The organism is Enterococcus sp. JM9B (assembly GCF_009933265.1).
In the GTDB taxonomy this organism is placed as follows: domain Bacteria; phylum Bacillota; class Bacilli; order Lactobacillales; family Enterococcaceae; genus Enterococcus_C; species Enterococcus_C songbeiensis.
In genome coordinates this window covers 57,672-115,342 of sequence record NZ_MAEK01000041.1, presented here as the reverse complement: position 1 = coordinate 115,342, position 57,671 = coordinate 57,672, and the positions used below count along the sequence as shown (strand labels likewise).

Sequence of the window (57,671 nt, the reverse complement as noted above, 5' to 3'; positions counted from 1 at the left end):
TTCACCAAAAAGGAGGAGAATTTTTTGGAAAACACACATAAAACAAACTTTCCTGCTGATTTTCTGTGGGGATCAGCTTCCGCCGCGTATCAAGTTGAAGGTGCTTGGGACGAAGACGGCAAAGGAAAATCCGTTTGGGATGAATTTGTACGAATTCCCGGTAAAACGTTTAAAGGAACGAACGGTGATTTAGCAGTAGATCATTACCATCGTTTTGAAGAAGACATTCGCTTGATGAAGGAACAAGGATTGAAATCCTATCGTTTTTCCGTTGCTTGGACACGAATTTTTCCAGAAGGACGTGGAGAAATCAATCAGGCTGGACTTGATTTTTATGTTCGCTTAGTAGATGAATTGATTGCAAACGGAATCGAACCGTTATTAACGATTTATCATTGGGATCTTCCACTTGCGTTACAAGAAGCCTATGGAGGTTGGGAATCTCGCGAAATTGTTGAGGACTTTGTGAACTATGCAACCGTTTTATTTGAGACCTTTAAAGGAAAAGTTCATTATTGGGTGAGCTTGAATGAACAAAACGTATTCATTCAATTAGGCTATATGCTGGCGGTTCATCCCCCAGGTGTCAGTGATCAAAAACGCATGTATCAAGCAAATCATCATGCAAATTTGGCGAATGCAGCGGTTATCAAAAAATTTCATGAAATGAAAATGCCAGGACAAATTGGTCCAAGTTTTGCCTATACACCTAATTATTCTTTTGATAGTGATCCTAAAAATGTATTAGCCGCAGAAAATGCAGAAGAATTCATGGCAAATTTCTGGATGGATGTTTATGCAAGAGGAGAATATCCCATCGTTGTGATGGACTATTTGGAAAAACATGGAATCGCTCCGGAGGTTTTACCGGAAGATGCGGCATTGTTGAAAGCAGGCAAACCTGACTTTATGGGAATGAACTATTATCAAAGTGCCACAAATCAATTCAATCCTTTAGATGGTGTCGGTCAAGGGGAAATGAACACCTCTGGTAAAAAAGGTTCTTCAAAAGAATCTGGCGTTCCTGGTTTATACAAAAAGGTTCAAAATCCATTTGTTGATCGTACAAACTGGGATTGGGAAATTGATCCAATGGGAATTCGTATTGCATTGCGTCGAATCACCAGTCGGTACCGTCTACCTGTTTTAATTACGGAAAACGGGTTGGGAGAATTTGATAAAATTACTGAGGACCACCAAGTTCATGATGACTACCGAATCAAGTATTTACGGAATCATGTGGCAGCTATTTCTGATGCGATTGCTGACGGTTGCCAAGTTTTGGGCTATTGCACATGGTCTTATACAGATTTATTAAGTTGGTTGAATGGATACCAAAAACGGTATGGTTTTGTTTATGTGGATCAAGATGAAACACAAGAAGGCAGCTTGAATCGTTACAAGAAAGATAGTTACTATTGGTATCAACGTGTCATTGCATCAAATGGAGAAAACTTAGATTAATTTTTTTGGAGAGTCTATTCATGGCTCTCTTTTTTTATGGAATAAATCTGTTAAAATAAAGAAAAAAAGGGAGGCAAAAATGTGAAAGCATGCGGGATCATCGTCGAATATAATCCTTTTCATAATGGTCATTCCTATCACGCAAAAAAAGCACGGGAGCTGACCGGCGCAGATGTTGTTGTCGCAGTGATGAGTGGGAATTTTTTGCAACGGGGAGAGCCGGCAATTATAGATAAATGGCAGCGGGCAAATGCGGCGTTGCAAAATGGTGTGGATCTGGTGGTCGAATTACCTGTCGAATGGTCCATGCAGCCGGCAGATCTTTTTGCAAGAGGAGCCATTGGATTGTTGCAGGCGCTGGGCTGTGAATTTTTATGTTTTGGCACAGATCAAGAGACTTTTTTTGATTATCAAGCTTTTGGCAGGTTTGTTTTAGAAAATCAAGAGAAAATTGATCTGGCTTTTCAAAAAATCACAGATCCCAGCCTAACCTATCCTCAGAAAATGATGACTGTTTTGCAAGAAATTTATTCTCCATTGCAGGTGGGCATCAACCAGCCAAATCATATCCTAGGATTAAGCTATGCACAGGAAAATGCGAAGTATCCTAATCCGATGCAGCTTTTTTCTGTCAAACGCAAAGGTGCCGGTTATCATTCAACGGAATTGACCCAAACCATTGCCAGTGCTACTGCTATTCGCCAAGCAGTTGGAAATCATCATTCGGTGACTGCCTATGTTCCAGAGCAAACGGCAGCGGGATTGAAATCGCACACGGTGACTTGGGAAAATTACTGGCCCCTGTTGCAGTATCGTATTCTTTCCAGCTCTCTGACGGAGTTACGGGAAATTTATCAAATGGTGGATGGGTTAGAATTCCGACTAAAAAAAGTGATTCAAGAAGCAGATAATTTTGAAGAATTAGTTACCAAACTAAAAACCAAGCGGTATACCCAGGCCCGAATCCAACGGCTGCTTTGTTCCTTATTGTTAAATTTAAAGCAGACAGATTTAGAGGAACAGTGGCAAAAGCAATACCTTCATATATTAGGTTTTACGAAAAATGGTCAGGCTTTTTTGACTGAAAGAAAAAAGAAAAGCAGCTTGCCGTACTTTTCTAAAATCGGTAAAAAAGAGGAAGCAGTTGCTTCACTGATGATTCGAAGTGATCAAATCTATCAATTGGGAGCGACTGGAATCAAAGAACAAAATTTTGGTCGGCATCCTTGGAGGCTTTTAAAATAGTTTTGGAAAACTACTTCACAGGAGCGGGATTGACAAGTATAATGGACGAGGACGTTTTTTCGTCAGAGGCACAAAAATTAGAAAGCGAAGTGAGACTATGGGTCGTAAATGGGCAAATATCGTAGCAAAAAAGACTGCTAAAGATGCAAACAACAGCCGAATTTATGCAAAATTTGGAATCGAAATTTATGCGGCAGCGAAATCAGGTGATCCTGACCCACACGCGAACCAAAAATTACGGTTCGTTATCGAACGTGCGAAAACCTATAATGTACCAAGACATATCATTGATCGTGCAATTGAAAAAGCGAAGGGTTCTGGCGATGAGCAATATTCAGAATTGCGCTATGAAGGTTTTGGACCAAATGGCTCGATGGTTATTGTGGATACATTGACAAACAATGTCAATCGTACAGCGGCAGATGTTCGAGCAGCATTTGGTAAAAATGGCGGAAATATGGGTGTTTCTGGCGCCGTTTCCTATATGTTTGATAACACAGCGATTTTTGGCTTTGCCGGGAATGATGCCGATGAGATTTTAGAATATTTAATGGAAAAAGAAATCGATGTTCGAGATGTGATCGATGAAGAAGGACAAATCATCGTATACGGTGAACCAACAGATTTTAACAGCATTCAAGAAGCCTTAAAAGAAAAAGGTATCACCGAATTTTCAATTGCTGAAATCCAAATGATTCCGCAAAATGAAGTACAACTATCCGGTGACGATTTAGAAAAATTTGAAAAAATGATAGATGTTTTGGAAGATTTAGAAGATGTTCAAAACATCTATCACAATGTCGAGTTAGATGACTAAAAAAACGCTGACCTCGTTCTGGATGACAGAAACGAGGTCAGCGTTTTTTAGAAGACTTCCATAAACCCAAAAAGATTCAAAACAAAAACAATGAAGACCGCCATATTTCCTAAAAGGGACAGCATGATCAATCCATAACGAATCGTCCAGATTTTATACCAGCCTCCGTCATAAGAGCCGCGTTTTTTAGGTCCGCGATAGAGTATTTTGGCAAGAATCGTTAGTACCAATAGTCCAAGTTGAAGAATGGTAGCAATCGTTAGGGAAATCGTTGCGTTCATAATCAAGTAATAAAGAAAAATAGTGGCGATTCCCGTTATAATAGCAAGTACAAACATGTTTAACACCTCATTTTCTGTAAATAATTGGCTGAATTTTTTATAAGGGAGTCCTTTAATAGAAATCTAGAAAGACCCAGCATCTCCTAAAAAAAGTATAACGTAGACTAGAAAAAAAGACTATTAGAAAGCTGTTTTAGGTCGCCTCATCTTAAAAATGTGCCATTAAAAAAATTTTCCACTTGCTCCTGTTTCAATTTGGCTAATCAGAAAATTCTGTGCTAAAATCAAAGGAGAAAGTTATTTATTTTTAGAGAGCAGGTGAGCATATGTCGGAAAAAATCGTCCTCGAACCTTTTGATCGTATTTTGAGCGGGTATGATAAATTAGCAGAAACAGCTGTCTCAATCGCAGATTGTTCAAAGTTATGTGAAAAATATCAAAAGTTTGGCGTATCTGGCTATCGGCTAGGAAATTTTCGCGGTTCAGGTTATTTAAATCGTTATGTAAATTTCAGTGTCGATTGTGCACCTCTTTTGATTTATAAAAAGAGATATTTGATTCCTTTAGTTTTTCGACAATCAGCAGAAACCGATCGTCTGTTTCGAGAAGAATACCGAATGGAAGGTTTTTTCCTGCTTTTGGAATGGAGTCTGAAGCATCAACCGGAAAAAGTGATTATGGATTACAACAAAACAAAAAAGCGTACCTCCTATGAAGCTATTTCTGATGATAAACAAGTCATTGACAGTGCCTATCTCGTTTTCCGTTTGTCGGAGATTCTGGATGGTGCGGGTTTTCCTATCAGTAATTTCAATACATTGGAGCAGTTTATTGAATGGAACCGAATCTATCGTTTGATTGATAACGGTGCGATTGGTCGACATAGCAAAAATTTTGATTCAGAACTGGCAGAAAATCGTTCAGAATTGGCAATGATTTTAAATGTCGTATCCTTAAAATATCCTCATACGACACCATTTCTCAAGGAATAATAAATGAAAAACACCCTTTTCACAAAATAGTGGAAAGGGCGTTTTTTTAAATCATTTTTTCTTGAAAACTATTTTTTACCGCAGCCAGTAGTGGACTGGTTGGTGTTGGTGTAAAAATAGTCAGCTCGTGCATGGCACGGGTAGCAATCGTATATAAAATCAGTTGATCTTGAGCTGTCCGGAAATTTTCTCCTATATTCCACGCAAATACCTGATCAAATTCCAAACCTTTCGCCAGAAATGCCGGAATAATCATAATAGAACGCTTCATGAAGGTGTCTTCTGAAACAATCAACTGGACTTTTTTCTGTAATTCTGGTGAAAGCTGTTGGTACAAGGCTTCACATTCTTCAGCTGTTTTACAAATGACTGCACTACGCCAAAAATGGGCTTTTTCTTCATCCTGCAACAACTGTTCGAGGACATGCAAGCGTTGCTTTTCAGAAGGACTGGTTAGAATCAAAGGAAGCTCGCCTTTGCGGGCAGTCAATTCTACTCGGTTGTCTTGGGTCAGAAACTGATTGGCAAAATCGGTGATTTCTTTGGTGGAACGATAGCTGGTCGTCAATTGATAACGAGTCACCTCTTCATTAGGGAATAACTCAGGCAGAGAGCCCACAATCGTTTCATTTCCAAAAACTTTTTGATTCAGATCGCCGCACAAAGTTAGTGTGGCTTTCGGATAGAGTCGGCGCAACAAAGCAACCTGTGCAGGGGGGAAATCCTGCATTTCATCAATAAAGATGAAGCGGGCTTTTTGCGGTACTTCAGCAGGATAAAGTTCCTTTGACAATAGGAAAAACAACACTGCATCTTCTTGAGTCAAGACTTTATTTTTCAATTTTTCACGGGTGACAAGTTGAGATTCTGCCCATTCTGCTTTTGAAATTCCCGCTTTTTCCAATTTTGTTTCTGGAATGGATTGCAGAAAATGCAGGTATTGTTTGGAATAATTGATAAATTGAAATTGTTGGATAGCTCGTGTCATTCCTCGGAAATAACGCCGGGCTATTTGTTTGCGAATTTGCCCCCGTATCCGACGTTCATTTTCTTCTGAGTCATCTTGATTGGGATTGTCGGCAAAAAATTCCTGCAGCTTTTCTTCTGCCAACTCCTTGACCCAGTTTTTCTTCGCTTCGTCTTTTTGCAATCCGCCGATTTTTTTCAAGAGCTTCGTTTGCAAAAGTTGTGTTCGTTGATAAAGCGGTAGTACCGGATTGGTCTCTTGGTACCATTGTCTGATTTGTGCCGCCGATAATTTTACTTCACCCTTGACTTTCAGCGAACGGAACAAAGGACCATAGGAAGTAATTCCCCGACTGTACCGCTGGATTTCACTAACGAGACTCATTCCACTTTTGAGTCGTTCGGTTTTCTGTTCTTTTCCGGATAGAAAAATTTCTTCCTGCTGAGCTTCTTTTTCAATTTCAAATCCTGGTACCAATTGGGAAATAAAGGTTCGGAAGGTACGTGTAGGAACTTCACTTTCCCCTAAAGAAGGTAAAACCATTGCAATGTAATCAGAAAATAGATGATTGGGTGAAAACAGTAAAACTTGTTTGTCGTCTAGCCATTTGCGGTGACGATACAAAAGAAAGGCAACCCGTTGTAATAAAGCCGAGGTTTTTCCACTACCGGCGATTCCTTCAATCAGCATGATTTTGCTATGAGTATCACGGATAATTTGGTTTTGCGCTTTTTGAATCGTGGAGACGATATTTTTCATTTGGGAAGAAGAGGCTTCATCCAAGATTTCCAGAAGGAATTCATCGTTGATCACTTCGGAAGTATCCACCATCGAAAGAATTTTTCCTTCTTGGATTTTAAATTGTCTTTTTAACAATAATTCTACATCAAAACGCTCTTGATCCGTTTCATAAAAAGTAGGACCCAGCTCGCCTTCGTAATAAAGATTAGCAATCGGTGCCCGCCAGTCGATCACGATCGTTTCTTCCGATTTGTCTCGCAAGGAGGCAATTCCTAAATAAAGTGTTTCTTTTTCCGTTTCTTCCTTGAAATCGATTCGGGCAAAATACGGATTTCCACTCATTGTCTGCAAAGTTTTGATCCGCTTTTGCTGGGACTCTGCAGTCTGATATTTTAGTAATAATTCTTGTTCATGTTGGCGATATTCAACGGCAGATTCATAAAAAGCTTCGTCAGAACCGCTGCGGATCGTTTTCTTTGCGATTTCTTTCAGTTCTTCTTGCATCGTTCCAGTCAATGCTTGCTGCTGTTTTTCCAATAATTGCTGCTCAGCACCGATCAAGCCGATGGTCTCATCTGCATGCATTTGTTCTTTGATTCTTTCCTCCATTAAATAGGCCTCCTTAAAAAAATACAACATAAAATTATAGCATAAAAAACAGTAACTTGCCGAGATAAAAAAAGACTTATGATAAAATAAAGAAAAAGAAAGAGATGTGAGAGAAATGGAAATGAGAACAGAACAAGAAATGCTGACGTTGATTCTGCAAACAGCCAAGGAATTACCTCAAGTCGTTGCTGCAGCAATCTCAGGTTCTCGTATGAATTCCAACGTACCAAAGGATTCTTTTCAGGATTTTGATATTGTGTATATTGTGAATGAGAAAAAAAGTCTACTCACCAATCGGAAATGGTTGGAAAAATTCGGGGAACGCTTGATTATGCAATGCCCCGAGGAAATGACCTTGTTTCCACCAACATTAGGGGAGCGATTTACTTTTTTGATGCTGTTTGCAGATGGCAATCGGATTGATTTAATGCTCTGTCCATTTTCTGAGATTGAAAGGGAGATTGCAGAAGAACCATTATTATCAGTTTTATATGATCCTTGTGGCATTTTTCCGCAATTAACTTCTCCAACAGATACTGCTTTTTGGGTCAAGGAGCCAACAAAGGAAGAGTTTTTTGACTGCTGCAATGAATTTTGGTGGGTATCCACCTATGTTGTTAAAGGCTTGTGGCGTAAGGAACTGCTCTATGCTTCAGATCATTTGTATGAAGTTTGTCAAAAAGAATTATTGCGCTTGTTAAGCTGGCAGGTTGCTGCAGAAAAAAATTACACGTTTAGTGTCGGCAAAAATTTTAAATATTTGCCTAAATATTTAACGATGGATCAACAAGAGCAACTTTTAATCGTTCGGGATTTTTCTTCTAAAGAAAAAATCTGGCAGGCATTGTTTAAAACACAAGCCTTCTTTCATGGCGAAGCTTTAAAATTTGCAGCACATCAAGGATTCTTTTACGATGCGGAAACAGCCGAAAAAGTAATGGCTTATAGCCGTACGTGGTACCAGGAAACAGACAAAAAGGAAACTGTTTAATTGTAAATGAAAAATATTTTCATTTAAGCTGCTTTCTTTTTCTTTTCAGCGAATTATCGGTATGCTAGAAAAGAAAGAAGGATGATCGTTGATGAACCACTTTAAAAAATTCATTATTACAATTCTTGTAGGAGTAGCGGCTCTCGCAAGCGAATTCTTATTGAAGCAACCGAGATGGGCATTTTTATTGGTTGCTATCATTGGCAGTATCGTTGCTTTTACTATGTTGATTGAAATGATTCGAACACTTCGTTCTGGGCGATATGGTGTGGATATTTTAGCAATTACCGCCATTGTTGCCACATTAGCAGTAGGCGAATATTGGGCGAGTTTGATGATTTTGGTCATGCTGACAGGTGGAGATAGTTTAGAAGATTACGCCGGCAGACAAGCCAATAAAGAATTGCAGTCTTTACTGGATCATTCACCACAAATTGCCCATCGGCTTGTGAATGGACAATTGGAGGATATTGCGGTCGAAGCGGCTCAAATCAACGATCAGCTAGTGGTGAAGCCCGGTGAGATCGTTCCAGTAGATGGGAAAATTTTATCTGAGAGAGCTACGTTGGATGAGTCTTCCTTGACAGGTGAGTCTCGTCCGGTGACGAAAAAAATCGGTGAAGAGGTCATGTCTGGATCAATCAATGGTGAAGAATCGTTGCGAGTCGAAGTTACAAAGTCCGCGGAAGATTCTCAATACCAAACAATTATCAAATTGGTAAAAGAATCAAAAGAAAAACCAGCTCACTTTGTTCGAATGGCAGATCGTTACGCGATTCCTTTTACTGCAATTGCTTACCTAATCGGGGGGATTGCATGGTTGGTGACAAAAGATCCAGTTCGTTTTGCTGAAGTTTTGGTGGTTGCTTCTCCTTGTCCGTTGATTTTGGCAGCGCCAATCGCTTTGGTTGCAGGAATGAGCCGCTCTAGTCGAAACGGTATCATTGTAAAAACCGGAACAACGATTGAAAAATTGGCAGAGGCAAAAACAATAACTTTTGATAAAACAGGAACCATAACAGCGGGACAACTGGCAGTTTCCGCAATTCATCCGACCGAAGGATTCAATGAACAGCGCCTGCTTTACTATGTTGCCAGCGCGGAACAGGATTCTTCTCACATCTTAGCTCGTTCCATCGTTGCGTATGCCAAAAACAAAGTTACCCTGACAACGGCAGATTCATTGGAAGAAGTAACTGGTTCAGGAATCAAGGCGGAAATTGATGGTCATCTTTTAAAAATCGGGCGGGCAGCATTTGCTAACGCGCAAGAAATTCCCACTGATGAAACGATTATTTATATTTCCTGCGATGAATCATTCGCCGGGACGATTACTTTTCAAGACATCTTACGGCCAGAAGCAAAGCAAACCGTTGCTTCCTTGAGAAACCTTGGTATCAAACGAATTTTAATGTTGACGGGAGACCATCAAGCGATTGCCGATGATATTGCTCAACAAGCGGGTATTGACGAGGTCTATGCTGAATGTTTGCCACAGGATAAAATCAATGTGATTAAGGGAATTTCGGCATCTGATCGACCACTGGTAATGGTGGGTGACGGGGTCAATGATGCACCGGCGCTTGCAATCGCGGATATCGGAATTGCCATGGGAGCGCATGGGTCAACTGCTGCCAGTGAGAGTGCCGATGCGGTTGTTTTGAAGGATGACTTGTCGCGGGTGCTCAGAGCCGTAGAGGTCGCAAAAGATACAATGCGAATCGCCAAGCAATCGGTTTTGATTGGAATCTTTATTTGTATATTTTTGATGTTGATTGCCAGCACAGGTGTCATCCCCGCTTTGTTCGGAGCAATTTTGCAAGAAGTTGTAGATACTGTTTCAATTTTGAGTGCGTTGCGTGCCAAAAATGATTAGAAAATTGGAGGGATAGCATGAAGATTTTATTGACTGGAGATAGTTTGATCGCTCGTAAGGAATCCCTAAAAGAACCAATGTTGAACGCATATTTGAAGAAGAAGGTTCCTAAAATAAAAATCGTAAACACCGCAATCAGTGGCAACAACAGCAATGACTTACGAAATCGTTTTGCCAAAGATGTGATGCATTTTAGAGGAATTGACAAGCTGTTTCTTCTAATTGGAACAAATGATTTAGCTGAAAATAAGCAGGTTTCCAAAATGGTTTATCAGGAAAATCTGCAATGGATGATTACTCAGCTGAAAAAGAAATATACTGCCAGCCAAATTTTCTTTATCACTCCTCCCGCAGTGGATGAAAAGAAACAGAAATTTCGTAACAATGAGCTAATCAAGTCCTACATCAATTGTTTGATGGAGGTAGCAAATCGGGAAAACTGTGTTGTTCTTGATTTTTATACAGAGATCATCAACCAGCCGGATTTTAAAAAAATCATCAATGGAACCGTAAAGGATGGTCTGCACTTTGGTAAAGAAGGCTATGATTTGCTTTCAGATATCATCGTGAGGTATCTTTAATAGGAAAAAAATCAGTCGGTTTGGGGCTGATTTTTTTGTATCCATCGGTGAGGAAAGTAGGACCCCCAAATTTTTTTTAAGACCGATTTGCTATTTAAGAAAGGCGGGAGGTATAATAGGAGCCGCAAAGTCAAAAATCATTTGTCTATATTTATGAAAAGAGGAAAGAACTATGCCATTTGTCCATGTAGAATTGGTTGAAGGAAGAAGCAGGGAACAGCTTGAAGGAATGATGAAAGATATTACTGAGGCTGTTCATAAAAATACGGGTGCGCCAAAAGAACATATCCACGTCATCATCAATGAAATGAAAAAAGGAAATTACGGAGTTAACGGAGCTTGGAAAGAATAGGCATTTCTTTCTTGCAATTTACACGGTTTAGTGCTTAAATAGTTCTATAATTGATTGATGAAAAAGACAACCAAATTTGAGAGTCTTCGAAAAGAGAGGAAAATCACGGCTGAGAATTTTCCGGAAGAAAACCAGAGGCGGACCACTTTTGAAACCTTTGTTGAAGCGAAGGCGGTCGCACCGTTACCACGTTTGAGGAACACAGATTGTGTTTGAAAATTAGGTGGAACCACGAAATTTCGTCCTAGTATCGCAGTGCGATGCTAGGATTTTTTTATTTTTCGGCAATCAAAAGCTCTTCGACCTATCTTTTTATCAATCATAATTTTGAAGGAGGATTTTTTATGTCAATAAAAATTACATTTCCAGATGGTGCAGTAAAAGAGTTTGCTGCTGGAATCACTACAAAAGAAATCGCAGATCAAATTTCTAAAAGTCTTGGAAAAAAAGCATTAGCAGGAAAAATAAACGGACAATTAATCGACTTGGATCGCCCAATTGAAGAAGATGCTTCTATTGAAATCGTAACCCCAGATCATGAAGATGCTCTTGCTTTGGTTCGACATTCTTCTGCTCATTTAATGGCGCAAGCTATGCGTCGCTTGTTCCCTAAAATCCATTTTGGAGTGGGTCCAGCGATTGATACTGGTTTTTATTACGATACAGACAATGGCGAACACCCAATTGCTGCCGAAGATTTACCAGCAATCGAAACAGAAATGATGAAAATTGTAAAAGAAAACCTGCCAATCGAACGCCATGTTTTAACAAAAGCAGAAGCACTAGAACTTTTTGCGGCTGATCCTTATAAAGTGGAACTGATTAGTGAATTGCCAGAAGACGAAGTAATTACTGCCTATAGTCAAGGAGAATTCGTTGATCTATGCCGTGGACCTCACGTGCCGTCAACGGGGCGAATCCAAGTATTCAAATTGCTGTCTGTGGCAGGTGCTTACTGGCGCGGAAATTCTGACAATCACATGATGCAACGGGTTTATGGTACAGCTTTCTTTGATAAAAAAGAATTAAAGGAATTTATCAAACAAAGAGAAGAAGCCAAGGAACGGGATCACCGTAAACTTGGGAAAGAATTAGATTTATTCATGGTTTCTCAAGAAGTTGGTTCTGGTTTACCATTCTGGTTGCCAAAAGGAGCAACCATTCGCCGGACCATCGAACGCTACATTGTAGATAAGGAAATCGGTTTGGGTTATCAACACGTGTATACACCGATTATGGCAGATGTAAACTTATACAAAACTTCTGGGCACTGGGATCACTACCATGAAGATATGTTTCCGCCAATGGATATGGGAGATGGCGAAATGCTGGTTCTGCGCCCAATGAATTGTCCTCATCATATGATGGTTTATAAAAATCATATCCATTCTTATCGCGAGTTGCCAATTCGAATTGCTGAACTTGGCATGATGCACCGTTATGAAAAATCTGGCGCATTGTCCGGGTTGCAACGGGTGCGGGAAATGACCTTGAACGACGGACATACTTTTGTTCGCCCAGATCAAATCAAGGAAGAATTTAAACGGACACTGGACTTGATGATTGCTGTTTACAAAGATTTCAACATCACCGATTATCGTTTCCGCTTAAGCTACCGGGATCCAAACAATACAGACAAATATTTTGATGATGATGCAATGTGGGAAAATGCTCAAACAATGTTGAAAGAAGCAATGGATGAGCTTGGTTTAGACTATTTTGAAGCAGAAGGTGAAGCTGCCTTTTATGGTCCAAAAATGGACGTACAAGTAAAAACAGCATTGGGAATGGAAGAAACATTGTCAACGATTCAATTGGATTTCTTATTGCCTGAACGTTTTGACTTGACTTATGTTGGGGAAGATGGCGAAAATACGCATCGTCCTGTTGTCATTCACCGAGGAATCGTGTCAACCATGGAACGTTTTGTTGCATATTTGACTGAAGTTTATAAAGGCGCTTTTCCAACTTGGTTGGCACCTGTTCAAGCAACAATCATCCCGGTTTCCGTTGATGCACATAGTGATTACGCTTATGAAATCAAAGAACGTCTGCAAAGCCAAGGTTTGCGGGTTGAAGTGGATGACCGAAATGAAAAAATGGGCTATAAAATTCGGGGCTCCCAAACGCAAAAAATTCCTTATCAATTAGTTGTTGGAGACAATGAAGTGAAGGATGCTACGGTAAATGTTCGTCGTTACGGAAGTAAAGAAACTGCTGTGGAAGATTTGAGTATGTTTATCGATGCAATCGTTGCAGAAGTAAACAATTACAGTCGTGAAGCATAGGTAACTACTGAATAGTTGAACGAATTTCTCGCTTTTTGGTTAAACATCAAAAAGCGGGAAAATTTATTATCAAAAAGAGATAAAAACAGGGAGAAAGGAATGAAAAAATGGAAAACAAGCAACGATCGATCCTATCAGTGATTGTCCTGTCGATTATTACCTGTGGCATTTATTTTTTTGTCTGGATGTATCAAACCACAAGAAATCTGAATGAGTACACCAATGATTATCGATTAAGTCCAGGAACGGTTATTTTATTAACGATTATTACCTGTGGTATTTACGGTATTTATTGGTGGTATCGGATCAATGACCTATTCATAAAAGCGCAGCAAAAAGTTGGCTACAAGGTTTATAATGACAATAAAGTTCTTTTTATCGTCCTATCTTTATTTGGGCTGAATATTGTCAATATGGCGATTTTGCAATCTGATTTGAATCTTTTATGGCGAACAGATACTACGGAGCCAGAAACAAAAGATGACGACTGGACAGATTATTAATGTGTTTTTTCAAAGCAATTACCGGTCTGCCTTGCCCAGGTTGTGGCATGACCCGCGCATTTCTTCATTTTTTTAGTGGCGATTTTACTGGGGCATTTTATTATCATCCACTATTTTGGTTGGTAGCTTTGATTTTCGGAGCGCTGCTTGGTAAGAAATATTTTCCCCGTCTGGCGGTAATTTTGCGTAAGGAGAAACTCTGGCTGTCATTGTTAGGCGTTGTTTTAGTCGTATACGGTATACGCTTGTTCCTGCTTTTCCCCGAATATCCGCCAATGGATTTCGATCAACAGGCGTTGCTTCCACGGTTGCTTCGCCAAATTTTTTAAGAAAAAATTATTGAATATTTTTTAAGAAAGCGTGGAATGCTTATCAGGTCCGTCTTTAGACCTTGAGTTTTCTCGTAGTATATGGTATAGTACGTTATGGTAATGATACTTGAAGTGAGTGAGCGGAAATTTCGCTCACTCTTTTTCATGAATGAAAGTCGTTTATTTTGAAGGAGGCGAAGAATTTTGAGTACAGTGGTGGAAACAGTTACGGAATTAGTGACTCCCATCTTAGAGGAACAAAATTTTGAGTTGGTTGAAGTGGAATTTGCAAAAGAAGGAAAAAGCTGGTTTCTTCGCGTATTCATTGATAAAGAAGGCGGAATCGATATCGAGGAGTGTGCCTTTGTCAGTGAGCAATTAAGTGAAAAACTGGATGCGTGCGATCCAGATCCCATTCCCCAAGCATATTTTTTAGAAGTTTCTTCTCCTGGTGCTGAGCGTCCTTTGAAAAAAGAAAGCGACTATGAAAAAGCACTTGGCGAATACATCCATGTATCCTTTTATCAGCCAGTCGATGGTGAAAAGCAGTACGAAGGATTTTTACAAGCTTTTGATAAAGAACAGATGACGATGAAAATTCGTATAAAAACACGGGAAAAAGAGATTACTTTTGATCGGAAAAACATTGCTAAAGCGCGTTTAGCTATTCAATTTTAATCACGAAGGAGTCAGAAAACAATGAGTAAAGAAATGTTGAATGCATTGGATGCATTGGAAGCGGAAAAAGGAGTTTCCAAAGAAATCGTTATTGAAGCGCTTGAAGCAGCTTTAGTTTCGGCTTACAAACGCCACTATGGCCAAGCACAAAACGTTGAAGTGGAATTTGATCAAAAAAAGGGCAACATCCATGTGTATGCAGTCAAAGAAGTAACCGAAGAAGTCATGGACTCTCAGTTGGAAGTATCTTTAAAAGACGCTTTGCTGATCAATCCTGCTTATGAAATCGGGGATAAGATTCGTTTCGAAGTCACCCCGAAAGATTTTGGACGGATTGCCGCCCAAACGGCGAAACAAGTTATCTTGCAACGGGTGAGAGAAGCGGAACGCAACATTATCTATAACGAATTCAGTGCTTATGAAAAAGACATCATGCAAGGAATTGTTGAACGTCAAGACCATCGTTATATTTATGTCAATCTTGGCAAAATCGAAGCTGTCCTTTCAAAGCAAGATCAAATGCCTAACGAATTTTATCAACCTCACGACCGAATCAAGGTCTACGTTTCTCGTGTTGAAAATACATCAAAAGGCCCTCAAGTTTTTGTAAGCCGCAGCCATCCAGATTTGTTGCGTCGCTTATTTGAACAAGAAGTGCCGGAAGTCTATGATGGAACGGTTGAAATTATCAGTATTGCTCGTGAAGCAGGGGACCGTTCAAAAGTTTCTGTTCGATCCAATGATCCGAATATCGATCCCGTGGGAACGTGTGTAGGACCAAAAGGCCAACGGGTCCAAGCTATCGTCAATGAATTAAAGGGCGAAAACATGGATATCGTTGAATGGAACGAAGATGCCGCAGTGTACATTGCAAATTCGTTGAATCCGGCACAAGTTGTGGATGTTATCTTTGACTTGCAAAATCCTAAGGCCTGCACAGTTGTCGTACCAGATTATCAATTGTCATTAGCCATCGGCAAACGGGGACAAAACGCCCGTCTTGCGGCAAAATTAACTGGGTTTAAAATCGATATCAAATCAGAATCAGATATGGAAGAATTTTACGCAAAACTTGAAGATGGCGATTATATCGATGCCGGTGAATCAGCTGATGTGGATGCAGCGATAACTGAAACTCCAGAAGAAGCAATCGTGGAATCAGAAAAACCTGCAGACGATGAAGTCGTTGATATGGACGAAAAGTAGAGAAACAAGCGAGGGAAAAACGATGAAAAAACGAAAAGTTCCTTTACGAAAATCGGTTGTGTCTGGTGAAATGAAACCTAAAAAAGAATTGATTCGCATTGCCCGCTCAAAAGAAGGCGTCGTTTCCATTGATCCATCTGGAAAAATGCCTGGTCGCGGTGCGTATGTTGCGATTGAACCTGAGGAAGTACGTGTTTCTCAAGAAAAGAAAATTTTGGATCGGGTGTTGGAAACAACCTTGACAGATGAATTCTATCAAGAATTATTAGACTATGTCACCCATCAAAAAGCCCGTCGCGAGTTATTCAAAAATGAATAAGACGAAGCTGCTGAATATGTTAGGACTTGCAATGCGAGCTGGTAAACTGGTAACCGGCGAAGAGCTTGTGGTCAAAGAGATCCGTTCGCAAAAAGCGGCACTTGTTTTGATCGCCTCTGACGCTGGAAAAAATACCCAAAAAAAAGTCAAAGATAAAAGTACTTATTACAAAGTTCCTTGCTTTGACGAGTTAACTTCTACTGAAATCAGTCACGCCATTGGCAAACCAAGGATGGTGATTGCTGTAATGGATCAAGGTTTTGGAAGGAAGATCAAGGAACTAATACAAGGTTAGGAAGGTGATTGCATGGGTAAAAAAAGAATTTATGAACTTGCAAAAGAAATGAACAAATCAAGCAAAGAGCTTGTTGAAAAGGCGCAATCTTTAGGATTTGATGTCAAAAACCATATGGGTTCGATTTCGGATGGAGAAGAAAAAAAATTACGCCAAACATTGACTGGAGGCGCGTCAAACAGACCGAACTCCGGAAATAGACAACAAGAAAATAGCCAACCTGCAACCCAAAAACCAGCGAACCAGCCTTCTAATCCAGAAGCAAAACCTGAACATAAAAAATTCCAAACACAGCGGAATAATCCGAATTTTCAAAATCGTAACAAACCTGCCCGTCCAGCGGGAAACAAGCCTTATCGTCAAGACACGGCTAAACCTGCAAATCAAGGAGTAAACCAGGCAGAACGACCAAATCAAGAAAAACCAAAACAACAGACAATAAGACCACAAACACAAGGTCAAAAACCACAAAATCAAAATCAAGCAAGACCGCAAAATCAAGCACAACGACCACAGAATCAAGGTCAAAAACCGCAAAATCAAGGGAGACCACAGACCCAAGGACAAAGACCACAAACACAAGGTCAAAAACCTCAGGGACAAAGTCGTCCACAATCACAGCAACCACAGTCAGGAAAACAGATGAATCAAAAAACAAACCAAAAACCAACAGAACAACGCAATCAAGCAACCAACCAACGTCCACAAGCTGCTTCTCAGAATCAAACTCGAGGACAAGCCGGCGGACAAGGTGGACAAGATCAAAAACGAACAACGAACAATAACCGCGGCAAAGGAAACTTCAACAACCAAAACCGCAACAATTTCGGCAATCAAAATCGTAATCGATTTAATAAAAAAGGGAAGAAAGGCCGTCAACAACAAACTTCCCAAAAAACTGCTGTTCCACCACGTAAATTCCGTGAATTGCCAGATGTTTTAGAATATACAGAAGGTATGAACGTAGCAGAAATTTCAAAAAAAATCCATCGTGAGCCAGCCGAAATCATCAAAAAATTATTCTTGATGGGTGTTATGGTCAACCAAAATCAACCGTTGGATAAAGATACGATTGAATTATTGGCGACAGACTACGGCATGGAAGCACAAGAAAAAGTACAAGTGGATATCACAGATATCGACAAATTCTTTGAACCAGAAGAATTGAATGAAGAAAATCTTGTTCCACGTCCACCAGTTGTAACGATCATGGGACACGTCGATCACGGTAAGACAACGTTGTTAGATACTTTGCGTCATTCACGAGTAACCAGTGGTGAAGCCGGAGGAATTACACAGCATATTGGTGCTTATCAAATTGATATCGACGGCAAACCTATTACCTTCTTGGATACACCGGGACACGCGGCCTTTACCAGCATGCGGGCACGGGGAGCAAGTATTACTGATATTACTATTTTAGTAGTTGCAGCAGATGATGGTGTGATGCCACAAACAATTGAAGCAATCAATCATGCGAAGGCAGCAAAAGTTCCAATCATCGTTGCAGTCAATAAAATCGATAAACCAGGTGCTAATCCACAACATGTTATGCAAGAACTAAGCGAATATGAACTGATCCCTGAAGCTTGGGGTGGCGATACGATTTTTGTTGAAATCTCCGCAAAATTTGGTCAAAATATCGAAGAATTGTTGGAAATGATTGTTTTAGTTGCAGAAGTTGAAGATTTGAAAGCAGATCCTAAACAGCGGGCAATCGGAACCGTCATTGAAGCACGATTAGATAAAGGAAAAGGACCAGTTTCTACTTTACTGGTTCAACAAGGAACACTGCATGTTGGTGATCCAATCGTTGTCGGAAATACCTACGGACGTGTTCGGGTGATGACCAATGATATCGGTCGGCGGGAAAAAGCAGCTGGACCAGCAACACCAGTTGAAATTACCGGATTGAATGATGTACCTCAAGCTGGAGACCGTTTCGTTGTCTTTGAAGATGAAAAAACTGCTCGGGCAGCTGGGGAAGAACGGGGCAAACGTGCCTTGATGGAACAACGCTCATCCAATAGTCGGGTAACGCTGGATACATTATTTGAAAGCCTAAAAGAAGGCGAATTGAAAGACGTTAATGTTATCATTAAAGCAGACGTGCAAGGTTCTGCCGAAGCATTGGCAGCCTCATTACAAAAAATCGATGTTGAAGGCGTTCGTATCAATATCGTCCATTCAGCAGTAGGTGCCATCAATGAGAGCGATGTGACACTGGCTGCAGCAAGTAATGCGGTTATCATTGGATTCAATGTGCGTCCGACACCACAAGCAAAACAACAAGCAGATGCTGAAAAAGTGGACATTCGTCTACACCGGATCATTTACAAAGCCATCGAAGAAATCGAAACAGCGATGAAGGGAATGCTTGATCCAGAATTCGAAGAAAAAATCATAGGACAAATGGTTGTCCGGGAAACATATAAAGTCTCCAAAGTCGGAACGATTGCTGGTTGTTACGTAACAGAAGGATTTATTCGTCGAGACAGCGGTGTGCGTGTGATTCGCGACGGCATCGTGATTTACGAAGGTGTATTAGCAAGCTTGAAACGCTTCAAAGATGATGTGAAGGAAGTTAAGCTAGGCTTTGAATGTGGTGCAATGATCGAAAAATTCAACGATCTCAAAGCAGATGATGTTATCGAAGCATATGTTATGGAAGAAATTAAAAACGATTAATCACAAAGGAGGTCGAAGACTATGGCCAATTATCGTGATCGCAGAGTAGCACAAGAAATTCTACGGGAAGTAAACCAAATCTTACGAAAAAAAATCCGTGATCCTCGGGTACAGGATGTAACTATTACGGATGTACGTGTGACAGGTGATTTGCAACAAGCGACAATTTATTATAGTTTACTGTCAGAATTAGCTTCTGAAAGACAAAAGGCACAGCAAGGGCTTGAAAAAGCAACAGGTTTGATTCGTCATGAATTGGGACAAACCTTAACCCTTTATAAAACGCCGGAAATCTTTTTTGAACTTGATGAATCTGTCGAATATGGCAATAAGATCGATGAAATGATTCGCAACCTGCACAAAGAGTAAAGAAGAATTTCATGAAAAAACTAGCGAAGGATTTCAGCTCTCTTTTTGGGAACTGAGATACCTTCGCTTTTTTCAGTTTACAGATGATAAACTTCTGGGGAAATGTGCTATAATAATCCAGTTGAATAGGAGAAGTGAGGTGTGACATGGACGGAATTTTACCTCTATGGAAAGAACGGGGAATGACGAGTCATGACTGTGTTTTTCAATTACGAAAAATTTTACATACAAAAAAAATCGGGCATAGTGGTACACTGGATCCCGATGTAGATGGTGTATTGCCGATTTGTATCGGAAAAGGCACAAAGATGGTAGAATTTCTGATGGAGTCGGGAAAAACATATGTAGGGGAAATTACCCTTGGATTTGCAACAACGACAGAGGATGCTTCAGGAGAGGTTGTTGAACGTACAGTCATCCAACAACCATTTTCGAACAAAGCAATCGATGAAGCAATGGCTTCTTTGACGGGTGAAATTACTCAGATACCGCCGATGTTTTCAGCGGTCAAGGTCAACGGACGTCGGTTATATGACTATGCACGAGCGGGAGAAATCGTTGAACGCCCTGAACGCAAAGCCCAAATTTTTTCTTTTGAACGAATCTCAGAGCCAGTATGGGAAAATGGAACCCAGTCTTGGCGGTTTCAAGTGAGGTGCGGCAAAGGAACCTACGTGCGAACGTTAGCGGTTGATACGGGAAAAAAATTACAGGTAGCCGCCCACATGTCGGACTTAACACGAATAGCTAGTGGCGGATTTACAAAAGCGCAAGCAGTAACCCTGCAACAGGTACGGGAATTAGTAGAGCAAAACCAATTAGAGGCCTATTTATTGCCAATTGAATATGGCGTAAAGGAATTTCCACGGGTGGATCTTTCCGATGCATTGTGGCAAAAAATAAAAAATGGGATGCGACTGCCTTTTTCAGCTTTCCAATTAGCCGAAATGCCACAGGAACCGATTGCGCTGTTTTATCAAGAAAAAGTGGTAGGAATCTATGAAAAGAACAATAAGAATCCCGAAGAACTAAAACCGAGGAAAATGTTTCGTACGGAGTAGTAGATGGAGGATTACTTGATAGGTTCTGTGTAGTAAATTTGTTACCTTAATTATGAACGGAGAATTTTGATGAAAATAATAACGATTAGACATCCTTATACAAAAGAGCAAATTCCAGAAGGGGATGTCGTTTTAGTTCTGGGCTTTTTTGATGGGGTACATAAAGGACATCAGAAAGTCATTCGGAAAGGAAAAAAAATCGCTGAGGAGCAAGGATTAAAGTTAGCTGTGATGACATTTAATCAACATCCTTCCATTGTTTTCCAAAAGGTCGATCCAGCTGAAATGCATTACCTAACTAGCCTTTCGCAAAAAGAACGAATCATGGCTGATCTAGGCGTCGATTATTTATATGTGATTGATTTTACTTCGGCGTTTGCAGGATTAAAGCCACAGGACTTTGTGGATCAATATATTGTGGGTCTTCATGGGAAATTTGCTGTCAGCGGCTTTGATTATACCTATGGTCCGAGAGATATCGCTGATGTAGCCCATCTTCCTGAATATGCTAAAAATCGTTTTGAGGTAGTCACAGTAGCAAAAGAAACTGAGGATGGAGAAAAAATCAGTTCTACTCGTATTCGTCAATTGTTAGAAGAAGGAAATATGGATGAAGTCAATAAACTATTGGGCTATCCATATGAAATCGAAGGGACAGTCGTGCACGGGGATGCTCGTGGACGCACTTTAGGATTTCCTACAGCCAATATCAAGTTCAAATCTACTGTCCGTTTGCCCGAAGAAGGCGTCTATGTGTCTGAATTGAAGGTGGGCGATCGTTGGTATCCGGCAATGGGATCAATTGGCCATAATGATACCTTCGGCAAAGGACGAGAATTAACAGTTGAAGTCTATATTTTGGATTTTCATCAAGATATCTATGGGGAACAGGTCAGTGTCCGCTGGCTACATCTGCTACGGGGACAGGTTGCTTTTGATGGGGCAGAAGCTCTGATCGAACAACTGCATGCAGACGAAGCGGCAACACGTGCATATTTTAAAAAATAAGAAACCAGAATCGGAGGATAATTACTCCGATTCTTTTTTAATGATAACAAAAATTTATCACACTGCTTTATTTCTTATCATGTGAAAGATTGAATTAATCTACTCTCTGCGCTATGATTACAACAACAAAATAAGAAATGCCATGAAAAGATAAGTACAAAGCGGAACACTTACAGAGAGCTTAGGAGAATGAGAATAAGCAGCGGAAAACTTTGGAAAATGGTCTTGGAGCAATCGACAGCAAGTAATAACGAACTGTCGACGGAAAGTGTCCGTTAGATACGCGCAAGTATTTCGTTTAAATTTTTCGAGATACTTATGGAGGCTGACTTTGTGAAGAGTCAGCGAACAAAGGTGGTCACACGAGACAATCGTCCTTTCATTTTATGGAAGGATGTTTTTTTATTTTGTAGGAACAACGGTTGTACTGACAAAAAGGAGAGAATGCAAATGGCAAAAATCGTTGAAAATATCTTAGAATTGACCGGAGATACACCTGTCGTAAAACTAAATCGAATCGTTCCAGAAGGTGCTGCAGATGTCTATGTTAAACTAGAATTTTATAACCCAGCTGGTTCAGTCAAGGATCGAATCGCCCTTGCAATGATCGAAAAAGCAGAAAAAGAGGGGAAATTAAAACCCGGAGGAACAATCGTTGAACCGACTTCCGGTAATACAGGCGTTGGCTTATCCTTCGTTGGTGCGGCAAAAGGGTATAACGTTGTCATCGTTTTACCGGAAACCTTCTCAATTGAACGTCGGAAATTGATCCAAGCATACGGTGCAAAATTAGTTTTGACACCAGGGAGTGAAGGAATCAATGGGGCGATTGCCAAGGCTAAAGAGTTGGCAGAAGAAAACGGTTGGTTTTTGCCTTTGCAATTTGAAAATGAAGCCAATCCAGAAATTCATTATCAAACAACTGGTAAGGAACTTGCTGCAGCATTCGCCGAAACAGGACTCGATGCGTTTGTTGCCGGCGTTGGAACTGGTGGGACGATTACCGGTGTTGCCAAAAGTTTGAAGGAAACTTTGCCAAATGTTCGTGTTTATGCGGTGGAAGCGGCCGAATCTGCTGTTTTATCTGGCGGCAAAGCGGGTCCTCATAAAATTCAAGGGATTTCTACCGGCTTTGTGCCAAAAGTTTTAAATGAAGAAAGCTACCAAGAAGTATTACCTGTATCTAGTGAAAACGCCTTGGAAACTGCGCGGAAAGTTGGAACACAAGAAGGGATTCTTGTCGGAATTTCTGCAGGGGCAGCTATTTACGGTGTAATTGAAGTGGCTAAAAAATTAGGTGCCGGCAAGAAAGTCGCAGCAATTGTTGCTGATAACGGCGAACGCTATCTTTCGACAGTTCTCTATGATTTTGCAGACGAATAAGTTGAATCAAAGGACGATTAGCAGGAAATCCTGTTGATCGTCGTTTTTTTTCGCAAAGCATTGCAAAAAAGTTCTGTTTGACTTAACCTGGAGTTCAAGTTATAAAGTTGATGTATTGAATGCGATGAATGATAAATAGTGTAAAGACAAAAAGCAAGGAGACAAAAAATGAACATTTCCAAAGTAGCAGAAAAAATGGCATTAACACCAGTCACTCTCAGATATTATGAGCGAATTGGTTTAATTCCTCCAATCACTCGTAAAAACGGCGGGGTTCGGAACTATTCAGAAGAAGATTTGCAATGGATTGATTTCATCAAATGCATGCGCAGTGCTGGATTGACGGTGGAATCTTTGATTGAATATACAACACTTTATCAACAGGGAGCTGCAACGCTAGAAGCCAGAAAACAAATTTTGATTGAAGAAAGAGAGCAATTAAAAAAGAAATACCAAGAAATGGGAGAAACTTTAGAGCGTCTGGAAGAGAAAATCACTAATTATACAGACTTACAAAGTGAGATGCGCTGAGGAGAAAGCGTTTGCGGATTATGGGAGCAACTCTCCGCAAATTGAATTCTCTCACAAAGTCTCTTATAATAAATTTATATCGAATAAAAAAGAACAGGGGGGAATTTCGTGAGTAAACAAACAGAGCGCTTTGAAGCGATGCGAAAACAAACGAGAGATAAAATTCGCTATGCCGCGGTTACTTTATTTGCAAAACATTCTTTTGCGAATACGACAATGCAGGCAATTGCCGAAGAGGCAGGTGTCAGCACAGGGTTGGCATATCGTTATTTTCCTTCCAAGCAGGCCTTGTTTGATGCCATAATGAGTGAAGCCATTGAGGGTTTAAGAAATTTGAAACACCTGTTTCAAGCAGCAGGTGATCCACGAAGCATTTTAACGGGGGCAACAGAGGAAATGTTGAAAGGAATCGCAGTGGATCGAACCACAAGTGATTTATTTTTATTGGTTACACAATCGATTTTCCCCAATACAGAGCCGAATAACGGCTTGAAGGAATTGATTGCGATGGATAAGGAGCTAATTGCGGCATTGAAACAATTGATCATTCGTGGTCAGGAAAAAAAGCAATTTGTTGCTGGTGATCCGCAAATGTTGGCGATGTTTTTTATCAGTAGCGCTCAGGGAGTAGGACTAATGGCAACGATTTTTGAAGAGGACTATCAATTACCGGATATCAGCATCTTTTTAAGTTTTTTATTGCAAAAATAAATAGCCTATGAATTTTTTGTCAGTGGAAAATCTCGCTTTCCATTGACAAATATTTTTTATATTTTATAATGAATATATGTTCATTCATTATAAGGGCGAAGGAGAATTTTATGGAATTTGCGATTGAGGGTAAGAATTTATCAAAAAAGTTTGGTGAGCATTTGGCAGTGGACGCAATTAATTTTCAGGTGGCTGCTGGTAAGATCTTTGCGTTATTAGGAGAAAATGGGGCGGGAAAAACGACCACGATTCATTTGCTTACCGGTTTGTTAAAACCAACAGCAGGAGAAATTTTTTACGAAGGAATCAAGGCTTCACGAAAGGAAATCCGCAGTCAAATCAGTGTGACAGGACAATTTGCAGCACTGGATGAAGAACTGACTGGGCGGGAAAATCTAGAAATTCTTGGGCAACTCCATTCGTTACCGAAGAAGACAGCGAGAAAAAAAGCTATGGAACTATTAAAACAATTTCAATTGGAACAAGCTGCTGATAGAAAAGTCAGTCAGTATTCTGGCGGGATGAAACGCCGATTGGATATTGCAGCAAGTCTTTTGGGAGATCCAAAAGTGTTGTTTTTGGACGAGCCAACGACTGGAATCGATCCTGCAAATCGTCGGAAAATTTGGAAACTGATTGCTGATTTGGCAAAAAAATCGGGAATGACGATTTTTCTTACCACTCAGTATTTGGAAGAAGCTGAGATATTGGCTGACTATGTGACAATCATGAGTCAAGGAAAAATTATTGCTGATGGATCGATTCAAACACTTAAAAAGCAATTGCCAGAAAGTAAGATTCATTTACAGTTTTCAAACGAAAAGGACTTCCAAAAAGCACAATTGGTTTTAATCGGAGAAAAAATCGCTCTCCTACCAGAAAATAAGTTAGAGATTTTGGCAGTAGAAAAAGTTCAAAAATTGACTTCATTGTTTTCAAAATTAGCAGACCATGAAATTGTGGTAAGTGATGTTCAATTATTGGAACCATCGTTGGAAGATGTTTATTTGGAAGTAACTAAAGGAGGTAGCAGCCATGCAATGGTTTCATGATTTGACGATTATGAGTAGGAGAAGCTGGAAGCTCAATTCCCGTAATTTGGATGGGTTGATTACTACAATTTTTTTGCCTGTTCTGATTTTATTGTCCTTTGTTTTTATTTTTGGAGGTGCAATTGACCGTAGTGGGAATTATATCGATTATATCTTGCCCGGAATCATTGTTTTAGGAATCGGGCAAGTATCGGCAGGAGCGGCGGTTGCCATGTCTACGATGAAACAAAGAGGGATTTTGAATCGCTTCAAAACAATGAATATTACCCAATCTTCGGTTTTATGGGGGGAACTAACCATTAATCTTCTAAAAAATCTTATTGCCGTATTTCTAGTGGTCATAGTGGGCATCTTGCTTGGATTTAGCACTCAGATTACTTTTTTAACCGGTTTTTTCTTGCTATTCTTTGTGCTGTTATTTGCGGCAGTATTGATCTGGATCAGTTTTTTTGTTGGGCTCACTGTTGGAACGGAAGCAGCGGCAGCATTTCCGATGATTTTGCTGTTTATGCCCTATTTGAGTAGCGGGTTTGTCCCATTAGAAACATTACCAAAATTTTTACGCCGGTTAGCAGAAATTTCTCCTTTCACTCCAATTACAGAATCAATTCGAGGTTTGTTAATGAATGAGTTAATAATCCACAATCTCCAGACGGCACTGATTTGGTTAGGTCTTTTATTATTACTTTTTGTTCCTTTGACCCTGAGAAAATATGAGAGATTGACGGAGGGGTGACTTGCGAGTTTTGGTGGTGTAAATAAACTTATTAGTATAGAAGAAATAAGTATTGTCCTCAATAAAAGTTGCTTTATCGTAACTTCATTTAGTAATTGCTCTTGAAAAGAATATGTTAAGTTTTTATAGCCTATGATAGAATGAAGTGCAACGCTTCAATTTATAGCTAAATGAAAGGTATTAAAGAAGCGGACAGGCCTTTTGAGAGGAAATAACAAAATGAAAAATATAGATAAACCAGGTAATACCAGCATTTCAGCCTACATTCACATCCCATTTTGTGAACATATCTGTTATTACTGTGACTTTAATAAGGTATTCCTGGAAGGGCAGCCAGTCGATGAATATATCGAAATGCTGTTGAAGGAAATCCAATTGACATTGGAGCAACAAAAAACGGAAGAGTCAAAAACAATCTACATTGGTGGAGGAACGCCAACTTCTTTATCCGCAAAGCAATTGGATCGATTGTTGCAAGGCGTCACGGACTTGTTTCCGATGGAGAAGGTAAAAGAATTCACTATTGAAGCCAATCCGGGCGATCTGACTCAGGATAAATTGCGGGTTATGAAAAATTACGGAATTGGTCGTTTATCAATGGGCGTCCAAACATTTGATGACCAATTATTAAAAAAAATTGGTCGTAAGCACTCGGCAGCTGATGTTTACCAAACGATTGACTTGTTAAAAAAAGAGCAGTTTGATAATGTGTCTATCGATTTAATCTATGCGTTACCGGGACAAACATTGGAAAGTTTCAGAGATACGTTACATCGAGCATTGGATTTTGATTTACCTCACTATTCTTTGTATTCCTTAATTTTGGAAAATAAAACCATGTTCATGAATTGGGTGCGGCAAGGAAGAATCGAATTGCCGGATCAAGAAGTTGAAAGTCAAATGTTTGAAGAAGCAATCGAACAAATGGAAAAACGCGGACGTCATCAATACGAAATCAGTAACTTTGCTGAATCTGGAAAAGAATCTCAGCATAATCTGGTTTATTGGAACAACGAAAATTATTTTGGGTTTGGTGCGGGAGCTAGCGGCTACTTGGGTAATCGCAGATACAAAAATTATGGACCAATCCAACATTATTTGGAACCTTTGCGAAAGGGAAAGCTTCCTATTTATGAAGAAGAATTTTTAACAAAGGAAAATCAGATGGAAGAGGAATTATTTTTAGGTCTAAGAAAACTGGAAGGTATTTCCAAGCAAAACTTCCGCCAAAAATTTAATGTCGATTTTCATGATATTTATGGACCAGTGTTGCCGGAGCTGAAAGAAAAAGGTTGGCTGCTGGAAGAAAAGGATACCGTCCGTTTGACAAAAACTGGGTTATTTATCGGTAATGAAGTATTTGAAAAGTTTTTATTGAAGAGTTCTAACTAGGACTCTTTTTTCTTTTTAAATTTTTCTAAAATAATTAGCACTCGGCATGATAGAGTGCTAAAAAGTGGTGAAAAATTCTTGACAAATAAGTGGAGTGTGGTATATTTATACTCGTATTAGCACTTATAAGTAAAGAGTGCTAATGAGAGGTGATAGATTATGTTGACACAACGGCAACAGGATATTTTGCGTCTCATTGTTCAAAATTACACGCAAACGGGTCATCCAGTCGGTTCTAAAAAACTGATGGAAGAAGGAATTGATGCAAGCTCTGCAACGATTCGCAACGAGATGAAGGCATTAGAAGAATATGGCTTTCTTCAAAAAACACATTCTTCTTCCGGGCGAGTTCCTTCGATGACAGGCTATCGTTATTATGTTGATCATCTTTTACGACCGGACAAAGTCGAAAAATCAGAAATGCAACTTATTCAACAGTCTTTTGGTAGAGAGTTTCATGAAATTAATGAAATCATCCAACAGTCTGCGGATATCCTATCCAGTCTGACTAGTTACACAGCACTTTCGCTAGGTCCAGATATGAAGGAACGACGTTTAACGGGTTTTCGCATCGTTCCCTTGAACGATCGCCAAATCATTGCGATTATCGTGACGGATAAAGGTAACGTTGAAAGTCAGGTCTTTACGATTCCCCGCTCCATTAGTGGAGAAGATTTAGAGAAAATGGTGCGGATCATCAATGATAAATTGATCGGTGAACCGTTGATTACGGTATATCATCGCTTGCGAACAGAAATTCCTATGATTTTGCATAAGTATTTTCAAACAACTGAAGGGATTCTTGATCTATTTGATTCGTTGCTAAGTAATGCTTTCGAAGAAAAAATCTTTGTCGGCGGACGGATGAACCTTTTGGATTTCGGTCCTAAGCCGGATGTGGATCAGTTCAAAACGATTTATTCTTTTATGAAAGATCCCGAGGAGTTGAATCAGCTATTGATTCCGCCAAATGGAACTATCCAGATTCGAATTGGTGATGAGCTTGGCATTGACTTGCTGCAAAATATGAGTTTAGTCCAAGCAAGTTATGATATTTCTGGTCATGGCCGCGGCACGATTGCGCTTTTGGGTCCTACGAGTATGCAATATTCAAAAATTTTTGCGTTGATTGACGTTTTTCGTCAAGAACTCGCATCAAAATTGGCTGACTATTATCGATCACTAGATTCGTTTAGTTAGTAAAAGCAAAAAGCGAAACAATCTAATAGAGAAAGGAAGTTAGTCAAGTGTCTGAAAAAGAATTGGAAAAAGAACTAGAAACAGAAATTGAAGCAGCGATCACTGAAGAAATTGAAGCTAATGATACCGAATCAGAAGCTCCGACAGAACTTGAAGTGTTGCAAGCAAAAAACAATGAATTAGAAGATCAGTTTTTGCGAGCGCGGGCGGAAATCGCAAATATTACCACTCGAAATCGCAATGAACGGGAACAATTACAAAAATATCGTTCTCAAGATTTGGCGAAGAAACTTTTGCCGGCAATCGATAATTTGGAACGTGCAATGGCGGCGGAAGTATCCGATGACCAAGGCGCAAATTTGAAAAAAGGTGTCGACATGGTTCTAGAAGGAATTCGTTTTGCTTTGAAAGAAGAAGGGATTGAAGAAATTCCCGCAGCTGGTGAAATGTTTGATCCTAATGTTCATCAGGCCGTTCAAACGGTTCCAGCCGGTGACGATGTAGCAACAGATACAATCGTTGAAGTTTTACAAAAAGGATATAAGCTGCATGACCGCGTCTTGCGACCAAGCATGGTTATCGTAGCCCAATAATAAAAAAATATTAGTAGTATACTATTTTAAAGGAGTGTTTTTTACATGAGTAAAATTATCGGTATCGACTTAGGTACAACAAACTCAGCAGTCGCTGTTCTTGAAGGCGGCGAAGCAAAAATTATTGCAAATCCAGAAGGAAACCGCACAACACCTTCTGTTGTTTCTTTCAAAAATGGTGAAATCCAAGTAGGTGAAGTAGCAAAACGTCAAGCTGTAACAAATCCTCATACGATTTCTTCTATCAAACGTCATATTGGTGAAGCAGGTTATAAAGTAGAAGCCGAAGGGAAATCTTATACACCACAAGAAATCTCAGCTATGATTTTACAATACATCAAAGGTTTTGCTGAAGATTATCTAGGTGAAAAAGTTGAAAAAGCAGTCATTACAGTTCCTGCATACTTCAATGATGCGCAACGTCAAGCAACGAAAGATGCTGGTAAAATCGCAGGTTTAGAAGTAGAACGGATTGTTAATGAACCAACAGCAGCAGCATTAGCTTATGGTTTGGATAAAACAGATAAAGAAGAAAAAATCTTAGTATTTGACCTTGGTGGTGGTACTTTTGACGTATCAATCCTTGAATTAGGTGACGGTGTGTTTGATGTATTATCTACAGCCGGTGACAACCATCTTGGTGGGGATGACTTTGATAACAAAATCATCGATCATATGGTTGCTGAATTTAAGAAAGAAAACGGTATTGATTTAGGAAAAGACAAAATGGCGTTGCAACGGTTGAAAGATGCCGCTGAAAAAGCGAAAAAAGATTTGTCAGGTGTAACAAGCACGCAAATCAGCTTGCCATTTATTACAGCCGGAGACGCTGGTCCTTTGCATTTGGAAATGACTTTGACTCGTGCGAAATTTGATGAATTAACAAGTGATCTTGTTGAACGGACAAAAATTCCAGTACGTCAAGCTTTGAAAGATGCTGGTTTATCACAATCTGAAGTAGATGAAGTGATTTTAGTCGGTGGTTCAACCCGGATTCCTGCAGTTGTTGATGCTGTTCGTAAAGAAACTGGCAAAGAACCAAATAAATCTGTAAACCCTGATGAAGTTGTTGCGATGGGTGCTGCAATCCAAGGTGGAGTTATCACTGGGGACGTCAAAGATGTAGTCTTGTTAGATGTTACACCACTTTCATTAGGTATCGAAACAATGGGTAGTGTCTTTACAAAATTAATTGACCGTAACACAACGATTCCTACAAGTAAATCACAAGTCTTCTCAACAGCAGCAGACAATCAACCTGCCGTAGATATCCATGTACTGCAAGGGGAACGTCCAATGGCTTCTGATAACAAAACATTAGGAAGATTCCAATTGACGGATATTCCACCAGCACCTCGTGGAATTCCACAAATCGAAGTAACTTTTGATATCGATAAGAACGGTATCGTGAATGTTTCTGCTAAAGATTTGGGAACACAAAAAGAACAAAAAATCACCATCAAATCTTCTTCAGGTCTTTCAGATGAAGAAATCGATCGCATGGTGAAAGATGCTGAAGCAAATGCTGAAGCAGATAAAGCCCGCAAAGAAGAAGTAGATCTTCGTAATGATGTAGATGCGTTGTTATTCACTGTTGATAAAACATTGAAAGATCTAGAAGGCAAAGTAGATGCAGAAGAAGTGAAGAAAGCGGAAGATGCTCGGGATGAACTGAAAGCTGCAGTTGAAGCAAATAACATCGAAGAAATGAAAACAAAACGAGATGCATTAAACGAAATCGTACAAAACTTAACGGTTAAATTGTACGAACAAGCAGCGCAACAACAAGCGCAAGAAAATCCAGAAGAAGCGCAAGGCGGCGCAGATGATGTTGTCGATGCTGATTTTGAAGAAGTAGACGGCGATGACAAATAAGTAACTCGCTAAGAAAAAGCCAAAGTCATCCTTTGGCTTTTTCTTATGATTTGTTAAGAATGATTTGGCTTATGACAGAAATATGATAAAATACACAAGTGGTTAAAACAAGAAATGTGGAGGGAAGCCTATGGCAACAAAACGAGATTATTACGAAGTCCTGGGATTGCAAAAAGGGGCTTCGGATGATGAAATTAAAAAGGCATACCGCAAGCTTTCCAAAAAGTATCATCCGGATATTAACAAAGAGGCTGATGCAGAAGATAAATTCAAAGAAATTTCCGAAGCCTATGAAATTCTGAGCGATCCGCAAAAAAGAGCAGCGTATGATCAATATGGACACGCTGGTACAGATCCTAATTATGGTGGCGGTGGCGGCTACGGTGGATTTGGCGGCGGTAATTATGGTGGCTTTTCCGGTGGCGGTTTTGGTGGATTTGAAGATATCTTTGAATCGTTTTTTGGCGGCGGTGGCGGTGGTCGTTCGGCTGATCCCAATGCGCCCCGACAAGGAGCCGATTTGCAGTATTCGATCAACTTGAAGTTTGAAGAAGCAATTTTTGGTGTGGAGAAACCGATCAAGTACAATCGGGAAGAAACCTGTCATACATGTGGCGGTAACGGAGCGAAACCCGGTACCCAGCCAGAAACCTGTCATAAGTGTCATGGTTCTGGTTCAATCAATGTGGAACGACAAACGCCTCTTGGTCGTGTAATGAGTCGTCAAACCTGTGATGTCTGTCATGGTACTGGGAAAGAAATCAAAGAACCATGTCCAACTTGTCACGGTGCTGGACACGAAAAGAAAGCCCATGAAGTGAAAGTCAATGTACCTGCAGGGGTAGAAGATGGGCAACAAATGCGTTTGGCAAATCAAGGGGAAGCCGGACAAAACGGTGGACCTTATGGGGATCTTTATGTTGTTTTCCGAGTTGAAGAAAGTGATATCTTCGATCGGGATGGTGCGGAGATTTACTATGAATTGCCATTAAACTTTGTCCAAGCAGCACTTGGCGATGAAATCAATGTGCCGACTGTTCATGGAGATGTGAAGCTGAAAATTCCAGCTGGTACACAAACGGGAACTAATTTCCGTCTTCGTGGAAAAGGTGCACCTCGTTTACGTGGTGGTGGCAATGGCGATCAACAAGTCCGCGTTAAAATCATTACACCAAAAAATCTGAATGATGCGCAAAAAGACGCATTGCGTAGCTTTGCGGAAGCTAGTGGTACAAAAATTAGTGAACAGCAGGCAGAAGGTTTTTTTGATAAAATGAAAGACGCCTTCAGCGGAAAAAAGAAGTAGGTAATCAATCGACTTCCTGTTCATAAAAAATAAGTAGAAATGACGACTGTTTGGCGTTGTTTCTACTTATTTTTTTGCAAAAAAAACTGTGAAAGTCAGGGATTAACCGACTTTCACAAGAAAGATTAAATATTTAGAACTTTGTCCAGAAAATCTTTGGTTCGTTCGTTCTTAGGAGCATTGAACAGTTGGTCTGGTGTTCCATCTTCCAAGAATTTTCCTTCGTCACAAAAGAGAACACGATTAGCTACTTCTTTGGCGAAGCCCATTTCATGGGTGACGATAACCATTGTCATGCCTTGTTTTGCTAATTTTTTCATTACGTTCAACACATCGCCGACCATTTCTGGATCCAGAGCAGAGGTAGGTTCATCAAATAACATAACATCAGGGTTCATTGCCAAAGCACGAGCGATAGCGACTCGCTGTTTTTGACCGCCAGATAATTTATCAGGATACATATCCTTTTTATCTGCTAGTCCAACGGTATCCAATAATTCCAGCGCTTTTTTCTCCGCTTCGCTACGATTGTTTTTCTTAAGATCCATTGGTGCTAAAACAATATTTTCTAAAACGGTCAAATGGGGGAAAAGGTTAAAATGTTGAAAAACCATACCGATATGTTGCCGAATAAGATTGATATTGGTATTCTTATCCATTAAATGAGCACCATCAATGACGATATCTCCACTGGTTGGTTCCTCTAAACGGTTCAAACAACGTAAAAAGGTGCTTTTTCCGGAACCAGACGGACCGATGACACAGACAACATCACTTTCTTTAATTGAGATACTGATATCATTTAACACGGTATTGTCACCATATTTTTTAACAAGATGTTCCACTAAGATTTTTTCTGCCATCTTATTTCACCTTCTTTTCTAAAACTTTTGCCAATTTTGTCAGTGACGTGATGACGATCAAGTACATGACCGCGATAATCAGATAAACATTGGTACTTTGTGAAGTTCGTGCAACGATGATTTTTCCTGTTTGCAATAGTTCTACCACGCCGATGACGGAGATAATGGTCGTGTCCTTCAACGAAATAACGAACTGATTGACGAAGGAAGGAATCATAATTTTGATTGCTTGCGGTAAAATGATCTTTTGCATGGTGCGAGTGTAAGGCATGCCGAGACTGCGGGAGGCTTCCATCTGTCCAACGGGGACAGCGTTGATACCGCCACGAACAATTTCAGCGATATAGGCGCTTGCATTCAAGGTTAGGGTGATGACGCCTGCTGCAAAATCAGGAATCGTAATGCCGATTGCATCCGACAGCCCGAAAAAGATGAAGAACGCCAGAACCATCATTGGGATACCGCGAATGATATCGACGTATATGGAAGCAAAAGTCCGCAAAGCTCTGATTGGTGCAACGCTGAACAGTCCGAAAATAATCCCAATCACTAGAGCTAGAGCAAAGGAAATCAAGGCCAATGCAATCGTTTTTCCGAGCCCTTCCAGTAAGACTTTCCAGTTATTTTCTAATAATCCGAAAATCGTTTTTTCATTGGCTTTTTTTACAGGAGCGGCGCCATCTGAAATATATTTTGCGAGGATATCTTCGTATTCGCCGGTTCGTTTCATTTCGGCAATTCCTTCATTAAACATTTCAAGTAATTCAGGATTTTGCCCTTTTTTTACTGCGAAACCATATTCACCACCAGATTCGCGTTTGATAGGAGTTGCTAATTTTTGCCCATTGCTGATGGCGTAGCCGATAACTGGATAATCGTCCATCATAGCATCAATTTGTCCGCCTTTCACGGATTCGTAAAGCTGATCCGCCGCATCGTACAGTTTTATTGCGTAGCCGTAGTTATCTTTGTTTGCTTCAAGAAAATCTGCGCTTTCCGTACCGATTTTTGCGCCAACTTTTTTGTCTTTTAAATCATCATAAGATTTGATTGATTTATTGCCCTCTTTTACAGCGACTTGAATTCCGCTTTCGAAATAGGGGGTAGAAAAATCAAAGGACTCCTTCCGTTCATCAGTAATGCTCATCCCGGCAATCATGCCGTCTGCTTGATTGCCTTCAAGCGCCTGTAATGCACCGGAAAAGCCGATAAAATTAAATTTAATGTTGAAGCCTTGTAATTCAGCCGCTCGTTTCATTAAGTCGACATCGATACCGACATATTCATTTTCTTCATTTTTAAATTCGAAAGGGGCAAAAGCGGAATCACTTGCGATAATGTATTCTTCTTTTTTTGGTTCAACTTTTTTCATTGTAGCGGAATCGTCTCCGCTTTCTGTTGCGATATAGGTTGCAACAATTTCGTCATAGCGGCCGTTTTCTTTAAGTTTTTTTAAGCCGTTGTTGAATTTTTCTAAGAGCTCACTGTTTTCACCTTTTTTTACTGCAAAACCATAAGAATTTCCTTGTTCCGGTTCGCCGATGAGTTTGAATTCTTCGCCATTTGAAATAGCATAACCTAACACAGGGTAGTCATCAAAAATTGCCTGTACGGTATTGTTGCGTAATGCGCCATAGAGCCCGTCTGCTGCATCATAAACTTTTACTTTGAATCCATAGGTCTCTTTATTCTCTTCTAAAAAAGTGGCGCTTTCTGTGCCGACTTTTGCACCGACAGTTTTTCCTTTTAGTCCATCATAATCGGTGATAGATTCTTCGTCTGCACGAACGGCCATTTGGATGCCACTATCAAAGTAAGGTTCGGAAAAGTCAAAGGACTCTTTCCGTTCGTCAGTAATACTCATCCCGGCAATCATCCCGTCTAGTTGGTTGGATTGGACGCCTTGGATAGAGCTGTCAAAGCCCAACGGTCGCAAATCGACTGAAAAATTTTGATCTTTTGCAATTTCATTTAATAAGTCGATATCAATACCGACATATTCATTGTTTTCATTTTGGAACTCGAAGGGCGCAAATGTGAGATCGGTTCCGATTTTATAGGTTTTCTCGGCAGCTTCGACCGATTCTTTTCCGCCTAGTGTAAAGAGACCTACCATTAATGCTGCCAACAAGAGCAGAAGTGTTCGTTTCTTCATTTCGTATCCTCCTATTTTTTTGAATATGAGGATATTATACGGGTTAAAGCGCTCTTAAACAAGAGAAAGTAAGGAATAAATAAAAAAATACCAAGAATGCTAACAACGAATGTGAAGAAATCTTACATTTGGAAAAGCGAGATTCAGTCAGAAAACTAGCGAAAGTATGTTCGCTATGATATAATATAGCGCAGTGAGAAATGTGTTTATTTTCTTTGCTTTTAATATGAAGGAATAAAGGAGGATGTTAGATGATTGAGAGAGAAACCTCCCATAAATTTGAATTAGTCTCAAAATATCAGCCTGCCGGGGATCAGCCGGAAGCCATTAGAGAATTGGTTGAAGGTGTGGTTGAAGGGAAGAAAGCCCAGATTTTATTAGGAGCGACCGGAACCGGAAAAACTTATACCATTTCGAATTTGATCAAAGAAGTGAACAAGCCGACGTTGATCATTGCCCACAATAAAACATTGGCTGGGCAGTTGTATGGTGAGTTCAAAGAATTTTTCCCAAACAACGCGGTGGAATATTTTGTTAGTTATTATGATTACTATCAACCGGAAGCTTATGTTCCATCCAGTGATACTTATATTGAAAAAGATTCTAGTGTCAATGATGAAATTGACAAATTGCGTCACTCGGCGACCAGTGCTTTGTTAGAACGCAATGATGTAATCGTTGTGGCATCTGTGTCCTGTATTTTTGGTTTGGGTTCACCAGTCGAATACCAGAAGCAAGTAGTTTCTTTACGGGTCGGTATGGAGATTTCTCGTGATCGGCTGTTACGTAATTTGATCGATATCCAATTCGAACGGAATGACATTGATTTTCAGCGGGGGCGTTTTCGTGTCCGTGGAGACGTGGTGGAGATTTTCCCCGCATCTCGTGATGAACGGGCATTACGAATCGAATTTTTTGGTGATGAAATCGATCGAATCCGTGAAGTGGATGCATTGACCGGTGAAATTTTATCAGAAACAGAACATGTTTCGATTTTTCCGGCAACTCACTTTGTTACCAATGAAGATTATTTAGAACACGGGATTGCGTCTATTCAAGCCGAATTAAAGGATCGCTTGGAGGTCCTACGAAGTGAAAATAAATTATTGGAAGCACAACGCTTGGAGCAGCGGACAAATTATGATTTAGAGATGCTGCGAGAAATGGGGTATACCTCTGGAATTGAAAATTATTCCCGACATATGGATGGCAGAAAAGAAGGAGAACCTCCATATACATTAATCGATTTCTTCCCAGATGATTTTTTATTAGTTGTAGATGAATCTCACGTAACGATGCCGCAGGTGCGCGGCATGTATAATGGTGACCGGGCGAGAAAACAAATGTTGGTGGATTATGGTTTTCGTTTGCCTTCTGCATTGGATAATCGTCCTTTGCGTTTGGAGGAATTTGAAGAACATGTCAATCAGATTGTGTATGTTTCGGCAACACCGGGTCCTTATGAAGCAGAACAAACAGATACCGTCATTCAACAAATTATTCGTCCGACTGGTTTGCTTGATCCAGTTATCGAAGTCCGTCCGATTATGGGACAGATTGATGATTTGGTTGGAGAAATCAATGCTCGGTCTGAAAAGAACCAGCGCGTCTTTGTGACGACTTTGACGAAAAAAATGTCAGAGGACTTGACAGATTACTTAAAAGAATTAGGAATCAAGGTTAAATATCTTCACAGTGATATCAAAACGTTGGAACGAACGGAAATCATTCGCGATTTGCGATTAGGGGAATTTGACGTTCTTATCGGAATCAACCTATTGCGGGAAGGTCTGGACGTACCAGAAGTTTCTTTGGTTGCGATTTTAGATGCCGATAAAGAAGGCTTCTTGCGTAGTGAGCGTTCTTTAGTCCAAACGATTGGACGGGCAGCCCGAAATTCCGATGGGAAAGTTATTATGTACGCGGATAAAATGACGGATTCGATGCAGCGAGCAATTGATGAAACAGCACGCCGTCGTTCGATTCAACAAAAGTATAATGAAGAACACGGCATCGTTCCTAAGACGATTATTAAAGAAATTCGCGATCTGATTTCAATCACCAAAGTGGCTGAAGAAGATGAAGCTTATGAAACGACTTCTTTTGAAGATTTATCAAGAGAAGAAAAAGCCATTTTATTGAGTAAGTTAGAAAAAGAAATGAAGGACGCAGCCAAAGCGTTAGATTTTGAGACGGCTGCAACATTACGGGATACCATTTTAGAATTAAAGGCGTCTGAGTAGGAGGAAAACAATGGCAAATGATAAGATCGTGATTCACGGTGCGCGTGCACATAATTTAAAAAATGTTGATGTAACGATTCCCCGGGATAAGCTGGTGGTGGTCACTGGTTTATCCGGTTCTGGGAAGAGCTCATTGGCATTTGATACACTTTATGCAGAAGGACAACGTCGCTATGTGGAAAGTCTTTCGGCATATGCTCGGCAGTTTTTGGGGCAAATGGATAAACCAGATGTGGACAGTATTGATGGTCTAAGTCCGGCAATTTCTATCGATCAGAAGACTACCAGTAAAAACCCTCGTTCAACAGTCGGAACGGTGACAGAAATTAATGATTATTTGCGGCTGTTATTTGCTCGGGTTGGACATCCGATTTGTCCCAATGATCATATTGAGATCACCAGTCAGTCTGCGGAACAAATGGTGGATGAAGTATTAGAGCTACCTGAACGAACGAAGATCCAAATTTTGGCTCCAATCGTCTATCAAAAAAAGGGACAGCATAAAAAAGTTTTTGAACGAATTCAGCGAGAAGGCTATGTTCGGGTTCGAGTAGATGGCGAAATTTATGATATTTCAGAAGTCCCTGAATTAGAAAAAAATAAAAAACATGAAATCAGTATTGTCATTGATCGGATTGTTGTGAAGGAAGGCATTCGCTCTCGACTGTTTGATTCCTTTGAAGCGGCACTGCATTTAGCAGAGGGCTATGCGGTCGTTGATGTAATCGGTCAAAAAGAAATGCTGTTTAGTGAACACTATTCTTGTCCCTATTGTGGGTTTACAGTTGGGGAGCTTGAACCGCGACTCTTTTCGTTTAACGCACCATTTGGAGCTTGCCCAGAATGTGATGGTTTAGGTATTAAACTGGAAGTGGACGTGGATTTAGTCGTTCCAGATACAACCAAGACATTGCATGAAGGAGCAATCATTCCTTGGAATCCAATCAGTTCGCAATATTACCCTCAAATGTTGGAGCAAGCTTGTGACAGTTTTGGTATTGATATGGATACACCTTTTGAGGAATTGCCAGAAGAACATCAAGAAATCGTCTTAAAGGGATCAAATGGAGAAACTTTCCACTTTCATTATGAAAATGATTTTGGCGGTGTACGGGATGTTGAAGTTGCCTTTGAAGGAGTATTGACGAATATTAAACGCCGGTACCATGAAACAAATAGTGATTTCACTCGGGAACAAATGCGACTTTATATGACTGAATTAACCTGTCAAGCGTGTCGTGGATACCGGTTGAATCCGCAGGCGTTATCAGTTCAAATCAATGAAACAAATATCGGTCAAGTGAGCGAATTTGCCATCAATAATAGTTTGGCCTTTTTTGAGAAGGTTTCGCTTTCAGAAACAGAAAAAGTAATTGCCAAGCCTATTTTGAAAGAAATCAATGACCGTTTAAGCTTTTTACGAAATGTTGGGTTAGATTATTTGACCCTGAGTCGAGCTGCCGGTACTTTATCTGGGGGAGAGGCACAACGGATTCGTTTAGCGACCCAAATCGGTTCCAATCTGTCGGGTGTATTGTATATTTTGGATGAACCGTCTATCGGTCTTCATCAAAGAGACAACGATCGTTTATTGGATTCTTTACGAAAAATGCGGGATCTGGGAAATACCTTGATTGTTGTAGAGCATGATGAAGATACAATGCGGGCAGCAGATTATTTGATTGATGTGGGACCAGGAGCCGGGCATGCCGGCGGTGAAATCGTCGCGGCGGGAACACCGGCGCAGGTAGCGAAAAATAAGAAGTCATTGACAGGACAATATTTATCCGGGAAAAAAGTCATTCCTGTACCGAAAGAACGCCGCAAAGGAAATGGTGAAAAACTTAAAATCACCGGAGCTAGTGAAAACAACTTGAAGAATATTTCGGTAGAATTTCCGTTAGGCTCATTTATTGCGGTTACCGGCGTTTCCGGTTCAGGAAAATCCACCTTGGTCAATGAGATTTTGAAAAAAGCTTTGGCGCAAAAAATCAACCGTAACTCTCATAAGCCGGGAAAATTCAAAACGATGACTGGCTACGAAAAGATTGAAAAAATCATCGATATTGATCAAAGCCCAATTGGTCGGACACCACGAAGCAATCCTGCTACCTATACCAGTGTTTTTGACGATGTTCGTGATCTTTTTGCGAAAACCAATGAAGCAAAGATGCGAGGGTATAAAAAAGGACGTTTCAGTTTTAACGTTAAGGGTGGCCGCTGCGAAGCCTGTAAAGGGGACGGAATCATAAAAATCGAGATGCACTTTTTGCCGGATGTCTATGTTCCTTGTGAAGTTTGTCATGGAAAACGGTATAATTCAGAAACGTTGGAAGTGCATTACAAAGGGAAAAATATCTCAGAAATTTTGGATATGACAGTGGAAGATGCCGTTGATTTCTTTAAACATATTCCTAAAATCCATCGAAAACTGCAAACAATTGTGGATGTTGGTTTGGGGTATGTCACACTGGGACAACCTGCTACGACCTTATCCGGGGGAGAAGCACAACGAATGAAACTTGCCAGCGAATTGCATAAAAGTTCAAACGGCAAGAGCTTTTATATTCTTGACGAACCGACAACGGGACTTCATACGGATGATATTGCGCGTTTGCTTCATGTTTTAGAACGATTGGCAGACGCTGGGAACACCGTATTAGTGATTGAACATAATCTGGATGTCATCAAATCCGCAGATCATGTGATTGACCTTGGCCCAGAAGGCGGGGATGGCGGTGGAACGATTATTGCCAAAGGAACACCGGAAATGATCGCTGCCGTGGAAGAAAGTTACACCGGGCAGTATTTGAAAAAAGTTTTGAAATAAAATTTAAAGTTTTCTTAACTGTTTTTTCAAGAACTTGTCACTGGAAATCAACTCGGTTAGAATGCACACAAGGGGATAACTCAACGATTTTTGGTTGAATTATTGTCCTATAAGTTCTATCCGTTCAAAATTGAAAAAAGCAATCGAAGTTCAGCACTTTGATTGCTTTTTTCTTTATGGTATTATGATTGTTGTATATTTCAAGAAATCATTGAATCAGTTAGTAGAAGTGAGTGTGTAAAATGAATGATCAAAACAACTTTATTCCGATTCTTTTAGGAAGCGATATGAATGTCTATGGGATGGCTCGTGCCTTTCATGAAGAATATGGCATGACTTCTGTCGCTTATGCATCAAATCAGTTGGCACCAACAAGATATAGCCAAATCGTCGATGTCCATGTGGTGGATGGCTTTGATAAAGATCCAGTGTTTATTGAAAAAATGTTAGAACTGGCAAAGAATACCTATAACGATCCTTCTAGGAAGTATCTGTTGATCGCTTGCGGAGACGGTTATGCGGAATTACTGTCGCAACATAAGGAGGACTTGGCGCCTTATTTTGTTTTTGCTGCCAATGATTACTCACTTTTCAAGCGACTGATCAACAAAGTAAGTTTTTATGAAGTCTGTGAGGAATATCAACTGCCTTATCCTAAGACCTTGATTGTAACAAAAGAAATGGTGGTAGAGGGGAAACTAAATCAAGCGTTGCCGTTTGATTTTCCAGTCGCATTAAAACCAGCGAACAGTGTAGAATGGTTGTCTGTTAAATTTGAAGGACGCAAAAAAGCGTTTATTATTGATAATCAAGCTGAGTTTGACATGATTTTAGATCGTTTATATAAAGCCGGCTATACCAGCGAGATGATCGTTCAAGATTTTATTCCTGGGGATGATAGCAATATGCGGGTTTTAAATGCGTATGTCGATCAACATCAAAACGTTCGTATGATGGTTTTAGGACACCCATTATTAGAAGATCCAACTCCCGCATCCGTAGGAAATTATGTGGTAATCGTTCCAGACTATAATGAAAAGATTTATCGAACGATTAAGGAGTTTTTGACGAAAATCCATTATGTTGGATTTGCGAACTTTGATTTGAAGTATGATGTCCGGGATGATGAATACAAATTGTTCGAAATTAATTTACGTCAAGGAAGAAGTAGCTTTTTTGTAACATTGAGCGGATATAATCTGGCAAAATACATTACGGAAGACCTAATTTATTCTTCTGTTTTTCGAGAAACAGAATATGGCACTATTGACTCTCCGAAAGCGAAAGTTTGGCTAGGAGTACCGAAAAAAACATTTAAAAAATATGCGCGGGACAATGCGGGGAAAGCCTTTGCCGAAAAATTGATTCGAGATGGTAGATGGGGAACGACCGTCTTTTATGAAAAGGACCAGTCTTTCAAACGCTGGTTCTTGATGAAATACATGTTCCATAATTACATCAAGCGCTTCAAAACGTACTTTAATGTGAAAGAAGGATAGCTTGTGGAGAATTTTTTTAGTATTTTAGGTGGCATGGGGACGATGGCGACAGAGAGTTTTGTCCGCCTTCTGAATCATCGAACAGTAGCCCATAAGGATCAGGAGTATTTGAATTATGTCTTGTTCAATCACGCAACGGTCCCTGACCGCACAGCGTATATCTTGGATACGACGGCAGAAAATCCTATGCCTTTTTTGTTGGATGATATTGCCAAGCAAAATCTCCTGAAGCCGAATTTTATTGTGCTGACTTGTAATACGGCACATTATTTCTTTGATGAACTGCAGGCAGCGACACCGATTGATTTATTGCATATGCCACGAGAAGCGGCGGTGGAGTTGCAAAAGCAGCAAGCTTCTGGCAAAATCGCTTTTTTAGGCACTGAAGGGAGTGTTAAGGCGGGGGTCTATGAGAAAGAATTACGGGCCGCAGGCTTTGATGTCCTGATTCCTGACGCTTCTCTACAGAAAAAAATCAATCATTTGATTTACCAAGACATCAAAGAAAATGATTTTTTGAATAAGACCTTGTATTTTGAAATTTTGCAGGAAGTCGTCGAAAAATACCACTGCGAAAAAATCGTTTTAGGCTGTACCGAGCTTTCTTTGATGGAAGAATTCACCGAGAACAATCCGTATCCGGTAATCGATGCCCAATCAATTTTAGTTGACCGGACGATAGCACGCGCATTACAGGATCGACAAGCAAAAAAAGAGAACCAACTTAAATAGACACGAGTAGAGTCAATTGATTTTGGCTCTTTTTTTATGAATACGGTGGAATTTCGTAGCAAAGACACGCCCGGAATGTTATAATATGTTGAATAGGTGATGCTGTTGAAGGGAGTTTTTTGATTATGCAAGATAATTTACAATTAGTCATTATTACCGGAATGAGCGGTGCCGGAAAAACGGTAGCCATCCAGAGTTTTGAAGATATGGGTTTTTTCTGTATCGATAATATGCCACCTTCATTGATTCCAAAATTTTGGGAGTTAATTAAAGAATCGGGAAAAATAACTAAAATTGCGTTAGTGGTGGATTTGCGTTCCCGCTCTTTTTTCGAAGAAATTCAAAGTATGCTGGTGGATATTGAAAATACGAATTTCATCGATACACAGGTTTTATTTTTAGATGCTTCTGATGAGGAATTGGTTTCTCGTTACAAGGAGACCCGCAGAGCGCATCCCTTGGCGATGGATGGTTTGATTACGGAAGGAATCCGTAAAGAACGGGCAATCCTTGATGATATCAAAACGAAGGCAACCATTATTATTGATACAACCAGTTTGACTCCGCGACAATTGCGGGAAAAAATCAATGGTGCATTTAAAACATCGAACGAACACGGCTTTCGGATAGAGATGATTTCTTTTGGCTTCAAGTATGGGTTACCGATCGATGCAGATATTGTGATGGATGTTCGTTTCTTACCTAATCCACATTATATTACAGATTTGCGACCACTTACCGGCATGGATCAACCGGTTTACGATTACGTGATGTCTTTTGATGAAACAGAAGAATTTTATCAACGTTTTATCGGCTTGCTACAAACGATTATGCCCGGGTATGTGAATGAAGGAAAAAGCAGTTTGACAGTTGCCATCGGCTGTACTGGCGGACAGCATCGTTCAGTGGCTTTGACAGAACGAGTGGGTCAAGCACTAGCCAAAGACTATAAAGTTAATATCACTCACCGGGATAAAGATAAACGTAAAGAGACGGTGAACCGTTCATGAAAATGAAAACCTATCGTATTCGAAAACCAAAAATCGTTGTTGTCGGCGGCGGAACCGGCTTACCGGTTATTTTGAAAAGTTTGCGCAATCAAGGGGTAGACATTACAGCAGTTGTAACGGTTGCTGACGATGGAGGTAGCAGCGGCGAAATCCGCGACTCCATCGCAATGTCACCGCCGGGGGATTTACGAAATGTTTTAGCGGCTTTATCGGATATGCCAAAATTGTATGGAGATATTTTTCAATATCGCTTTAAAAAAGAAGACAAATTTTTAGCAAATCATGCATTAGGGAATCTGATTATTGCTGCGATTTCTGAAATGCGGGAAAGTACTTATGAAGCCATTCAATTATTAACAAAAATGATGCATGTCGACGGTCACGTGTACCCTTCAAGTGAAGAACCGTTAGTTTTGCATGCCGTTTTTGCCGATGGAACGGAAGCAGTTGGCGAATCAAAAATTGCTTTGGATCGTAAAACCATTGATCGGGTTTTTGTGCGGAATCAACACGGAAATCGAGAACCAAAAGCAGCGCGTAAAGTGGTTTCTTCCATTATGGATGCGGACATGATCGTACTTGGACCGGGGAGTTTATTTACTAGTATTTTGCCTAATTTAATGATCAGTGAAGTTGGTCAAGCGTTAATAGAAACACAGGCTGAAACTGTCTATATCTGCAATATCATGACGCAAAAAGGTGAAACCGAACACTTTACAGATGCGGATCATGTGCGGGTATTGCACAAACATTTAGGAAAACAATTTATTGACACCGTGCTGGTCAATACAGAAAAGGTGCCAGAGGGGTATATGGACCCGGAAATTTATGACGAATACCTGCTTCAGGTTAAGCACGATTTTAAAGGACTACGGGCGGAAGAATGCCGCGTGGTCTCCACTGACTTTTTAAAGCTGCATGATGGCGGGGTCTTCCATGATGGCGAAAAAGTAGCGGAGGAATTGCTGCGGATCGTCTACGGTGCAAAATAGAGAGGAGGGGATTAGATGTCGTTTGCTGCTGATGTAAAAAAAGAATTGACCGGCTTAGAAGTCCATCGGGAACATGCCAAAGCTGAACTAGCCGCTTTGATTCGGATGAACGGTTCTTTAAGTTTGACCAATCATCAATTTGTTTTGAATGTTCAAACAGAAAATGCTGCAATCGCCAGACGAATCTATTCTCTGTTGAAGGATCACTTTCAAGTGCGCAGTGAACTGCTCGTACGGCGAAAAATGAAATTAAAAAAGAATAATGTTTATATCGTACGCTTAAAGCAAGAAACACAACGGGTATTGAATGAATTGGATATTATGGATGGCATGATGTTTCATACTCATGTTTCCGATGAGATTATGGGAAATGGGCAAAAAATGCGTTCCTATTTGCGGGGGGCTTTTATGGCGTCCGGTTCAGTCAATAATCCGGAAACCAGTCGTTACCATTTGGAAATTTATTCTATTTATGAAGAGCATAATCAAGATATATGTGACATGTTAAATTATTATGGACTGCATGCTCGAATGCTGGAACGAAGGAATGGGTTTATTTCTTATCTTAAAGGTGCTGAAAAGATTGCGGATTTTTTAACCTTGATTGGGGCAACAAATTCAATGTTGAAATTTGAGGACGTGCGAATTGTTCGGGATATGCGTAATTCAGTCAATCGTTTGGTCAATTGCGAAACGGCCAACATGAATAAAACGATTGATGCCGCCTCAAAACAAATTGATAATATCGAATTTATCGAACAGCGGGTCGGTCTGCAGGCTTTGCCGGAGAAATTACAGGAAATTGCTGAGCTGCGTCTGGAACATCCGGAGGTTAGTCTTAAGGAATTGGGAGAAATGATTCCCTCCGGAGCAATCTCCAAATCAGGGATTAACCATCGGATTCGTAAAATTAATGAATTTGCAGAAAACCTGCGGGAAAAAGTATAAAATGCAAGAGACTTCTTCGACAAACGTCAAAGAGCCTCTTGCGTTTTTTTCATCTCTTCAAAAGAGCTGCATTAAGATAGTCTTTTAACTGTTCCGGTTCAATCGACTCATCAAAAATTTTATTGCCGATGATGATTGTCGGTACAAATTTGATATTTGCACGATTCGCTTCTTCAATGATTGCTTTGGTGGTCAGTGTATCTTCGTAATTCTCTAAACCTAACTGTTCTTCCGCGAAGGTTTCGACTTCTTCCAGTGTTAACTCTCCCCACTGATCTTGTGTATCAAAAATGCGGTTGATATCTTGATAGGCTTTTTCAATATCTCCTTTTGTGACGTAACGGTGCATCACATTCCCCCGTTGCAGACTTTCTTTTTCTTTGTCAAAAAGTTTGATGACTCGATAGGCTTTCTTTTCTTTTACTGCCTGGTCGATAATGTCTTTTGAAGCGGTAAACCATTGACGGCAATAGGGGCATCGTAGATTAAGAAATTCAATGATGGCGACTGGTGCATCTGTAGGACCGATTTTAACTCCGACATCGGCATTGGTTTCTAAATAATTGATTTCTGAAGTATCCATTTTTTCGCCTCCTTTTCCTCTAGTGTAGCTGAAAAATGGTGAAGAAAGAAGTATTTGGTTTTATTTCACAAAGACTTTTTTATTGAAGTCGGCAAAAGGAAAAAGTCTGTGAAATATTTCTTAATTTCATTTCTAATTGTTCCTTTTTCGGCTATAATAACAGGGAGTAGAGAAATCTATAGAGGATGATGAAAAAATGCGAAAAACAATGGACGGAAATACAGCAGCTGCCTATATTTCTTACGCCTTTACTGAATTAGCAGCAATTTATCCAATTACACCAAGTTCAACGATGGCAGAGTTGGTGGATCAATGGTCGGCAGAAGGAAAAACGAATCTTTTCGGTCAACCAGTAAAAGTGGTAGAAATGCAATCGGAAGCAGGAGCTGCCGGTGTTGTGCACGGTTCATTAAAAACCGGCGCTTTGACCTCCACGTACACAGCTTCACAAGGTCTGCTGTTAATGATTCCGAATATGTATAAGATCGCTGGTGAACTATTACCCGGAGTCTTTCATGTTGCGAGTCGTGCAGTAACGACGAATGCTCTGAATATTTTCGGCGACCATACTGATGTGATGGCAGCTCGGCAGACGGGCTTTGCAATGCTGACGGAAAGTAGTGTGCAAGAAGTTATGGATCTTTCGGCAGTTGCACATTTGGCAGCCATCGAATCCAGCTTGCCTTTCTTGAATTTCTTTGATGGCTTTCGGACCAGTCATGAAATTCAAAAAATCGAGGTGATTGATTATGAAAAACTGGCGGAATTAATTGATCAGGATAAATTGGCGGAATTTCGGCAACGGGGAATGAATCCCAATCACCCAACCGTCAGCGGAACCAATCAGAATCCGGATATCCATTTTCAACAGCGGGAGACCATCAATCAATATTATGATAAATTACCGGCAATCGTGCAAAAATATATGTTTAAAATTAATGAACTGCGAAATACAAACTATGATTTGACAACGTATTATGGGGCGGATGATGCGGAAGAATTGATAATTGCAATGGGTTCATCGGCTCAAACAATTGAACAAACCGTTGACTATTTGAATAAACAAGGACGAAAAGTTGGTTTTATCAATATTCATTTGTATCGACCATTTCCTATTGAGAATTTATTAGAAAAAATTCCAGCTACGGTTAAAGCCATTGCTGTGCTAGACCGCAGCAAAGAACCTGGTGCTGGTGGAGAACCATTACTGTTAGACGTTCAAAGTGCTTTGTATGAATCAGAAATCCGACCAATCGTGATTGGCGGTCGTTATGGTTTGGGTTCCAAAGATGTTACACCCAATCAAGTCGTTGCGGTTTTCGATGAATTAAAAAAGGGAAAATCTGGAAAGAAACGGTTCACGATCGGTATCAATGATGACGTGACCCATCTTTCGCTAGATTGTGGAGAGAGCTTGGATTTGACAAACCCAAAAACCTTCCAAGCAAAATTTTGGGGGTTTGGTTCAGACGGTACAGTTGGCGCCAATAAATCAGCAATCAAAATTATCGGTGACAATACAGAAAAATTTGCTCAGGGGTTTTTCTACTACGATTCCAAAAAATCCGGTGGACTGACAGTTTCTCATCTACGCTTCGGGGATACACCAATTCGTTCCACTTATTTGATCGAACATGCGGATTTTGTCGCTTGCCATACACCTGCCTACCTTCATACCTATGATTTGGTAAAGGGATTGAAAAAAGGCGGGACCTTCTTGTTAAATACAACATGGACTGATGAGCAGTTGCACCGTCATTTACCCAAAAAAATGAAGCGTTACTTGGCAGAAAACGAGATTTCTTTTTACACCATCAATGCCATGAAACTTGCAATGGAAGTTGGTTTGGGGAGACGAATCAATACCGCAATGGAAACAGCTTTCTTTAAATTGGCTGACATCATGCCCTTTGAAAAAGTGTTGCCTATTTTGAAGGCAGAAGCACTAAAAAGCTATGGGCATAAATCCATGACAATCGTTGAAAAAAATATTCAAGCAATCGATCGGACGGTTGAGCTGTTGCATAAAGTAGATGTACCAGCAGAATGGCGAACATTAGAAATTGAACCAGAAAAATCTGAAAATACCTCCCGCTATGTTCGGGAAATCGTCGAGCCAGTGACTGCCCAAGAAGGAAACGACCTGTCCGTGGGTACTCTAATCAATAATCAAATGACGACGGGAGAAATGCCGTTAGGAACCGCTGCTGTTGAAAAACGCGGTGTGGCGTTGGAGGTTCCTGAATGGATTAGTGATCGTTGTACGATGTGTAATGAGTGCGCATTTGTTTGTCCTCATGCTGCGATTCGTCCATTTCTTGCGGATGAAGAAGAAATGGCAGAAGCACCAGAAGGATATATTGTTCGCAGTATGCGGGGAGCAGATGGATTGAATTATCGAATCCAAGTTTCTGTCGAAGACTGTACGGGTTGCGGACTATGCGTTGAAGCTTGTCCGGCAAAAGGAAAAGCTTTGGTGATGAAACCGTATGAAGAACAAAAAGAACAAGCCATCAACTGGGCATTTGCGATGACTTTGAAACAAAAAGAAAATCCGGCAAAACCGGGAACCGTCATGGGAACACAATTCAATAAACCATTATTAGAATTTTCCGGAGCTTGTTCCGGTTGTGGTGAGACGCCATATGTCAAACTGCTAACACAAATGTATGGTGATCGGATGATGATTGCTAATGCGACAGGCTGTTCCTCCATCTGGGGTGGCGCAGCACCGGTATCTCCTTATACAACAAATGAGAACGGACAAGGTCCCGCTTGGTCCAATTCCTTGCTTGAAGACAATGCCGAATACGGTTATGGAATGTTTTTAGCCAATCAAACACGCCGCGAACAATTAGCAAAACAAATGACAGCTGTTTTGGAAAAAGTTTCGCCAGAATTACGTCAATTAATGGAAGACTGGATGTCCCATCTAAATGAAGGGTCTGGATCACAACAACGGGCAGCAAAACTTCAAGCTGCGATCGAAGCAGAACTTTTTAATGTTCCAGAGTTGGCGGCTATCTATAAAGCCAAAGATTTATTCGTGAAACCAAGTCAGTGGATGATTGGCGGCGATGGTTGGGCATACGATATTGGTTATGGCGGATTGGATCATGTGCTTGCATCTGGGGCAGATGTTAATATTCTGGTGTTGGATAATGAAGTATATTCTAATACCGGTGGGCAAATGTCAAAAGCGACACCAACTTCTGCAATCGTAAAATTTGCGGCAAGTGGAAAATATGTGTCGAAAAAAGATTTGGGAATGATGGCGATGACTTACGGAAATGTTTATGTGGCACAAGTCGCCTCTGGAGCCAATCAAATGCAAACTATCAAAGCGTTCGAAGAAGCAGAACGTTTCCCTGGACCATCGCTTATAATCGCTTATACGCCTTGTATCACCCATGGTCTGTTCGGCGGCATGCGACAATCCATTAAGGAAGCACAGGAAGCCGTAGCCAGTGGCTATTGGTCTTTGTACCGCTACAATCCTGAAGCAAGAGAAAAAGGCAAATTGCCAATGACATTGGACTATAAAAAACCGGATTTTGAACAAATGCCGGCCTTTATGAGAACCCAAGTCCGTTTTGCTTCGCTGGAAACCAACGACAAAGAACTTTCTGACAAACTTTTCGCAAAAACCGTGGATGATGCAAAAATTCGTTTTTACAATTATGCTCGTTTAGCCGGTCAAGAAGAGAAAATCAGAGGGAAATTAGAAAAAAATGATTTGGTCACAGAGCCTGAAACTCGCCCTCGACGAGAAAAAGTCGCTGATCCTGAAGCGGAAGCGCGACGGGCAGCCCGAAGAGCAGCCCGTGCGGCACGAAAAGAATAAATTTGATTCCGTGAATCTCTCTTTGCTATTGGAAGACAGATTCGCGGATTTTTCTCGACTTTTTGCAAATGGTAAGGGACAAATGAAGAAGAGAAAATGAAGGATTTTTCGAAAATTTTATGAAAATAGCAGGAAAAGTCTTTTTTTCACTAATCTAAAACGAAACCTATGGTATACTTATTTTCGTAAAGTCTTAATGTAAAGGAAGGCTGTCTATGTCATTTGATATCGGGGAATTATTCAATATCGATTATTGGAAACAACTATTTTCAGTGGATATTTTCTCACTGAAATTTTTTGTCAACATATTAGACATCTTAGTTGTTTGGTATATCGTCTACAAATTAATCAAATTGGTTCAGGGAACCAAAGCAATCCAGCTCTTTAAAGGGGTTGCAGTTTTTATCGTTATCCGGATTCTAGCGGAGATGATTGGTCTGCATACACTGTCATGGTTGATGAACCAAGTCATCACTTATGGTGTGATCGCCGCAATCGTCATTTTTCAGCCGGAGATCAGGCGGGGGTTGGAGCATTTAGGGCGAAGTTCACTGTTCCGAACGACAAAACAAGAGCAGAAAAAAGATGAGAAGATGATCACAGCCTTGGATAAAGCCGTGCAATATATGTCGCGTCGAAAAATCGGTGCCCTGATCACGATTGAGCGCAATACCGGCTTGGAGGAATACATTGAAACAGGAATTGCTCTTGATGCGGATATTACTGGGGAATTACTGATAAATATTTTTATTCCCAATACACCGTTGCATGATGGAGCAGTGATTATTCGTAATGAAAAAATCGCGGTTTCTTGTGCTTATTTGCCTTTATCGGAAAGCATGCTGATTCCCAAAGAGTTTGGTACCCGCCATCGTGCAGCCGTTGGTGTCAGTGAAATCAGTGATGCAGTAACGCTAGTCGTTTCTGAGGAAACCGGGGATGTCAGTATTACATTGAACAATGAGCTATTAGCAGGATTGAAGCAAGAAGAATACTTGACTATCTTAAGAAGAGAATTGGTTCCGGAAGATAAGGCGAAAGATAAAAATCGTAAAAATCTCCTACAGTCCTTTATTGAAGGAGTCAGTAAAGGAGGACGTAAATGATTTCCAAAGAGTCAAAAAGCAGCGTATTTTATGCAATCGTCTCTTTGTTGTTCAGTGTCGTCTTATTCTTTAATGTAAATGGGAATAATAACCTTACCGCAAGTTTGACCAGTACACCTGAAGCATACGAAGAGACGGTAACTAACGTGCCCGTTCATCCGGTCTACGATTCGTCAGAATATTATATCCACGGGTACGAGCCAACAGTGAAAGTGAAATTACGCAGTGCGAACCGGATTCAACTCAATTCAGAAGTAAATGAAGATACTCGGGGATTTCGGGTCGTTGCAGATCTTTCAAATTTAGAAGAAGGCACTCATGAGGTGAAACTACGAATCAACAAGTTAAGTAGCGCTGTGACTGCAACCGTTGATCCCGGAACAATCACAGTAACGATTGAGAAAAAAGTATCCAAGACCTTTAAAGTAGAGCCAGTAGTTTCTACAGCTAATCTGGAAGATGGTTTTCAACTGGAAAGTGCTACAGTGTCACCGAAAGAAGTCACAATCACAACTGGCGATAAGACCGCAGAACTGATCAATCGAGTGGTTGCGACTGTCGATCCTGAAAAGGTAACGTCAAAAGATTTTGAAGAAACGGTGGCGGTACAGGCGCTGGATGAAAAAGGGAACAGCTTGAGCATTTTATCCGATCCTGTCGAAGTCAACGTGAAGGTTTCATTGACCGCACCTGAAAAAACTGTTGGACTTTATGTTACCCAACAAGGTAGAATACCTTCAGGCGTGTCTGGATACACCTTTACGCTTGCGCAGCAGACAGCAGTATTGCAAGGACCGCTATCACAAATCGACTTGATCGATAGTATTGCGATTCCAGTTGATATTTCAGGAATCAATCAGACGACAACAAGGACGATTGATATTCCCGTTGAGGATGGTTTGGGCTTGACTCCGGCGAAAGTTTCTGTTGAAATCACACCAACCTTGATCCAGTCTTCCAGCGAAAGCAGTGGAGCAAGCGAGACTGTGCCTTCCCAACAAGAAGAATCCGCACAGTCTACCACAGAAGAATCAAGTACAACGCAATCAACGACAACTGAAAATTCACAAACGAATGAATCAGGAAATGACGATAATTAGACAGAGAGGGTAATAAAAATGGGAAAATATTTTGGAACAGATGGTGTAAGAGGAGAAGCAAATGTGGAGCTTACGCCAGAATTGGCATTTAAATTAGGAAGATATGGCGGGTATGTCCTTAGCCAACATGAAAGCAGTGAACGTCGCCCTCGAGTTTTAGTTGGACGAGATACTCGTATTTCAGGTCAATTACTGGAAAATGCATTGATCGCCGGTTTATTATCAGTGGGAATTGAAGTCTTTCAATTAGGCGTTATTTCGACACCTGGGGTTGCTTATCTTACTCGGGTACAAAAAGCCAGTGCCGGAGTAATGATTTCTGCATCTCATAATCCTGCCTTAGATAATGGCATCAAGTTTTTCGGGAGTGACGGATTCAAGTTAGTGGATGATCAAGAATTAGAAATTGAAGCATTATTGGATGCGCCAGAAGATAATCTGCCTCGTCCTTCTGCAGAAGGTTTGGGAACCGTGGAAGAATTTCCAGAAGGTCTACTGAAATATTCACAATTTCTTGAACAAACCATCAATGAAGATCTTTCTGGATTAACAGTTTGTATCGATGCGGCAAATGGTGCCACAGCTACTTCCGTCAATCGATTATTCGCAGATTTGGAAACAGAATTCTATACCATCGGAACGACGCCGAATGGTTTAAATATTAATGACGGTGTTGGTTCGACCCATCCAGAAAAATTAGCAGAATTCGTTGTTGAAAAAGGTGCAGATGTCGGTTTGGCCTTTGATGGAGATGGAGATCGGGTGATCGCTGTCGATGAGTTAGGAAATATTGTTGATGGCGATAAGATCATGTACATCTGTGCAAAATTTTTGTCGGAAAAGAAACGTCTAAAACAAGACACCATCGTTACTACCGTGATGAGCAATCTTGGTTTCCATAAAGCGGTAGAAGCAATCGGCTTAAAAGACGTCATCACAAAAGTCGGGGATCGGTATGTTGTAGAAGAAATGCGAAAAAATGATTACAATTTTGGTGGAGAACAATCAGGACATATGATTTTCCTAGATTTCAATACAACAGGAGACGGCATGCTTTCTGGAATTCAATTATTGAATATCATGAAACAAACCGGTAAAAAATTATCTGAATTAGCGGCAGAAGTAACGATTTATCCACAAAAATTAGTGAATATCCGAGTGTCGAATAAAAACGGTGCAATGGAGGTTCCTTTGATTAAGGAAGTCATTGAAGAAGCTGAAGCGGAAATGAATGGCGAAGGCCGTATTTTAGTTCGTCCTTCCGGAACAGAACCTTTATTACGAGTGATGGCAGAAGCACCAACTCATGAAAAGGTTGAGTATTATGTTGAAAAAATCGCAGCAGTGGTTCGCCAAGAAATCGGTATCGATTAGGAATTGATTGCAAAGCATCTTCGAAAGAAGGTGCTTTTTTTCGTGAAAAAAACTCCCTTACCAAAAACAGTAAAGGAGTCTCGAATCGTTCTACTCAACGGTAACAGATTTTGCTAAATTACGGGGTTTATCCACATCAAAGCCTCTTTCCAACGTAGCGTAGTAGGCCATGAGCTGTGTTGGAATTACGGAAATCAGACTTGTTAGTAGAGGATGAATCTGAGGCAAAAGAATCTGATCGGTTTCAGTTGCAAGGTTTTCACTGACAATCGTTAAGGTTTTTGCACCTCGGCTTTCAACTTCTTTTAGATTTCCCCGGGTATGAGAACCCGTCAAGGCATCTGTGATGATGCCTAAAACAGGTGTCCCTTCTTCGATCAAAGCAATCGTTCCATGCTTCAGCTCGCCAGCGGCAAAGCCTTCTGCTTGAATATAGGAAATTTCCTTTAATTTCAAGGCGGCTTCTAGAGAAACGTAAAAATCATTGCCACGACCAATATAAAACGCATTTCGAGTATCGGTTAAATAAGCGGCGGTCAGGTCTTGAATCAAAGCCTTTTCGGTAATCACCGACTCCATCGCAGCTGCAACCAATCCTAGTTCATGAAAAATATCGATGACAGAGGCTGATGGAATGCCCCGATTTTCACCAACTTGTTTTGCCAAGATTGCCAGAACCGCAATTTGAGCAGTGTACGCTTTTGTGGATGCCACGGCAATTTCCGGTCCAGCATGCAGCAGCAAGGTATAGGTGGCTTCTCGAGAAAGAGTTGACCCGGCAACATTTGTGATTGTCAGGGAAGGATAACCGAGTTGATTGGTTTTTACCAATACTTGACGACTATCGGCCGTTTCTCCACTTTGGGTGAGGTAGATAAAGAAAGGTTTCTCTGATAGCAAAGGCATATTATAGCCGAACTCACTGGATAAGTGGACCTCTACTGGTAACTGAGTCAATGTTTCAATCAATTTTTTCGCAGCCCAACCTGCGTGACTGCTGGTTCCGCAAGCAACGATATAAATGCGATCACTGCCGCTGATTGCTTGGATCAAAGAAGAATCGATGGTGCCTTGACCGGCTTCATCTGCATAATATTGAACCAGTCGACGCATAACGGCAGGCTGTTCATCGATTTCTTTGAGCATATAATAAGGATATGGTCCTTTTTCGATATCCGTCAGATCGAAATCTGCTTCGTAGGATGCACGTTGAACGGGGGTCCCGTTTTGATCTTCAATTGCAATGGAGGTCGCTTGAACTACTACCAACTCACCATCTTCCAACTCAACGAATTGATTAGTTTGATCCAACATGGCCAAGGCATCACTGCAAATAACATTAAAGCCGTCACCCAGACCTAGTAAAAGAGGGCTCTTGTTTTTCGCTACATAAATTGTTTCTGGGTCTTGTTTGTCTACCAGAGCAAAGGCGTATGAGCCGTGAATCAAGGTCAGGGCTTTTTTGAAGGCTTCTTTTACTGTGATATCCGGTGTCAATAATTTTTCGATTAAGTGTACAACGATTTCAGTATCTGTCTGCCCGATGAAACTATCATTTTTTAGGTACGTTTGGTGCAAGTCTTCGAAATTTTCGATTACCCCGTTGTGAACCAACACTAGACGTTGACTGGTAGAGGTATGGGGATGGGCGTTGGCTTCACTTGGTTTGCCGTGAGTTGCCCAGCGGGTATGCCCGATGCCAATCGTTCCTGTAATATCAGGAGTGATTTTTTCTTCTAGTTTCTTGATTCTTCCCTGTGCTTTGATCAGGTGCTGCTGCTTTTGGTCCGCAACAAAAAGACCGGCAGAGTCATAACCCCGGTACTCCAAACGTTCCAATCCATTTAAAATTACTTTTTCTGCATGATTCTTTCCAACAATTCCAACAATTCCGCACATAATGAGTTTTCCTGCTTTCCTAGTCATTATATGTTTCTATCTGCGTGACAAAGGGTTTGTTAAAGCCTTGCGACCTCATTTTGTCTTTGTCTGTAGAGTGCAGTCCCTAGAGCCATCCGCCGAAATTTTCGATAAGCTCTTTCCTCGTCATCTGTGAAAAACAGACCAGGCGCTATCCGATTGGTATATATAAATCTCCTTGTTTTATTTTATAGAAACATAGGAATAGAGTAAAAGAAAAAGAAGGGTTTGTCAATTATTTTTTTATTTAATCGCTATTGGTATATATAGATATAGAAAACTTTTTAAGAGAATAAAAAAATCCACTATCATATTTTCTAATAATTCGATACAATAAATAAGTATAAGAAGAGGTGAGATGATGGAAAATCAAGTACGTTGTATGACATTTAAAGAATTAAAGGAAGTCCTCCAACAATTAGAGGCTGATCCTACCGTGAATGATGAAACAAAAATCTTTTTAGATACTGGTTGGGATAGTTTGCAGGAAATACTTCCCGGAGCTATCACCCGTCAAGAAGCCCAACAATTTCAAGTGGAAGATCCACTGTCAAAAGAGTTGTTCAATGGGTACGCGTCTCTCGCGAAAGCAGAAAAGATGAAGGCAAGCGGAGAAACAGAAACAGTGATCGTGATTGAAAATCTATATTAAGAAAATAGGGGTGGAGAAATGAATAAGCGCAGATGGGTAGCGGTAGCAATCGCAGCCGGATTGTTTTTATTTGCAGCAGTGACTGCAATGACCGGACCGACTAAAGAGGAACAGGAACAAGTTTTAAGCGGAATCAATGGTTTACTTTACGGTACCAATGAAATGGGAGAAACAATCATTGAAGAAGGATCGTCTGATTCGCGGATTGTTGAAATTTCCGTTGATGGGACGATTGCGGATTCTGGTGAGAGTGGCTTATTCAGCACGGAAACCTATAATCATCAAGATTTTTTGCAACAGCTTAAAGCAATTCAAGAAGATTCAACAATTAAAGGGATTTTGTTAGAGGTCAATTCTCCAGGTGGCGGAGTTTATGAAAGTGCTGAAATTGCCAAAGAAATGAAAAAAATCAAAGAATTAGGAATTCCTTACTATGTCAGCATGAAAAACATGGCGGCCAGCGGGGGATATTATATTTCCGCTGGAGCAGAGAAGATTTTTGGTACGGATGAAACGGTGACCGGATCAATCGGGGTCATCATGTCAGGAATCAACTATGCGGGATTGTTTGAAAAATTAGGAATCGAAGACCAAACGTATAAAAGCGGTGCTTTAAAAGATATGGGTTCTGCTCAACGAAAACCTACTGAAGCGGACAACAAAGTGCTGCAAAGTTTTGTTGACAGTGCCTATGGTCGTTTTGTCAAAGTGGTTGCAGAAGGACGAGAGATGAGCGAAGAGGCTGTCCGAAAACTTGCTGATGGCAGAATCTATGATGGTGCGCAGGCAAAAGAAAATGGACTGATCGATGCTTTAGGTTTTCCTGAAGATGCTTTGGCACAACTAAAAAAAGACCATGATTTAGAAAATGCTGAAGTTTTTTCTTATGAGGCTGCGACCACCGGGTTTGCGTCTACTTGGTTGGGATCAAGTCTGGCTGAAGTTCAAGGATTAAAAATGTCTGAAACCAGCCGGGTACTTTCTTTATTAGATAGCATTGGAACCGCCGAAGCACCAAAGCCTTTGTATTATTACGGAGGTGAATAATATGACGGAAGAAAAGTATGATGAAGCAGTAAACAATCAAAAAGAAACCGAGGTACAGGAAAAAATACCTGAAGCGACAGTTACTGAGAAAAATGACAGCAAGCAGCATGCTAGTGGACCACAAGTCGGACCGGAAATTTATTATCAACCTTCGACGGATGAACCTTTTACGCAAGAAGAAATTACTGACCGTCAAAAAAATTGGCGACGATTTGAAGAAACCAAAGAAAACTATCGCTTCAATCATTTTCCAGCGTATTTTTATGCCGGTTTTTGGATTCGCTTCTTTGCTTTTTTATTAGACATCCTATGTATTCAGGCAATTACTTCGAGTACGATTGGCTTGTTCTAT

At 40.5% G+C, this 57,671-nt stretch carries 49 protein-coding genes and 1 other annotated feature (1 of these 50 only partly in view); of the genes, 43 read left to right on the top strand and 6 right to left on the bottom strand.

The genetic code is table 11. The features are described from left to right. Positions 1-24: 24 nt before the first annotated feature. The 3 genes from BAU16_RS13195 (at position 25) to BAU16_RS13185 (ending at position 3,526) form a co-directional block, all read left to right on the top strand. Positions 25-1,464, top strand: a complete 1,440-nt coding sequence (locus tag BAU16_RS13195) for a glycoside hydrolase family 1 protein (protein ID WP_048603024.1) — start codon at positions 25-27, stop codon at positions 1,462-1,464. A gap of 81 nt (positions 1,465-1,545) precedes the next feature. Continuing rightward, positions 1,546-2,709 (top strand): nucleotidyltransferase, encoded by a 1,164-nt coding sequence (locus tag BAU16_RS13190; RefSeq protein ID WP_137605487.1) that lies wholly within the window; start codon positions 1,546-1,548, stop codon positions 2,707-2,709. A gap of 97 nt (positions 2,710-2,806) precedes the next feature. After that, positions 2,807-3,526, top strand: coding sequence for a YebC/PmpR family DNA-binding transcriptional regulator (locus BAU16_RS13185; RefSeq protein ID WP_137605486.1), 720 nt, complete (start codon positions 2,807-2,809; stop codon positions 3,524-3,526). A gap of 47 nt (positions 3,527-3,573) precedes the next feature. Here BAU16_RS13185 and BAU16_RS13180 read toward each other — a convergent pair whose 3' ends face one another. Further along, on the bottom strand, positions 3,574-3,864 hold the full coding sequence (locus tag BAU16_RS13180) for a hypothetical protein (RefSeq protein WP_048603020.1): 291 nt from the start codon (positions 3,862-3,864) through the stop codon (positions 3,574-3,576). 269 nt (positions 3,865-4,133) lie between these two features. Here BAU16_RS13180 and BAU16_RS13175 point away from each other — a divergent pair, with 269 nt between their 5' ends. Next, complete coding sequence (locus tag BAU16_RS13175; RefSeq protein WP_048603019.1) at positions 4,134-4,799, top strand: hypothetical protein; 666 nt, start codon at positions 4,134-4,136, stop codon at positions 4,797-4,799. A gap of 46 nt (positions 4,800-4,845) precedes the next feature. Here the strand turns inward: BAU16_RS13175 and helD are convergent, their stop codons facing one another. Continuing rightward, a complete protein-coding gene (gene helD / locus BAU16_RS13170) occupies positions 4,846-7,116 on the bottom strand; it encodes an RNA polymerase recycling motor HelD (RefSeq protein ID WP_137605485.1) in 2,271 nt (756 codons plus the stop codon). Between the two features lie 121 nt (positions 7,117-7,237). On the opposite strand from helD, the gene BAU16_RS13165 reads away from it, so the two are divergent. The 25 genes from BAU16_RS13165 (at position 7,238) to dnaJ (ending at position 32,421) form a co-directional block, all read left to right on the top strand. After that, positions 7,238-8,107, top strand: coding sequence for an aminoglycoside 6-adenylyltransferase (locus BAU16_RS13165; RefSeq protein WP_048603157.1), 870 nt, complete (start codon positions 7,238-7,240; stop codon positions 8,105-8,107). A gap of 91 nt (positions 8,108-8,198) precedes the next feature. Continuing rightward, positions 8,199-9,983 carry a heavy metal translocating P-type ATPase gene (locus BAU16_RS13160; RefSeq protein WP_161527243.1) on the top strand — a complete coding sequence of 595 codons (1,785 nt, stop codon included), beginning with the start codon at positions 8,199-8,201 and terminating at the stop codon, positions 9,981-9,983. A gap of 17 nt (positions 9,984-10,000) precedes the next feature. Next, positions 10,001-10,564, top strand: a complete 564-nt coding sequence (locus BAU16_RS13155; RefSeq protein WP_048603016.1) for a GDSL-type esterase/lipase family protein — start codon at positions 10,001-10,003, stop codon at positions 10,562-10,564. 172 nt (positions 10,565-10,736) lie between these two features. Then, the gene (locus BAU16_RS13150; protein WP_137605483.1) at positions 10,737-10,916 is read left to right on the top strand and encodes a 2-hydroxymuconate tautomerase; all 180 of its coding nucleotides are present in this window, start codon (positions 10,737-10,739) and stop codon (positions 10,914-10,916) included. A gap of 344 nt (positions 10,917-11,260) precedes the next feature. Then, a complete protein-coding gene (thrS, locus tag BAU16_RS13145) occupies positions 11,261-13,204 on the top strand; it encodes a threonine--tRNA ligase (protein WP_048603014.1) in 1,944 nt (647 codons plus the stop codon). 107 nt (positions 13,205-13,311) lie between these two features. Next, complete coding sequence (locus BAU16_RS13140; protein WP_161527242.1) at positions 13,312-13,707, top strand: DUF4234 domain-containing protein; 396 nt, start codon at positions 13,312-13,314, stop codon at positions 13,705-13,707. Then, on the top strand, positions 13,707-14,036 hold the full coding sequence (locus tag BAU16_RS13135; RefSeq protein WP_171000820.1) for a DUF2752 domain-containing protein: 330 nt from the start codon (positions 13,707-13,709) through the stop codon (positions 14,034-14,036). Before BAU16_RS13140 ends, BAU16_RS13135 begins: the two co-directional genes overlap by 1 nt. Before the next feature lie 186 nt (positions 14,037-14,222). Further along, positions 14,223-14,696 carry a ribosome maturation factor RimP gene (gene rimP / locus BAU16_RS13130; protein ID WP_048603011.1) on the top strand — a complete coding sequence of 158 codons (474 nt, stop codon included), beginning with the start codon at positions 14,223-14,225 and terminating at the stop codon, positions 14,694-14,696. 21 nt (positions 14,697-14,717) lie between these two features. Next, complete coding sequence (nusA, locus tag BAU16_RS13125; RefSeq protein ID WP_137605480.1) at positions 14,718-15,902, top strand: transcription termination factor NusA; 1,185 nt, start codon at positions 14,718-14,720, stop codon at positions 15,900-15,902. A gap of 22 nt (positions 15,903-15,924) precedes the next feature. Continuing rightward, the gene (rnpM, locus tag BAU16_RS13120; RefSeq protein WP_048603009.1) at positions 15,925-16,221 is read left to right on the top strand and encodes an RNase P modulator RnpM; all 297 of its coding nucleotides are present in this window, start codon (positions 15,925-15,927) and stop codon (positions 16,219-16,221) included. Continuing rightward, entirely contained in the window at positions 16,214-16,516 is a 303-nt protein-coding gene (locus tag BAU16_RS13115) for a YlxQ-related RNA-binding protein (protein ID WP_048603008.1), read from the top strand. Before rnpM ends, BAU16_RS13115 begins: the two co-directional genes overlap by 8 nt. 12 nt (positions 16,517-16,528) lie before the next feature. Then, entirely contained in the window at positions 16,529-19,204 is a 2,676-nt protein-coding gene (gene infB, locus BAU16_RS13110; RefSeq protein WP_161527241.1) for a translation initiation factor IF-2, read from the top strand. A 21-nt stretch (positions 19,205-19,225) separates the two neighbouring features. After that, on the top strand, positions 19,226-19,573 hold the full coding sequence (rbfA, locus tag BAU16_RS13105) for a 30S ribosome-binding factor RbfA (RefSeq protein ID WP_048603006.1): 348 nt from the start codon (positions 19,226-19,228) through the stop codon (positions 19,571-19,573). A 146-nt stretch (positions 19,574-19,719) separates the two neighbouring features. Then, positions 19,720-20,634, top strand: a complete 915-nt coding sequence (truB, locus tag BAU16_RS13100; RefSeq protein WP_048603005.1) for a tRNA pseudouridine(55) synthase TruB — start codon at positions 19,720-19,722, stop codon at positions 20,632-20,634. A 69-nt stretch (positions 20,635-20,703) separates the two neighbouring features. Further along, complete coding sequence (gene ribF / locus BAU16_RS13095) at positions 20,704-21,642, top strand: riboflavin biosynthesis protein RibF (protein ID WP_048603004.1); 939 nt, start codon at positions 20,704-20,706, stop codon at positions 21,640-21,642. A gap of 133 nt (positions 21,643-21,775) precedes the next feature. After that, positions 21,776-22,024 (top strand) — a binding site (T-box leader). A 68-nt stretch (positions 22,025-22,092) separates the two neighbouring features. After that, a complete protein-coding gene (gene cysK, locus BAU16_RS13090; RefSeq protein WP_161527240.1) occupies positions 22,093-23,025 on the top strand; it encodes a cysteine synthase A in 933 nt (310 codons plus the stop codon). A 168-nt stretch (positions 23,026-23,193) separates the two neighbouring features. Next, positions 23,194-23,556, top strand: a complete 363-nt coding sequence (locus BAU16_RS13085) for a MerR family transcriptional regulator (protein WP_161527239.1) — start codon at positions 23,194-23,196, stop codon at positions 23,554-23,556. A 108-nt stretch (positions 23,557-23,664) separates the two neighbouring features. After that, a complete protein-coding gene (locus tag BAU16_RS13080; protein ID WP_161527238.1) occupies positions 23,665-24,267 on the top strand; it encodes a TetR/AcrR family transcriptional regulator in 603 nt (200 codons plus the stop codon). Positions 24,268-24,377: 110 nt separating this feature from the next. After that, positions 24,378-25,319 carry an ATP-binding cassette domain-containing protein gene (locus tag BAU16_RS13075; protein WP_161527237.1) on the top strand — a complete coding sequence of 314 codons (942 nt, stop codon included), beginning with the start codon at positions 24,378-24,380 and terminating at the stop codon, positions 25,317-25,319. Further along, on the top strand, positions 25,303-26,055 hold the full coding sequence (locus tag BAU16_RS13070) for an ABC transporter permease (RefSeq protein WP_161527236.1): 753 nt from the start codon (positions 25,303-25,305) through the stop codon (positions 26,053-26,055). Before BAU16_RS13075 ends, BAU16_RS13070 begins: the two co-directional genes overlap by 17 nt. Before the next feature lie 219 nt (positions 26,056-26,274). Further along, positions 26,275-27,447 (top strand): radical SAM family heme chaperone HemW, encoded by a 1,173-nt coding sequence (hemW, locus tag BAU16_RS13065; RefSeq protein WP_161527235.1) that lies wholly within the window; start codon positions 26,275-26,277, stop codon positions 27,445-27,447. A gap of 159 nt (positions 27,448-27,606) precedes the next feature. Beyond that, entirely contained in the window at positions 27,607-28,647 is a 1,041-nt protein-coding gene (gene hrcA, locus BAU16_RS13060) for a heat-inducible transcriptional repressor HrcA (protein ID WP_048602997.1), read from the top strand. Positions 28,648-28,694: 47 nt separating this feature from the next. Then, on the top strand, positions 28,695-29,240 hold the full coding sequence (gene grpE / locus BAU16_RS13055; RefSeq protein ID WP_161527234.1) for a nucleotide exchange factor GrpE: 546 nt from the start codon (positions 28,695-28,697) through the stop codon (positions 29,238-29,240). A 45-nt stretch (positions 29,241-29,285) separates the two neighbouring features. Next, positions 29,286-31,115 carry a molecular chaperone DnaK gene (gene dnaK, locus BAU16_RS13050; protein WP_048602995.1) on the top strand — a complete coding sequence of 610 codons (1,830 nt, stop codon included), beginning with the start codon at positions 29,286-29,288 and terminating at the stop codon, positions 31,113-31,115. A gap of 130 nt (positions 31,116-31,245) precedes the next feature. Further along, positions 31,246-32,421: a molecular chaperone DnaJ gene (gene dnaJ / locus BAU16_RS13045; RefSeq protein ID WP_137605470.1), complete on the top strand. Its 1,176-nt coding sequence runs from the start codon at positions 31,246-31,248 to the stop codon at positions 32,419-32,421. Between the two features lie 125 nt (positions 32,422-32,546). Here dnaJ and BAU16_RS13040 read toward each other — a convergent pair whose 3' ends face one another. Together BAU16_RS13040 and BAU16_RS13035 are read right to left on the bottom strand one after the other, a co-directional pair. After that, positions 32,547-33,284 (bottom strand): amino acid ABC transporter ATP-binding protein, encoded by a 738-nt coding sequence (locus tag BAU16_RS13040; RefSeq protein ID WP_161527233.1) that lies wholly within the window; start codon positions 33,282-33,284, stop codon positions 32,547-32,549. A 1-nt stretch (position 33,285) separates the two neighbouring features. Next, a complete protein-coding gene (locus tag BAU16_RS13035; protein WP_137605469.1) occupies positions 33,286-35,439 on the bottom strand; it encodes an amino acid ABC transporter substrate-binding protein/permease in 2,154 nt (717 codons plus the stop codon). A 251-nt stretch (positions 35,440-35,690) separates the two neighbouring features. On the opposite strand from BAU16_RS13035, the gene uvrB reads away from it, so the two are divergent. From uvrB to whiA, 7 genes are all read left to right on the top strand, one after another. Next, positions 35,691-37,682, top strand: coding sequence for an excinuclease ABC subunit UvrB (gene uvrB, locus BAU16_RS13030; RefSeq protein WP_137605468.1), 1,992 nt, complete (start codon positions 35,691-35,693; stop codon positions 37,680-37,682). Between the two features lie 10 nt (positions 37,683-37,692). Next, positions 37,693-40,512 carry an excinuclease ABC subunit UvrA gene (gene uvrA / locus BAU16_RS13025; protein ID WP_137605467.1) on the top strand — a complete coding sequence of 940 codons (2,820 nt, stop codon included), beginning with the start codon at positions 37,693-37,695 and terminating at the stop codon, positions 40,510-40,512. Between the two features lie 242 nt (positions 40,513-40,754). Further along, positions 40,755-42,011: a carboxylate--amine ligase gene (locus tag BAU16_RS13020; protein WP_048602989.1), complete on the top strand. Its 1,257-nt coding sequence runs from the start codon at positions 40,755-40,757 to the stop codon at positions 42,009-42,011. Between the two features lie 3 nt (positions 42,012-42,014). Beyond that, complete coding sequence (locus tag BAU16_RS13015; RefSeq protein WP_137605466.1) at positions 42,015-42,743, top strand: amino acid racemase; 729 nt, start codon at positions 42,015-42,017, stop codon at positions 42,741-42,743. Positions 42,744-42,868: 125 nt separating this feature from the next. Continuing rightward, on the top strand, positions 42,869-43,753 hold the full coding sequence (gene rapZ / locus BAU16_RS13010; RefSeq protein ID WP_137605465.1) for an RNase adapter RapZ: 885 nt from the start codon (positions 42,869-42,871) through the stop codon (positions 43,751-43,753). Further along, positions 43,750-44,745 (top strand): gluconeogenesis factor YvcK family protein, encoded by a 996-nt coding sequence (locus tag BAU16_RS13005; protein ID WP_048602986.1) that lies wholly within the window; start codon positions 43,750-43,752, stop codon positions 44,743-44,745. Before rapZ ends, BAU16_RS13005 begins: the two co-directional genes overlap by 4 nt. Positions 44,746-44,760: 15 nt before the next feature. Next, on the top strand, positions 44,761-45,693 hold the full coding sequence (whiA, locus tag BAU16_RS13000; RefSeq protein WP_048602985.1) for a DNA-binding protein WhiA: 933 nt from the start codon (positions 44,761-44,763) through the stop codon (positions 45,691-45,693). Positions 45,694-45,742: 49 nt separating this feature from the next. Here whiA and BAU16_RS12995 read toward each other — a convergent pair whose 3' ends face one another. Next, positions 45,743-46,276, bottom strand: a complete 534-nt coding sequence (locus BAU16_RS12995) for a thioredoxin domain-containing protein (protein ID WP_048602984.1) — start codon at positions 46,274-46,276, stop codon at positions 45,743-45,745. Positions 46,277-46,484: 208 nt separating this feature from the next. Here BAU16_RS12995 and nifJ point away from each other — a divergent pair, with 208 nt between their 5' ends. The 4 genes from nifJ (at position 46,485) to glmM (ending at position 53,700) form a co-directional block, all read left to right on the top strand. After that, positions 46,485-50,120 carry a pyruvate:ferredoxin (flavodoxin) oxidoreductase gene (gene nifJ / locus BAU16_RS12990; RefSeq protein ID WP_137605499.1) on the top strand — a complete coding sequence of 1,212 codons (3,636 nt, stop codon included), beginning with the start codon at positions 46,485-46,487 and terminating at the stop codon, positions 50,118-50,120. A 215-nt stretch (positions 50,121-50,335) separates the two neighbouring features. Continuing rightward, on the top strand, positions 50,336-51,226 hold the full coding sequence (cdaA, locus tag BAU16_RS12985; RefSeq protein ID WP_137605464.1) for a diadenylate cyclase CdaA: 891 nt from the start codon (positions 50,336-50,338) through the stop codon (positions 51,224-51,226). After that, positions 51,223-52,326, top strand: a complete 1,104-nt coding sequence (locus BAU16_RS12980) for a CdaR family protein (RefSeq protein ID WP_171000819.1) — start codon at positions 51,223-51,225, stop codon at positions 52,324-52,326. The genes cdaA and BAU16_RS12980 overlap by 4 nt, the downstream gene beginning before the upstream one ends. An 18-nt stretch (positions 52,327-52,344) precedes the next feature. Continuing rightward, complete coding sequence (gene glmM, locus BAU16_RS12975) at positions 52,345-53,700, top strand: phosphoglucosamine mutase (RefSeq protein ID WP_048602980.1); 1,356 nt, start codon at positions 52,345-52,347, stop codon at positions 53,698-53,700. A gap of 90 nt (positions 53,701-53,790) precedes the next feature. On the opposite strand, the gene glmS is transcribed toward glmM, so the two are convergent. After that, the gene (glmS, locus tag BAU16_RS12970) at positions 53,791-55,599 is read right to left on the bottom strand and encodes a glutamine--fructose-6-phosphate transaminase (isomerizing) (RefSeq protein WP_161527232.1); all 1,809 of its coding nucleotides are present in this window, start codon (positions 55,597-55,599) and stop codon (positions 53,791-53,793) included. 382 nt (positions 55,600-55,981) lie between these two features. Between glmS and BAU16_RS12965 the strand changes: the two genes are divergently transcribed. The 3 genes from BAU16_RS12965 to BAU16_RS12955 form a co-directional block, all read left to right on the top strand. Beyond that, positions 55,982-56,272: a hypothetical protein gene (locus BAU16_RS12965; protein ID WP_137605462.1), complete on the top strand. Its 291-nt coding sequence runs from the start codon at positions 55,982-55,984 to the stop codon at positions 56,270-56,272. 18 nt (positions 56,273-56,290) lie between these two features. Continuing rightward, entirely contained in the window at positions 56,291-57,319 is a 1,029-nt protein-coding gene (gene sppA, locus BAU16_RS12960) for a signal peptide peptidase SppA (protein ID WP_161527231.1), read from the top strand. Positions 57,320-57,383: 64 nt separating this feature from the next. Further along, positions 57,384-57,671 carry the 5' end (the start) of an RDD family protein gene (locus tag BAU16_RS12955; protein ID WP_371851514.1) on the top strand. Its footprint extends 354 nt past the window's final position, so the window shows 288 of its 642 coding nt (coding positions 1-288); its start codon is at positions 57,384-57,386; its stop codon lies beyond the right edge, outside the window.

What these genes read in the sequence shown, in the direction of transcription:
- BAU16_RS13135 (WP_171000820.1), top strand. Translation starts at nt 13,707, where the DNA reads ATGTGTTTTTTCAAAGCAATTACCGGTCTGCCTTGCCCAGGTTGTGGC.
- hemW (WP_161527235.1), top strand. Translation starts at nt 26,275, where the DNA reads ATGAAAAATATAGATAAACCAGGTAATACCAGCATTTCAGCCTACATT.
- BAU16_RS13070 (WP_161527236.1), top strand. Translation starts at nt 25,303, where the DNA reads ATGCAATGGTTTCATGATTTGACGATTATGAGTAGGAGAAGCTGGAAG.
- BAU16_RS13085 (WP_161527239.1), top strand. Translation starts at nt 23,194, where the DNA reads ATGAACATTTCCAAAGTAGCAGAAAAAATGGCATTAACACCAGTCACT.
- whiA (WP_048602985.1), top strand. Translation starts at nt 44,761, where the DNA reads ATGTCGTTTGCTGCTGATGTAAAAAAAGAATTGACCGGCTTAGAAGTC.
- BAU16_RS13155 (WP_048603016.1), top strand. Translation starts at nt 10,001, where the DNA reads ATGAAGATTTTATTGACTGGAGATAGTTTGATCGCTCGTAAGGAATCC.
- BAU16_RS12995 (WP_048602984.1), bottom strand. Translation starts at nt 46,276, where the DNA reads ATGGATACTTCAGAAATCAATTATTTAGAAACCAATGCCGATGTCGGA.
- cysK (WP_161527240.1), top strand. Translation starts at nt 22,093, where the DNA reads ATGGCAAAAATCGTTGAAAATATCTTAGAATTGACCGGAGATACACCT.
- rnpM (WP_048603009.1), top strand. Translation starts at nt 15,925, where the DNA reads ATGAAAAAACGAAAAGTTCCTTTACGAAAATCGGTTGTGTCTGGTGAA.
- BAU16_RS13160 (WP_161527243.1), top strand. Translation starts at nt 8,199, where the DNA reads ATGAACCACTTTAAAAAATTCATTATTACAATTCTTGTAGGAGTAGCG.
- nusA (WP_137605480.1), top strand. Translation starts at nt 14,718, where the DNA reads ATGAGTAAAGAAATGTTGAATGCATTGGATGCATTGGAAGCGGAAAAA.
- BAU16_RS13150 (WP_137605483.1), top strand. Translation starts at nt 10,737, where the DNA reads ATGCCATTTGTCCATGTAGAATTGGTTGAAGGAAGAAGCAGGGAACAG.
- uvrB (WP_137605468.1), top strand. Translation starts at nt 35,691, where the DNA reads ATGATTGAGAGAGAAACCTCCCATAAATTTGAATTAGTCTCAAAATAT.
- nifJ (WP_137605499.1), top strand. Translation starts at nt 46,485, where the DNA reads ATGGACGGAAATACAGCAGCTGCCTATATTTCTTACGCCTTTACTGAA.
- helD (WP_137605485.1), bottom strand. Translation starts at nt 7,116, where the DNA reads ATGGAGGAAAGAATCAAAGAACAAATGCATGCAGATGAGACCATCGGC.
- BAU16_RS13075 (WP_161527237.1), top strand. Translation starts at nt 24,378, where the DNA reads ATGGAATTTGCGATTGAGGGTAAGAATTTATCAAAAAAGTTTGGTGAG.
- BAU16_RS13035 (WP_137605469.1), bottom strand. Translation starts at nt 35,439, where the DNA reads ATGAAGAAACGAACACTTCTGCTCTTGTTGGCAGCATTAATGGTAGGT.
- rapZ (WP_137605465.1), top strand. Translation starts at nt 42,869, where the DNA reads ATGCAAGATAATTTACAATTAGTCATTATTACCGGAATGAGCGGTGCC.
- ribF (WP_048603004.1), top strand. Translation starts at nt 20,704, where the DNA reads ATGAAAATAATAACGATTAGACATCCTTATACAAAAGAGCAAATTCCA.
- BAU16_RS12965 (WP_137605462.1), top strand. Translation starts at nt 55,982, where the DNA reads ATGGAAAATCAAGTACGTTGTATGACATTTAAAGAATTAAAGGAAGTC.
- glmM (WP_048602980.1), top strand. Translation starts at nt 52,345, where the DNA reads ATGGGAAAATATTTTGGAACAGATGGTGTAAGAGGAGAAGCAAATGTG.
- BAU16_RS12980 (WP_171000819.1), top strand. Translation starts at nt 51,223, where the DNA reads ATGATTTCCAAAGAGTCAAAAAGCAGCGTATTTTATGCAATCGTCTCT.
- BAU16_RS13185 (WP_137605486.1), top strand. Translation starts at nt 2,807, where the DNA reads ATGGGTCGTAAATGGGCAAATATCGTAGCAAAAAAGACTGCTAAAGAT.
- BAU16_RS13115 (WP_048603008.1), top strand. Translation starts at nt 16,214, where the DNA reads ATGAATAAGACGAAGCTGCTGAATATGTTAGGACTTGCAATGCGAGCT.
- BAU16_RS13020 (WP_048602989.1), top strand. Translation starts at nt 40,755, where the DNA reads ATGAATGATCAAAACAACTTTATTCCGATTCTTTTAGGAAGCGATATG.
- cdaA (WP_137605464.1), top strand. Translation starts at nt 50,336, where the DNA reads ATGTCATTTGATATCGGGGAATTATTCAATATCGATTATTGGAAACAA.
- dnaK (WP_048602995.1), top strand. Translation starts at nt 29,286, where the DNA reads ATGAGTAAAATTATCGGTATCGACTTAGGTACAACAAACTCAGCAGTC.
- BAU16_RS13040 (WP_161527233.1), bottom strand. Translation starts at nt 33,284, where the DNA reads ATGGCAGAAAAAATCTTAGTGGAACATCTTGTTAAAAAATATGGTGAC.
- thrS (WP_048603014.1), top strand. Translation starts at nt 11,261, where the DNA reads ATGTCAATAAAAATTACATTTCCAGATGGTGCAGTAAAAGAGTTTGCT.
- rbfA (WP_048603006.1), top strand. Translation starts at nt 19,226, where the DNA reads ATGGCCAATTATCGTGATCGCAGAGTAGCACAAGAAATTCTACGGGAA.
- infB (WP_161527241.1), top strand. Translation starts at nt 16,529, where the DNA reads ATGGGTAAAAAAAGAATTTATGAACTTGCAAAAGAAATGAACAAATCA.
- glmS (WP_161527232.1), bottom strand. Translation starts at nt 55,599, where the DNA reads ATGTGCGGAATTGTTGGAATTGTTGGAAAGAATCATGCAGAAAAAGTA.
- sppA (WP_161527231.1), top strand. Translation starts at nt 56,291, where the DNA reads ATGAATAAGCGCAGATGGGTAGCGGTAGCAATCGCAGCCGGATTGTTT.
- BAU16_RS13175 (WP_048603019.1), top strand. Translation starts at nt 4,134, where the DNA reads ATGTCGGAAAAAATCGTCCTCGAACCTTTTGATCGTATTTTGAGCGGG.
- BAU16_RS13180 (WP_048603020.1), bottom strand. Translation starts at nt 3,864, where the DNA reads ATGTTTGTACTTGCTATTATAACGGGAATCGCCACTATTTTTCTTTAT.
- BAU16_RS13005 (WP_048602986.1), top strand. Translation starts at nt 43,750, where the DNA reads ATGAAAATGAAAACCTATCGTATTCGAAAACCAAAAATCGTTGTTGTC.
- truB (WP_048603005.1), top strand. Translation starts at nt 19,720, where the DNA reads ATGGACGGAATTTTACCTCTATGGAAAGAACGGGGAATGACGAGTCAT.
- hrcA (WP_048602997.1), top strand. Translation starts at nt 27,607, where the DNA reads ATGTTGACACAACGGCAACAGGATATTTTGCGTCTCATTGTTCAAAAT.
- uvrA (WP_137605467.1), top strand. Translation starts at nt 37,693, where the DNA reads ATGGCAAATGATAAGATCGTGATTCACGGTGCGCGTGCACATAATTTA.
- BAU16_RS13140 (WP_161527242.1), top strand. Translation starts at nt 13,312, where the DNA reads ATGGAAAACAAGCAACGATCGATCCTATCAGTGATTGTCCTGTCGATT.
- dnaJ (WP_137605470.1), top strand. Translation starts at nt 31,246, where the DNA reads ATGGCAACAAAACGAGATTATTACGAAGTCCTGGGATTGCAAAAAGGG.
- BAU16_RS13165 (WP_048603157.1), top strand. Translation starts at nt 7,238, where the DNA reads ATGAGAACAGAACAAGAAATGCTGACGTTGATTCTGCAAACAGCCAAG.